Raw genomic sequence first — 57,671 nt, forward strand, 5'->3', positions numbered from 1 at the left:
GTGTTAAGGGATTAATTGTTTGCTTCCAAAAATATGAATTAGACGTGATTGTAAATATGTTTCCCAAAAGTCTAACAGATTTATTGATATTTTTAGAGAAGTGTAATAGCAATATCTAAGTTTAGCATTTTTTTTGATTTTCCGGCAAGCGCATAGTTGTTTATGCTTTTCTTCGCGAAAAAAAAGTAATGAATAAGCGTTTCTTTTTATGCTAAAATGTAAATTAGTTCTTTACAATTTTAAATGACTTGCTAGCTCCATCGATAGAAACAGTAGAGATGTAAACACCTGATTGTAATTCAGAAATATTTACAGACTCATTAGTGTTGTTTAATTTTTGAGAAACAACTTGCTGTCCTAACATATTGTATAGAGCAACGCTATTCATTGTAGTGTTAGATGAAAGGTTTAATGCGTTGTTAGCAACTGAATATTGGAATCCTTTAAATTCGTTAGTTCCTACAGCTAAAACACCAGATACCATTACATCGTCAATAGAGATGTAATCCATATCAGTAACATCGTGATGTCTAAAAGCAACGTAGATAGTTTCACCAGTAAATTCAGAAACATCTAAAGTACGAGTGTATTGAGTTCCAGCATCATTTGGATCATCATAAACTTCAGTAAAAGTAACGTTAGAAGCTCCTAGGTCAGTGATATCGCTACTTGTACCAACGTAAACACTGTATTTTTCATTATCCCATGTTGCAGCAGCAGCTGAAACTTTCCAGCTCAATTCAACACTTCCAGAAGCAGTAGATAAATCGATTGCAGGAGAAACGATCCAGTTGTCTGGAGTTAATGGGTTAAAATACCAAGAGCTTGAAATTAAAGAAATAGGAGTAACAGGGTTTCCATCTGTACCTGTAATATAAAAGAAATCTGCCCAATTGTATCCGTCACCATCTTCATCATAAACTTCCCAATCAGAAACATCTTCATCGTCAAAGTTGTCTTCAAAGAAAACAGTTTGAGCATTCATAGCAAAACCTGCAAATAATGCAGCTAAAAAAGTAATTTTTTTCATTGTAAATATTATTTGTTATAAAATTAATTTTACCAAATGTAAAGATTGATTCCATATTTCACGGGGCTTTTAGAGGTTTTAACACCGCGGTTCAAATCCGTATTTTTTTATTATTATTTATGTGAAATTGATTTTCTTCACATATGTTTTTGATGTAAAACTTATTTTTTTATCAATTTAATTGAGGTTTGTGTGAAATGTTAGGAGAATGGGCTTTAAAAAGAAGTGTTAAATATTTGATATATGTTTATTTATTTGAATCATTCACTGCTAAATTCACTTGAAAATCATCACTCATTTTTAACTATCTTTGGGGCTTTATGAAGATAGTCTCGCGCATTAAACTACCGATTGAAAAAGAAATGGAGCTTTTTGAAAAAAAGTTCTCACAATCTATGTCTTCAAAAGTTTCTCTGCTAAATCGAATTACTCACTATGTAGTAAATCGAAAAGGGAAACAAATGAGACCGATGTTTGTATTCCTTATCGCGAAAATGACCGGGCAAGGGAATGTTAATGAACGCACTTATCGTGGAGCTTCTGTTATCGAACTTATACATACAGCAACTTTAGTGCACGACGATGTAGTAGACGATAGTAATCGCCGCCGTGGATTTTTCTCCATAAATGCGCTTTGGAAAAATAAAATTGCCGTACTAGTTGGGGATTATCTCCTTTCCAAAGGTTTGTTGCTTTCTATTGATAACAATGATTTCGATTTACTTAAAATTATCTCTGTCGCTGTTCGTGAAATGAGTGAAGGCGAATTACTTCAAATTGAAAAAGCACGTAAACTCGATATCACTGAAGAAGTTTATTTTGAAATTATCCGACAGAAAACAGCAACTTTAATCGCCGCCTGTTGTGCTATGGGTGCTCGCTCGGTTATGGCTCCAGATGAAGAGGTAGAGAAGATGCGAAAATTTGGGGAACTTATAGGAACCGCGTTTCAGATAAAAGATGATTTATTCGATTACGGAAATGAACATATCGGGAAACCTACAGGGATAGATATTAAGGAACAGAAAATGACACTACCTTTAATATACGCTCTAAATAATGCTTCACCTAGGGATAAGAAATGGCTTATCAATTCGGTAAAAAATCACAATAAAGACAAAAAGCGCGTAAATGAAGTGATCGCTTTCGTGAAAAACAACGGCGGACTTGAATATGCGGTTACTAGAATGAAAGACTATCAGCAAGAGGCGTTGCAGCTTTTAGATTCTTATCCAAACTCTCCTTATAAAGAATCACTAGAATTGATGGTTAATTACGTTATTGATAGAAAGAAATAGTATTCCGTATTCAGTAAACAGTAGCGTAACGATTAACTTTCATATTTTTTTTAAATAAAATCTTTAGTCAAATTAAAGATGATTTTTTAATAATCAAGCTTCAGTCCCGACTAAATCTTTATACTAAGCTCTTTTTTTGTGCTTCTTACAGTATACTATTGCTGAAGTTAGAAAACTTTTTCATTCCTCAGACAACCATTTCTCAAAAACTTGCGTCTATATAAATAGAAGCCCTAATCAGCGAAGCGTATTTTGAAAATTATCCCATTACATAAAAATTATTCAAAGTTAATTGCCAAAGCAGGGAATGGCGATCGCCGAGCTCAAAAAGAGCTGTATGATATGTTTGCCCCTAAAATGTTAGGCGTTTGTAGACAGTATTTAAAAAATATCGAGTTGGCTGAGGAGGTAATGCTTTCAGGTTTTTTTAAAGTCTTTACCCATTTATGTAACTATAATAATGAAGGAAGTTTTGAAGGTTGGATTCGTAGAATTATGGTAAACGAAAGTATTTCTCAACTTCGGAAAGACAAAAAATTACACTTTGTTTCTGAACAGGAAATAGATAATACAACCCAGCATTCAACTTATATCGAAACGGAGTTGGAAACTGATGAAATTCAGAAAATTATAGATAGTCTTCCTGATGGCTATAAAACTGTTTTTGTGCTTTATGCAGTTGAAGGATATAAACACGGGGAAATTGCAGAGTTATTGCAAATAAGTGAAAATACATCTAAGTCGCAGCTTTTTAAAGCTCGAAAAATGCTTCAAGATTTAGTGAAACAACAAAACAACTTAAGTTATGGCGCCTTATAAATTAGAAGATAATATTCGTGAAAAGTTAGAGTCGAGGGAGTTAAAACCTTCTGAAAAGGCTTGGGATAAGCTACAAGCAAAGCTGAATGCAGAACAACCTCAAAAGAAAACTGTATTGTGGTATTATGTTGCGGCAAGTGTTATTGGGATCCTAATTTTAAGTTCAGTTTTCTATACTAATACAATTGAAGTTAAAGATGAAATTGTAACAGAAAGTTTAGATGAAAAATCAATTGATAACGATTTAAAAATCATTCCGGATAGTGAAGATGCTCAAAAATATGTTTCGACACAATATAATTCTGATGTAAACAAACCTGAAGAAAATAAGGATAAAGAAAAGTCGCAATCAAATTCAAATTTAATGACGTCAAGCCCAGAATCACCTCTGTCAACGGGTACTAAAAAATCTGAAATTGATAAGAAAATTGATAAAACTAAAGTTCTTGCAAATACTGAAAAGGAGAATTCGTTTGAAGAAGAGCTTATTAACGCCAAGGTAGATGAGGTAATTGCATCTGTAAAGGAATTACAGCAGAACAATAACGAGGTAAGTATAACTGAAGTTGAAGATCTGCTAAATAAAGCGCGCCGTGAAATTCAAACTCAAAAAATTCTCAATGCTCCTGAAGTAGATGCTACCGCCTTGCTACAGGAAGTGGAATGGGAACTAGAAAAGAGTTTCCGCGATAAAGTATTCGACGCTCTAGGCGAAGGTTTTATAAAAATTAGAACCGCAGTTATTGAAAGAAACGATTGAGCAAATGACACCTCGAGCGCAGTCGAGAGGTTCTTGAAATTTCTAAAATTTTAATCAAATTTCATTATTAAATAGATAAAACTACCCCAACCATCGTCTACCAACCAAAGACTACCGACTAAAAAATATCATTCATCATTAATCAAAAATTGAACAATTATGAAATCATTAATCACAATTTCAACAGCCCTAACTATGTTTTTTCTTGCCAGTAATTATTCACAGGCACAGGAAAAACAAGTGGACTCACTAAGTGTCGTCGAAAAATTCTCTCGTGTTAAAAAAGAGATAGTTCAACAGGAAAAGAATGCCCTAAAAATTGAAGTCGAAAATATTAATAAACGTCTTGAAACAGGAAGCATCAATCAAGCTGAGGCCGAAATCTTAAAAAATGCCGCCGCTAAAAAACACGCATTAAATATAGAAAATCGACTGTCTATTGTTGATAATAAAATGGAATTATACAAGCGTAACGGGGAATCAGGAGAAAATGAAGATAAAGCCTACGTGGCTATCAGTTTTGGTAATGAAGATGCTAATAACACTCGGGTTTTTGGGGTTTCGGTTAAAAGTAAAGAAAAGAAAGTGGTTTATGACAGACGCACAACTTCAGATGGTTATATAGCGGTTGGACTAAATAATGTTGTTACTTCAGGAGAATCCTTGGAGGATTCAGATTTTAAAGTTGCTGGTAGTCGATTTACCGAATTAGGGTGGACTTGGAAAACTCGTGTTTTCGATAATTCTAATTGGTTGCGAGTTAGGTATGGTCTAGCATTTCAGTTTAACGGACTTAAACCAACCGATAACAGAATTTTTGTAGATACAGGGGAGCAAACGGAACTTCAAACCTATCCGCTAAATTTAAAAAAGTCAAAATTTAGAATGGACAACTTAGTAATTCCGATTCATTTTGAATTTGGACCTTCAAAAAAGATTGAACACGACGATTATTTTCGATATGTAACCCGTGATCAATTCAAATTTGGGATTGGAGGTTATGGAGGAATTAATTTAGGCGCTCGTCAAAAACTTAAATTTGAAGAAGATGGTGAAAATCAGAAACAAAAATTGAAAGCTAATTACAACACTAATAATTTTATTTATGGATTAAGTGCTTATATAGGTTGGGGAGCCACTTCAATTTATGCTAAATACGACCTTAATACCATCTTTAAAAATAACGCTGTGGATCAACACAATGTTTCATTGGGCCTAAGGCTTGATTTGGAGTAGCCAAAATCTCTTTTTTATTCGTTTGTTTATTAACCTGCAAGGTGTTTCCCGTTTTTGCGGGGCTCCTTGTAGGTTCTTTTTATTTTAACTGAAATAGTAAAGGCTTAGGTTTTTCATTCTTAATATCCCTATTTTTACAAATCCAAAATTCTTAACAACAAACTATTAATTCACCATAAATTGATAAGTAGAACTACTATAGATAATGTTTTTGAAGCTGCTCGAGTAGAGGAGGTGATTGGCGATTTTGTACAATTGAAAAAATCTGGTAGCAACTACAAGGGGCTTAGTCCGTTTACAGATGAGCGTTCACCAAGTTTTATGGTTAGTCCTGTTAAGCAAATATGGAAAGATTTTAGTAGTGGAAAAGGTGGAAACGTGGTGTCGTTTTTAATGGAACACGAACACTTTACCTATCCTGAGGCAATAAAATTTCTAGCTAAGAAATATGGAATTGAAATAGAAGAAACCGAGCAATCTAGCGAAGAGAAAGAACAAGCTAACGAACGTGAAAGTCTTTATTTAGTTAGTGAATTTGCTAAAAATTATTTTCATAACACCTTATTAAAAACCGAAGAAGGAAAAGCCATCGGACTTTCATACTTTAAAGAAAGAGGTTTTACCGATGAAACGATTAAGAAATTTGAATTGGGTTACTCACCAGATTCCTGGGAAGCATTCACCAGTCACGCAATTAAAAAAGGATATAAACTTGAATTCCTCGAGAAAACAGGTTTGTCCATTGTAAAAGGTGAAAAACAATTCGATCGCTTTAAGGGAAGAGTGATGTTCCCGATTTTAAGCATGAGCGGGCGTACTCTTGGTTTTGGAGGGCGTATTTTAACTTCAGATAAAAAAGCAGCAAAATATCTCAACTCTCCTGAAAGTGACATTTACCATAAGAGCAAGGTTCTTTATGGGATTTTCAATGCAAAACAAAGCATATCAAAAGAAGATAATTGCTACTTAGTAGAAGGATATACCGATGTAATTCAGTTTCATCAAACAGGTATCCACAACGTAGTTTCTTCCTCTGGAACTGCTTTAACGCCAGAGCAAATTAGACTAATTAATAGGCTTACCAAAAATATCACGGTTCTATTTGATGGTGATGCAGCTGGACTTCGCGCGTCTTTACGAGGGATAGATTTGATTTTGGAGCAAGGAATGAATGTGAAAATCTGTACTTTTCCAGAAGGGGAAGATCCAGATAGCTTTTCACGGAAAAATTCTTTGGAAGACTTAAGCCTGTACCTGGAAGAAAACTCTAAGGACTTTATCACTTTTAAAGCTTCATTATTAGCAAAAGAAGCTAAAAACGACCCGATTAAAAAATCTGAAACCATACACGATATGGTTAACAGCATTGCTAAAATTCCAGATGTAATAAAACGCGAAATTTATATTAAGGAGTGTTCGCGTATTATGGATATTTCGGAAGAGGTGCTGTTTAATACCTTAGCCCAATTACTTCGAAAAGATAATAAGGATTCTTCAAAAAAAGCTGAAGTAAAACAGGAAGCATTTCAAGTAGTTTCCTCTGAAAAAAAAGCCAAGAAAATAGATGTTCAATTTGAATTGGAGCAAAAAATTATCCAACTTCTTCTACTGTATGGCAATGTTGAAGAAGATTTTGAAGATTTAATACTTGAAGCTGATGAAAAAGGAGAAATTTCTTTAAAACCTGAAATCCATAAAGCTCGAGTGTATGAAAAAATTTATCTTGACTTACAGGATGACGAAATTGAATTCACAAATCCTGAGTTTAAAAAGATATATTATGAAGTAGTAAATCGTTTTAATCAAAACCCTGAAGCCAAAGCAGAAACCTTTATTAACGATTTAGAACCAGAACTTGCAACAGCTGTAACGCATGTATTGATGGAAGAAGAACGCTATGAGCTTCACAATTGGGAGCGTATGGAGATCTATGTAAAAGGAAAAGATAAAACCATTGCCCAAATTGTAAGTGAGACCATCTTAAATTTACGACGTCATTTAGTTTCTCAAAAAATAAATGACTTATCGGAAATGATGAGAGATAATGATAACCCTGAAAAAGAGTCAAGTTTACAGGAAATCGTAGATTACCTAACCCTTAAAAAAGTGCTTTCAAATAAACTGAATAGGGTAGTATAAGCACATTCAATTTATCGATTTCATTTCCGAATACAACTCAAGTTTTAGAATCAATAAATTGATATAATGTAGTTAAATATATAGTGTCTTCCGATTATTTCTAAGAATATCGAATACTATATTAAAAATAACTTTAGAGCAACTCTTTTGGAATTTCACAAACTGGAATCGGAACCATTTTATGTTTGTTGGCACGATTTAATCGCGTGTATATTTCGAATACAGTTTTTTCTCTTCCGTTAAAATCGGCACTAGATTTTCCTGCTTCTGTCATTTTCATTGCCCATTCCAATTCATCATAGCTTGCACCAAGTTGGTCTTCGTCGGATCTGCTATCGCCAAATAAACCATCGGTAGGAGCGGCTTTCATTATAGAATCTGGAATATTTAAAGCCTCGCCAAGCTTGTAAACTTCGCTTTTCATCAAATCTGCAATGGGGCTTAAATCTACACCACCATCACCATATTTAGTGTAAAATCCTACACCAAAATCTTCAATTTTATTTCCCGTGCCAGCAACTAAATAACGATGTAAGCCTGCAAAATAGTAAAGTGTAGTCATTCTTAACCTCGCTCTAGTGTTTGCTAGGGAAAGATCGAGGAAACTATCGTCTTCAGTTTGGGGAACTTCTTTTTTGAATTCTTCAAATACTGAAGTAAGATTTACCTCGGTATTACTAACATTTGAATAATTATCTTTTAGAAACTGAATGTGCTCTCTACCACGACTCACTTGATTTGGAGCCTGATGAATAGGTAATTCTACACAAAGTGTCGGCAAACCTGTTTTTGCACATAAAGTTGAAACAACAGCAGAATCAATTCCGCCGCTTATACCTAATACAAAACCATCAGTTTTTGAATTTACGGCATAGTCTTTTAGCCAACTTACGATATATTCGATTACTTTCTCGGTTTGCATTTTTTCGATATTTATAAAATTTATATTGATTTAAGGTCTATTTATTTCCTAAGCAGTGGTGTACCTATATAAAACTTTTAAACCCTAAACTTTTAAACTCATTCAACAATAAGGTACCTTTGCACGTCAAAAAGTTGATAAAGATAAAATTAATTAAAATCAATGGCGTTAACCAATAGAAACATTTTTAATTCTATGCGATATATTTTTCTACTTCTTTTTGGAGTTCTTTTGTTTTCGTGTAATAGCGATAGTAAGTTAGAAAAGGAAATTCAACAAATCCCGATGGATGTACAAATTGTGCGTTTTGACAAGGAGTTTGCCGATGCCTCGCCTGCCGATTTACCAGTATTAAAGCAGCGTTTTCCGGAGTTTTTCCCAGTGCAATATCACGATAGCATTTGGGTGCAAAAATTAACAGATACACTTCAAAATCAATTGGAAGATGAGGTTTTTAAGGTTTTTCCAGAAGTTCAACTTATAGAAGACGATATCATTCCGCTATTTCAGCATATAAAATATTATTTCCCACAGTTTTTGACTCCTTTGGTGGTTACAGTAACTTCTGATGTAGACTACAGAAATAAAGTTATTCTTGCCGATAGTATGTTGGTTCTTGCACTAGACAATTATTTAGGTAGCGAGCACGAGTTTTATGGAGGGATTGATAAATATATCAAAAAGGAAATGAAGCCTTCACAGCTCATTCAAGATGTAGCTGAAGTTTTTTCAAGAGAATATATTAAGCCACCTACTAATGCTACATTCCTAGGACAAATTATTTACTATGGAAAAATGCAGTATCTAAAAGATGTATGGCTTCCAAAAACTTCAGATGCTGATAAAATGGGATATTCTGAAGAAGAAATACAATGGTCTGAGGAAAATGAACTCTATATGTGGCGTTATTTTGTAGAAAATGAATTGCTCTATAGTACCGATCAAAGACTAGGTGCACGATTTATTAATCCGGCTCCTTTTTCTAAGTTTTATTTAGAAATAGATAATGACTCTCCAGGAATGTTAGGAAGATATATCGGCTGGCAAATAGTGCGCGCATATATGGATAATAATGATACAACTGTTCAGCAATTAATGATTACTGGTGCTGACGAAATATTTAATAATTCAAAATACAAACCAAAGAAATAATGGCTGTAAAACACAAATCTGAAATAAGACTAAACGTTGGTTTAGACGAAAATAAAATCCCTGAAACTATACATTGGACAGCCGAAGACGGCGGAGTTACAAACGAAGAATCGAAAGCTGTAATGCTGTCGGTTTGGGATCATAAAAACAAAGAGTCTTTGCGTATCGACCTATGGACAAAAGAGATGCCAATGGATGAGATGAAAATTTTCTTCCATCAAACGTTAACTGCGATGGCTGATACTTTTCAACGTGCTACAAACGATGACAAAATGAGCGATACAATGCGTGACTTCTGCGATTATTTTGCAGAAAAATTAGAGCTTAAGAAAACAAAATAAGATTTAGTTTATAAAGCAAACCTTACTTTGTTTTTGCAGGGTATATGGTTTGCTTTATAAAATCTTTTGGGAATTCTTCGTCTCCTTCAAAACCTAATTCAATATCTCTACCATCGTGAGGTACGTGACTGGTTTTAAATAGGTAGTCCCATAAACTTAAACTAATTCCAAAATTTACTCCGTATTGGTGATTTTCAGGCAGTTCTTTTGCGTGATGCCAAATGTGCATTTTTGGATTGTTGAAAATATATTTTAACACACCATAATCCCAGCCTAGGTTTGCGTGGTTTAAATGCCCAATAGTAAGGGCAGAAAAATGTACAATTGCTACAGATTGTACATCAAACCCACCTATTACTGCTAGAGGAATATACAGTAAAGACTTATACACTATTGGTTCCATCCAATGATATCGCAGATGTCCTGCAAATCCCATTTCTTTTATTGAATGGTGTACTTTATGAAAGTTCCAAAGGAATGGAGAGTAATGAAGTAAACGATGCGTATTCCACTGTACAAAATCTGTAATTAAAAAGAATACAAGTAGGTCGAGTCCGAATGGGAGTGCATTTAAATCTAGAAGCTGAAAATCTGAAATCTTTAACCCTATTAAACTCAGTAAATCATTAAAAAGCTCAGCGGTTGCATTTGAAAGAAAAATAAGAACAATCAGATTTAATAAGAAAAAGTTGAAGAACATATAGAATGTATCCATCCAAAAATCTTTTCTGAAGATTTTCTGGTCTTTTCTCCAAGGGAAAAGTAGCTCTAATGCCCAAACTATTAGGGAGACAAGGATAAGTCCGTAGAAGTAGTTTTCCCAATGAAAATGAGTGATTTCCTTCCACAAGTAGTTAAAGTATCCGTAGTAAGAATTCTTGAATATTTCTATGTATTTTTCCATTGTTTATATACGAAAGCTGACAGTTTTCTAAAGCGAAAAAGGTTTAAAATTGGCTTATTCTATTATAAAATCTAAATTTTCGTTTATTGGTTTTCTTTGTCTGTGTACAAGTTTGAAATTTTCAATATCATTGAAAAAATCAATTACCTCTGTTCTTTTTAAAGCTGTTGGTTTTGGGGAAATTATTGAATTATATGAGCTGAATTTATAATTTTCAAAATTATCAATAATTCTGTGGTTTTCAGGATTTAAATGGATGTATAATATTAGCTGCTTTAAATATTTTTCTTCAGAAATTCTTATTCTTTTAAATGGTCGTTGAAATAAACTCCCAACTCTTTCATATTTTTTATTGAATGCTTTTGAATATGCATTGAACATATTTGAAAAAGCTTGAGAGGGTTTTTCTGCGTTTTCTTTAATTTGAATTAGTAAATGAAAATGGTTTTTGAGAAGGCAATAGCAATAGATATCTGCAATAGGAAGAATGTATTTTCTAACTAATTTTAGAAAATAATAATAGTTTTCATCTTCTTTAAAAATATCTTGTTTATTATTCCCACGATTGAAGATGTGATAGAAATATGTTTCTTCTAAAAAATCCATATTTTACGTGTTGAAACCTGTCAGGTCTAGATTGTGAAATACAATTTAGTGTTGAACTTACTAAATTAAGTAATTATATCGGGTTCTGTATTGGATGTAAACTCAACATGTTTTGCATGTTTGAACCTGACAGGTTTTCGAAACCTGTCAGGTTTGGTGTGTGAATTAAAATTTTTTATTGAGTTTGCTAAATTTAGTTATTATATCAGGTTTTGTTTTGGCTGCAAATTCAAAATATTTTGAATGTTTAGACCTGTCAGGTTTTTGAAACCTGACAGGTCTGGATTGTGAAATACATATTTTGTTGAACTCACTAAACTAAGTAATTATATTGGTTCCTGTATTGGATGCAAAATCAAAATGTTTTACGTGTTTAAACCTAACAGGTCTCGAATAGGTATCGCAATTCAACTTACAACTGCTTAATCAATTCAGTAAATAATGTTATCATATCTGGTTCTGCTTTGTTGGCAGCAGCAATAATATCAGGAATGTTGACTGGTTTTAGATTGTCTGGATCACATTCGTCTGTTAAGACTGAAATTGCCGAAACTGGAAGTTGTAAATGGTTTGCAACAATTATTTCTGGCACAGTACTCATTCCAACGGCATCTGCGCCAATAATTTTTAAATAGCGATATTCTGCTCTAGTTTCAAGTTGCGGGCCTACAACGCTTGCGTAAACACCCTTGTGAAGCGTTATGTTGTTGTTTGTAGCAACTTGTTCAATGATTTTATTCATTTCTGCATCATAAGGGGCGCTCATATCTACAAAACGTTCGCCCATTTTTTCTACACCTCTAAAGGCTAGGGGAGAATCACCTTGTAAATTAATATGATCGTCTATGAGCATTATCTCTCCTTTTTTGAAGTTGAGGTTAATTGCTCCTGCTGCATTGCTTACCAAAAGGCGCTTAATTCCTAAAAGATGCATAACTCTTACAGGGAATGTTACATCGCGAAGTGTATAGCCTTCATAAACATGAAATCTACCTTGCATTACCACGATTTTTTTCCCTTCTAGTGTGCCGTAAATTAATTTTCCTTTGTGAAACTCTACAGTCGCAGTAGGGAAGTTAGGAATGTGATTGTAGCTAACTTCGGCAATTATATCAACTTTCTCAACTATTTTCCCGAGACCAGTACCTAGTATAATTCCTATTTCTGGTTTTTCAAATCCGCGATTTTGAAGGTATTCTGCCGCTTCTTTTATAAATTTTGGTACGCTCATATCGTTACTTTTTATTGTCTGTTTAAATAAAATTACTATCTAAATGAGGTGGTACAAATTGATGAAAAGCTTCTACATCTTTTATATCCTCATAGTAATCAATATCATTTTTCTCATCTAATAAGGTGTACTTAAATTGTCTTAAATCGTTTAAAGTAGATTTCAAAACACTATCAGTACCCCAAACTTTATTTTCAAAAACTTTGGTGTTGAGTTGTTTCATTCCCAATAGATAATAGCCGCCATCAGAGGCAGGGCCAATAACATAGGGTGATGTTTGCAGTGATACAAAAGCTGTTTCTAAATCTTGGGTATCCATGTCAAACATATCGCTTCCAATAATAATTACGCTTTCATAACCCATTGCAAATACATCTGAAAAAGCATTTTTCATCCGCTCCCCTAAATCATTTCCAGATTGCAGTTTTTTTCTGAAAACATCTGGATTCCACAAATCGTTACGATGAATGTTTTCTGAATAAAAAACGAATTTATCTACATTTAAGTTTTCAGTAATTTCAGCAGTGTGCTTTAAAAGAAACTTATAGATTTCCAAAGCATTTTCATCGCCAATTGTTTTAGCTAAGCGTGTTTTTACCTTTCCCAATTCTGGGTTACGGGTAAAAATAATCAAAGCGTTTTTGGAAGTAGGGAAGTGGAAATCGGCAGCCATACTATTGGCATCGTCTGAAGTATTTGGGTTTATTATCGCCATTTGTCAGTAGTCAAAATAGTTTTCTATCAGCTTAGTTCTGCTTTTTTATTTTCTTAAACTGAAGAGAAATAATAAGCAAACTTATGATAATTCCAAAGCCAGCCGCAAGGTTTTGTTCCGAAGCAAAACTTTTCCAATTCACCATTCCTAAATTGATGCCTAATAGAATAAAAGCTCCAATTAGTAATAAAACGTTTTTATTTGATTTCATTTTTATTCAATTATAATATAAATCCTGTGATGTTTATGATTTAGTAAACAGGATTGCCAGCTTTTAAATAATGACTCCAACGTCTAGAAAATGTGTGGATGTTTTCGGTTTCATTCCCTTTAGAATCAAGAACCGAATAGCCTTTATTTTTCCATTCAAAGATTCCGCCATAAAGGTTTTTTACATTTGAAAAGCCTACTTTTTTTAATTTTTCACCAATTCTTTCAGAACGTATTCCAACCGAACAATAAACAACTATCTGTGTATCTCTATCTAAATTTTGAAGAAGCTTATCTTCCGAAGAAAACATATCAAAACCGATGTTTTTTGCTGAAGTTATGTGACTTACACTAAATTCATTTGCTTCTCGTGTATCTAGAACAACTACTGAATTTTCTTTTAATAAATTCTGTAGTTCCTCAACAGAAATATAGGGGATACTACCTGAGTTGTTTTGTTGCAATAGAATATCTAAATTTTTTTGAGTTTGACCGCTTGCAACACTAAATCCGAAGAGGAAAAATACGATAATGAAACTTTTCATAAATAGACTAAAACCTGTGCTTAACTGTTTCATCATTTATTCGGTAACTGTACCTTGGCAACTACTTCCTGCACCAGCTGTACATCCATAACAATGCTGAGAAATTACAATGTTTCTGTTGTTAAGAATTTCCTCATTGTATTCAGAGATGTGTTGGATTTTACTAGCTACCTTCAATTCTAACATTTGGTTGAAATCACAGTCGTATAAAAATCCGTCCCAACTTATAGAAATGGTATTCCTACACATTACGTTTTTAACAGCAGCGGGATTGTATGCATCTACTAAGGAATACATATAATCTTCATAGTTATCCGAAGCTATTAAGTAGTCAAGGAACCTTGAAATGGGCAAGTTTGTAATCGCAAATAGGTTATGAAACTGGATATTAAAATCTTCAAGTAGTGCTTTTTTAAAATCTTTTTCCATGCTAGCTTGATTGCTAGGAAGAAACGCTCCACTGGGATTATAAACTAAATCTAAACGTAATTCGCTATTTGGCATTCCATAGCCCACAGCATTGAGTTCTTGTAGCGCTTTTATAGATTGGTCGAAAACGCCTTCTCCGCGTTGCTTGTCGGTTTTGCCACGCGTCCAATGTGGCATACTGCTTATTATATGAACATTGTGTTTTTTAAAAAATTCAGGTAAATCGTGATACTTTTTATTGGCTCGGATAATAGTAAGATTACTTCTTACTATAAAATCTTTAATACCTACTTTACTAGCTTCTTCTACAAACCAGCGAAAATTGGGATTCATTTCTGGCGCCCCACCGGTGAGGTCTAAGGTATGTGCTCCCGTGTTTTTTATTACATCCAAACACTGCTTCATAGTTTCCCGCGTCATTATCTCCTTTCTGTCTGGCCCTGCGTCTACATGACAATGTTCGCAAACCTGATTACACATATAACCAACATTGATTTGTAGAATTTCTAAACCTTTTGGTCGTAGCGGAAATTGATTTGTTTCGTTTATTTTTTCAGAAAAAGTAGGAAGGTCTCCGTTAGCAAAAATACCATTGGAGAGTTTTTCGAGTTGTTTATTCGCTACAGCAAGATCACTATTGCGTTTGTGAAGTGATTGTTGTTTTTTCTTTTTCTCTTTCAGCATAGAATGTTTTAATTGAATTCCTATAAAAGAATCAGTAGTCGTTGAAATTTATCCGTCTAACTTATTTACTTTATTCATCATCATTACGCCGTGGACAAGTGTTGCGCCGCTTTTTATTGCTGCGCCAACGTGTACGGCTTCCATCATTTCTTCTTTAGTAACACCTCGTTGAAGGCTGTCTTTAGTATAGGCATCGATGCAGTAAGGGCACTGTTCTGTATGTGCAACTGCTAGCGCTATTAAAGCTTTTTCACGAGCGGTAAGTGCGCCTTCTTCAAAAACTTTTCCGTAGTATTCAAAAAATTTCTCACCAAGCTCTTCACTCCATTCAGTGATTTTACCAAATTTTCTTAAATCCTTAGGGTCGTAATAATTATCTGAAGCCATTTTTATTATAAAATTTATGTATTTGAAGATGGTCGAATCTTCATTTAATGTAAATATAGATAAGTAGTTTTTGAAAACGATAGATGTTAACTAAAGTTTCAAATCTTTTAATCGAAAGAATAAACCACCCCTGTTGTTAGTTCGTATTGGGAATTTGGGATTCCTTCGGCAGGTATTTCATCGTAATTAAAAGTGTAGGTAGTTTTAAAGCTAAAATTTTTGAAGAGATGAACCAATAATGATGTCTGAGAGGAAACTCTATAATCGTCTGTTATACTTTTAAGCATAGGTTGGTAATAGGTGGTGCTAATTACTGTTAGGTAGTCTTGAGGATAAAGACTAAATGAAAAGTAAATAGAACCTCTTATCCCTTCTTTAATTGGATTGAGAATGTCATCTCGTTTTTCGTGTTCATACATCAGTAAAGTTCCTAAATAGAATTTATAGTCTTCTAGCTGTGTAAGTTTGAAACGTGGCCCCGTTCCTACAAGACCGCGAAAGTCGATTTTAGAAACTTTATTGTATTGACCTTGACCAAAAACTTCCCAGGTTATGTTTGGGAAAAGTTTGTAATTATAGCGAAGATGTTGAATACCTCGGTTTTCGAATTTATTACCTTCAATCCTTTGAAATTCTATTTCATTTTTAAGAAGGACTAAATGTCGATTCATTTTGTATTGTACGTGAATGTTATTCTTGATACTCAGCTTGTCATTAACATCACGTTTTAAAGCAAAATCTAAACTAGTTGAACCTGAAAATCCAGATGTGTCTGTAACTCTTCTAAAGGATTCGGCATTTATAACTTGGGCGCTTATATTGAAAGATAATAGGAGGAATAAGGGTAATAAAATATACTTCATAGTCAAGAAAGTAATAGGGTTACGATTATTTGTCTACTTTATTTTCAAGGTGCTTCTTTAATACAATTGCTTGATTGTGTTTTGTGTCTTTAGCACCAAACAAAAGAGTAAGTTTATTTTTTTTACTTTTTTGAAGAAGCTCAGTTACCAAATCTGAATGTTTTTCAAGTTCATCATTGTATTTTTTCGAAAACTCATTAAAGTTTTCTTCCTTATGATTGAACCATTTTCGAAGATCTGAGGATGGAGCAATTTCCTTCATCCATTTGTCAAGTTTTGCTTCTTCTTTACTTACGCCTCTAGGCCATATACGGTCTACCAAAACCCTATAGCCATCATCTTTAGATGCTTCCTCATAAATTCTTTTAATTTGAATTTCCACAAGCTATAAGTTTTTGTATCCCAATATCAAACCTCACTATTATCCTTTACCAACTTATTGTTGGTTAACAACCTAAGTTATTCACCCCAAGAAGCAAGTTCTTCTTTAGACCAAAGGTTAGGGAAAAATTTACGTTGTTGGTATTTTGGATGCAGGTATTTTTTCCACTCCGAACCACCCGTAGCGGCTTTATTTTCACCTTTACTATCTAAATAATGTTGTGCAGTATCTAAATGAACTAATGGCCAAGCTACATTATAAAAATGGTCAAACTGTTTTAGTTTTTCCTTTAGTTCATCAGAAGGGTTGTCCATTTGCATTACTCTTTCTTCAAGAGTTTTCCCTTTAAGTTTCTTGGCTAAGGATTTAAAATCGTCTTCGTATTTTTCTATAAATTGAATAAGAGTTAATGTCTTTTTGCCGGTTTTCCTATTATATCCAGCGTCTTTCCAATATAGATTTTCAAAATAATCGTCTAAAGTCGGGTTTTCAGGTAATCTTTCTTGCCCCTTGCTATTAACCAAATTTTCAAGTTTAGTGCTGTATAGTTCTAGGTAGCGAAAGGAAGCACTTTGGAATCCGCTAGCAGGTGTAAGTGTGGATCTGAAGATGTTATAGTCTTCATAGCTCATTCCTTCTTTCATAATATCGAAAGAGGTAATAAGCATCCTTGTGTATCTTTTTAGTCTATCTAGTTTTGTAATCCAAACTTCTTCTGAAAGATTTTCACCTTCTGAAAGTTGCTTGATTTCGTGTATCATCATTTTTAAAGTAAGCTCTGTTACTTGATGATACATTACAAAAATCTCTTCGTCTTTATAATCAGTTCGAGTTTTTTGCAGCGATAGCAGTGTGTCTACTTGTATATAATCCCAATAATTAATTGGTTTGGCTTGTAGTAATCCTTTTAGGTATGTTTCAGGATTTTCACCTAGATTGGTGTATTTTTCTACAAGGGCTTCAATAAGTTCTTTATTATCCATGATGATTAGATGTGTCTTTTTCTTTTTTTTAAAAATAAAGAATTTTTATAGTATGGTTTGTTAAAAAATGCTTTTTAAAGAAAAGCCCTGTTACAAAAAATTGCAACAGGGCTTTTAAAGTTTATGTGAAGTTAGCGACTAGTAAAAGTTAGCGCGGTTATCTTCAATTTCTGCTTTCTTTTTAAGTGCGTTATAAACTGCATTCTGAGCACCAGGTGCAGCTTGATTGCTCATTTGGTTTGCATAATTTGAATATGATTCCATTTTTGGAGCAGGGTTGAAGGCAGTTACTTTTATTTTGTAAACACCTTTGTTTCCATCTATCAATGCAGTAGTTTCACCAGGTTTAGTACCAAATGCAATTCCTACAGCTTTAGGTTCTCTGCTTGCACCAATTGTTGGAGCAGCCATATTTACACCTGTTGCAGTTTGAACAATTACTCCTTGACTTTTAGCAATTTCGTCTAAAGTAGTACCAGTAATTGACTCACGAATCATTTTCGCTTTTTTCTCGTTGCGTAAAATTGGAATAACTCTAGTAGAAGCATCTGCAGCACTCATTAATCCTTTTTCGTTCTTACGTGTAACTTGAGCGATTACATATCCGTTTGGAACACTAAAACGTTTTGTGTCACCAACCTTAGTGTCTTTTTCAAAAGCCCAGTTGATAATTGGTCTGTTATCTCCGATACCAGGGATATTAGAATCCATTTTACCTAATTTATTTACTGGTTTTACTTCAAGGTTGCTAGCTTTAGCTAATTCGTTAAAGTCACCGTCTTTTGCAGCAAGCTCAAATTTAGAAGCGTCAGAAAATACGTTGTTTATTGTTTTTTCTGAAGGCTCTACAGCTTTTACAACCGTCGCAAGTTTAAGAGCTTTTTTAGCAGCTGATTGCTTTCCAACTTCAACAATGTGGAAACCGAAATCTGTTTCTACTAAACCTACAGTTCCTGTTGGGTTGTTGAAAATAAACTCGTCAAATGGAGGAACCATTCTACCTGGAGTAGAGTTTCCTAAATCACCTCCGTTATCTGCAGATCCATCATCAGAAAATTCTTCAGCAAGTTCAGCAAATTTAGATTTGTCTCTTTTAACAACACTTAAAAGGCTGTCAGCTAATTTTCTAGCTTCTTCTTTAGTTTTAGTGATTGTTTCTGGAGCACGCATTGTACCAACATATCTAATTAAGATGTGCTTAGACTCAGTAGAATCTGGCATTTGCTTAGTGTCTAAAACTTTTGTTAGGTAAAGAGAGTGATCTACTTTGAATGGTCCGTAAACATCACCTTTGTTAAGGTTTATTAAGTTTTCTGCCTCTGATGCAGGAAGATCTTTTTTGAATAACCATTGGTCAAAGAAAGGAATGTCTGAATTTGCATTTACAAATTCTTCGTAATCGTTAGTGTTTCTAAAACCAGGAATAGTATCGTTAGATTTTGTGTCTTGGTTGAACTCAACTTTGTCGTTTAATAAAGCAGTGATTCCAGCCTTAGCTTCTTCAGAATCAGATTCTGAAGGAGTTTCTTCGTAAAATACATATTGGATATCTGCTTGAGCATCTACCTTATAGTCGTTAGCGTGAGCTGACACGTATTTTTTAATCTCATCTTCAGACACTTTAACTTCTTCATCTGCAATTTTAGTGTAAGGCACTAAAACATACTGAAGATTTAAATTGTCGTTTTTATAATGGTATTCTTGCTCACCTTCAGCAATAGTAGCGCGTAATCCGCCCATGATCATATTGTTGTAGGTAGTTTGAACTACACTGTTAGCTATGTTCTCTTCAAATGTTAGCCATTGAGCATACATTTGAGGTGATGAAGCTTTAATGCTGGCAATGTATTCTTGAATTTTAGCGTCTTCAACTTGTCCTGCTTCATTTAAAAATGTAGGGTTGTTTGCTAAAGCAGTTTTTAATGCATTATCAATTTGAGCTTTTTCTGCAGTAATACCTACTTTCTCAATTTGCTCTTCCATGATTACACGGCGTAACTCACGATCCCAAACCATATTCATAGCTTGTGTAGCATTTGCATTAGGTCCCATATTACGTTGGGTTGCCTCTACTTGCTCCATGAAGCTTTGTCTTGGAATTTCGTTACCATTTACCGTTGCAATGGTATCTTGACCTTTAGGTCCTGTACTTCCTTTTGATATAATATCGCTTAAAATAAAGGCGAAAAGCGCCAATGCGATAATAAGGATAAGAAATATCCCTCTTTTTCTAATGCTGTTTAAGATTGCCATTTGATGTTCAAATTTATAGGTGGCGAAAATAGCATTTTCAACTCATTAATAAAAACTAAATTGAAAAAAGTGGTGAATATTTAATTTCTAATCTTCGCCTATGTTTCTAACTTCCACAAGTTCTATCTTGGTGCTAGACACTTCAAGTATAGTGAAAAGGTGATTATCTATCTCTACGGTTTCACCTTTATCGGGAATCTCTTCTGTGAAATTAACTATCAATCCGCCTAATGTTTCGTAGTTTTCACTTTCGGTTAGATTTAAGTCGTAATTTTCATTTATGTAATCTACTTCTAATCGTGCAGAGAATTTGTAGTGGTCTTCTCCGAGTTTTTCCTCAATTAAAGCGATGCTATCGTGTTCATCTTCAATGTCTCCAAAAAGTTCTTCAATAATATCTTCTACTGTAATAATTCCGCTTGTTCCACCATATTCGTCAATTACAACTGCTATACTTTTTCTTTTTTTACTAAGAACGGCAAGCACGTCTTTAATGAGCATAGTTTCAGGAACAAAAATCACAGGCATCAAAACCTTTTTAATGGTCGATGGCTTTTTGAAAAGTTCGAAGGAGTGAACATAGCCCAAAATGTCGTCTATGTTTTCTTTGTAAATTAAAATTTTAGAAAACCCAGTTTCAGTAAAAATTTTAGCTAATTCTTTTGGGGAAGTATCAATATCTACTGCTACAATTTCAGTTCTTGGAATCATAGCTTCTCTAGATTTTACTTCAGAAAAGTCTAGTGCGTTTTGAAAAATTTGAATTTCCGAATCCATTTCTTCTTTAGTTTCGGCTATATCCATTTGCTCAGAAATATAATTTCCTAACTCTAATTTACTAAAGCTTAATTGAACAGTATCTCCTTCAGTTTTAAAAACGAATTTTAGAACTAGGTCTGAAATCCAGATTATAAATTCTGAGATTAATGAAAAAACAACGTAGAAAAAATAGGCGGGAACCGCGAATATTTTCACCAAGTTGTTGGCGTAGATTTGAAAAAACACCTTCGGAAGAAACTCCGCCGTCATTAAAATTACTAAAGTTGATATAACGGTTTGGATTAATAAACCGCTAAATCCAGCCAGCGGAATATACTTCATGAGTAAATCACCCATATAGAAACCATATATAACCAGGGCAATATTGTTTCCTACGAGCATTGTAGCAATAAACTTTGAAGGCCGTTTTGTGATTTTTTTTAAAACTCCAGCTAAAAAGTTGTTTTGCTTTTTTTCAATTTCGATATGGATTTTATTGGAAGAAACGTAGGCTATTTCCATCCCCGAAAAAAATGCGGAGAGAATTAACATTGTAAAAATTATTATAATGCTATAATCCATAGGTTATTCAAAGGTCAGAATTTAAAATTCAATATTCAAAATTACAAGTTTGTAAATTTAAAATGAATTATTTGTCTTGGTTATTCATCTTTTTTCTGAAGTTTCTTTTAAAGAAAAACATTCCAATTGCAACTACAGCGAAAAACAAATATAAATAGGCGCGGCTTCTATCGTCACTCCAATTGTTTACGGTTTCGTATATAAAAAACAATGCAACGGCAAGGTATGCGTATTCAAAAAACAAGTAAGCTTTACTTAACATCTTCAGTTTTATTTTTATCGATTAATTGGACGCCTTCGTTTTTTCGTGAAGAAAAAATTGTGAAGTCTTGATTTCCATCAAATCTTCCTCCATTATTATAGGAACCGTCCTTGAATTTTATTTGGTAGGGTTGGTCTGTAAATACCCATTGATTTTTTTGATCCCAATAAAGCTGTTGAGCTTTAAGTACAACACTATCTGCTGTAACAATTACTACATTCTCACGCAAATCTACTAATCCTGTACCATCATATTGAATAGCGTAATCAGAATTCACCGTACTTTTTTTACCTTCCTTATCCCAAAATCTAACTTCAATTCCATTTGGAAATTCTTTGTAAGGAAATTTTTGGTTTGAAAAATCTAGTAGTTTTTCTGCCAAAAGGTTGGTGATAAGTTTGCCGGAATCTGTGTATTTAAAATTTATTCCTTCACCTTCTGCGATAGGGGCACCATCAGAAAGTGTGAGTTTTTTTACGTTTTTGTAATTGCTTTCACATGCAAAAAGCGTGATGACCATAATTATGGCCATCACGCTTTTAACAATATTTATACTTGTGATCATTCTTATAAGTTAGGAACCCTAACGCTACCGCCAACCCAGCAGTTAAAGGTAACTGTTTTTCCAGCCATTCCTTCGCTAAAGATATCACTTTTTTGTGGAGCACGCCCTCTGTAGCTACTTGCGGCAGCTCTAGCGTTTCCAGCGATAGTTCCATCAACACGTGCAGCTTTATCCATCATATCGGCAGCTAACCAGTACATAGCTCTCTTTTCGAATACAGTAGTTCCACATCCGTTTGCGCTGTCTGCGTACATAGCTCCAATTTTGTAATAAGCAATACCAGCAGATGGCTTAGCTTCTAACATTTTGTTGTAGTAGTTTCTTGCAGTACCATAGCTTCCTTTCTTACGGTAGTTTTCAGCGATACTGTAGTAGATACGTGCTTTCTTAGAGTTGTCTTTTTCAAGATCAGCAGCTTGGTTGAAGTACTCTAATGCTTTAGATGACTTTCCTTCAGCTTCAGCTTGCTTTCCTAATAGGTAAGCAGATGTTGAACTTGGCTCTAATTCGTGAAGACGAACAGCTAACTTGTTTGAAAGTGGGCTATCACAATCTTTTGCATCCAATCTGTTACTTGCAGACTTAATCCAATCGATATCGTTTTTCTTCTCTTCGTAATCTTTTTCGTAAAGTGGAATTAAGTTAGGGCAATCAGCTAACTGACCTAATTTACCATTTACACTTTCTTCTACAGTTGTATAAACACCTAAGTTGTTTTCGTAAACAGCTTTAGCACGCTCTTCTTTGCTAGTAAGCGCTGTTCCGCTTTCAGCTTTGTTTAATAAAACAGTAAGCTTTTCAGCTAGTGAGTTTTTTTGAGAATCAATTTTAGCAGTTACTTGGTCGTAAAGATCAAATATTTCTTGAAGCTCTTTTTCTCCTGAATTGTGTAAATCTACAGCTAAAGAGAAGTAAGTGTACAAGCTCTTTCCGCTAGTAAAATCTTCTGGGTGCTTGTTAAAAGCAGTGTCAAAAGCGTTAAACTGTTCTTTTTTAGTTCCAATGTTGTTGTCGTACTTTAACTGTGCGATAGTAGAAAGAACATCTCCTTCCTTAGTTTTAGCAGGGAAGTTTTCAAGCCTCAATTCCCAAGCTTGAATAAGGTCATTTACTTTACTTTTATCACCTTTTTCATCAATAAAGTATTCAAACATTTTTACACCATATTGGTAAGTAGCGATATGGTAGTTTGGACATTCTTTAATTAATTGCTCGTAATAAGGAAGTGCGGCTTCGTAATTTTTAATTCTAGCCGGCTCGGTAAAGTATGATAAAGTAATTGCACAATCATCAGGAGCTTGAGCAAATGTTTTTGCTGAAGTTGCTAATAAGACAATGGTAAATAGTAAAATGAATTTAGTTTTCATGGAATTGCTGTTATTGTATTAATCGTATAATCTTTTTTCGAACCAACGGTCATTTAGTGAGAAACTCAAATATGTATTAAAAAAGTTTTCTTGAATCAATCCAAAGTCGGTGGTTCCGCGTTTGCCGATTTCAAACCCTAAGTTCATGTTAGAGAATAATCGACCTACAGGTAGTCCTAACCCAAAAGATATGCCAAACTCGTTTATGTCCTGACCGTTTACAGCTAAACCTGTCTGTTCAAAACGTGCTCCAGCTCTGTAAACCACTCTGTCAAAGTAGTTTCCAAATGAATTGTAGTTAGGAATATAATATCCACCTAATTTGAATTTAGATGCATTTTTGTAAGTTACTTGATCTATAGTAAAAGTGCGATTTGAGAAATTGCTAGTTTGTTGGTTGGTGTATTCAACACCAATTCCCCAATATTTAGGCTTGCTTAATCCTGCTCCTAAAGTTAATTGTGAAGGGAAAGTAAAGTCGGTATCGTCTACAGCAACTTCTCTTTCATCAATAGGAATTATCCCAACAGGGGAGATGTTTACAGTTCCTATTCTTCTAAAGTTTTCTGAATTAAAACTTGTACCAGGTGAATAAGTTACAGAACCTGTTAATTCAAGCTTGTCTGTAATCATTTTCTTGTACAGGGCACCAAAATTAAAGCTGAAACCTAATAAGTCTGAGCTATTGTAAACTTGAGTTCCGTATTGTAAATCAGATTTCTGAGTAGTTGCTGTGTTTTCTATCTTTCCGAAATTGTAGTTAGCATCTACTCCTAAGCTAAATTCAGGTGTAACTTGATATGCTAAAGAAAGGAATACTTTATTTAAACCACCACTTCCAGAGTATTCTGTAAGTCCGTCTGGTACTTCCGAATAAAAGTCATATCCAACTGCAGTGTAAGGTAGAAGTCCAAATCCCATTCCAAATTTACCCATAGGAATTCCCATAGCTAAATAATCTAATGATGTAGATGAAGTGTTTTGGCTACCAGTGTCGCTTTTTTGCTTTTGAGCTTTATGGCTCGCGCCTACTGAAAAGTTCACTAAGCGTAGTCCCGCATATCCCGCAGGATTCTGTAAGTTTATATGAATGCTATCTGTGAAGACACCGATTCCCCCCATTGATCTGTTTTCGGCAGTTCCGCGAAATTTCAACGATCCTATTCCATAAAAAGAATATGGCGAGGTGGTTCCTTCTTGAGCTAGCATTGTAGAGCCGGCTATTAGCAAAAATAAACCAATTACTATTTTTCTAAACATGAATGTTTGTTATATTCTAAAATATGGTTCAATCCCTCCAATAAAAAATTTGAGTTGGCAAAGATGTCATTTTTTATACTATCTCGCAAAAAATGTGTGTCTCCTCCTGTTAAAATAACTGTTAAATTCTCGTTTTCTTTTTTATACTCAGCTATATAACCCTCAATTTCGAACAAAACAGCATTCACTATACCCGAATGTATAGAGTTAGCAGTGTTGTTTCCTATATATGAATTTGGATGGGCTTTTTCTAATAACGGAAGTTTATCTGTAAACGTATGTAGCGATTTATAGCGCATTGTGATTCCTGGTGAAATTGCGCCGCCTAGATATTCATTTTCTGAATTAATAAAATCATAAGTGATGCAAGTACCAGCGTCGATCACCAATACGTTTGTATTTTTATACTGAAAAGATGCTGCGCTCATTAAGGCTATACGATCTATACCCAAAGTTTGAGGTGTAGCATATCTATTATTGAATGGAACTTTTGTTTGATGATTCAAACTTAAAACATCAAAACTCTCTTCTAATTTAGATAAATGTTCCTTTGAAAGATTAGCGACAGATGATATAATACAATTTTTAATAGAAGGAAATGTTTTTGAAATTTCATCCAAGGTTTTAAGAAAACTATCCTCGTTACTAGTCGTTTTCCACTTAATTGCCTCCAAATCAAACACTCCGAACTTTATTGAAGTGTTTCCTACATCAATTACAAGATTCATAATCATTATTAAGTGCGTAAAAGTACACACATGCTAATTAACTTATTGTTAAGGACATATTAAATAGAGAGAAAAAAAATCAATATTTTTTTCAAATAAAGTTTTGTGAAATCGAAATATGCTTTATATTTGCCGTCTCAAACAATGGTGCCTTAGCTCAGTTGGTAGAGCAACGGACTGAAAATCCGTGTGTCCCTAGTTCGATTCTTGGAGGCACCACTTAAAAACCCGAAACGCAAGTTTCGGGTTTTTTGTTTTATATATAGTAATTCTAATTTTTAATAAACGTACTTATATACATAGTATATAGCTACAAACTCCTCGATAGTAACCAAATTGTCTATTGTAAATAATACATCACTATTGTAACTGGAATTGCCATTGTAAACTTTTCCGTCTCTTATAGTAAGGATGACATCACTTGAGTAATTAGAGTTTTTCTTATATAGCTTCCCATCTTTGATATTCATCAAGATGTCGCTTGAGTAGTTAGAGTTTCCTTTATAGACCTTTCCTTCTTTTACGGTAAATAGAACATCACTTGAGTAATTGGAGTTATTCTTGTACACTTTATTTCCAGAAACTTTACAAAGAATTTCGCTCGAATAATTTGAGTTTTTCTTATAAACTTTTCCATCCTTAAGATTGCAAATAATATCGCTACTGTAATTGGAATTTCCTGAATAAACTTTTGTTTGTGAATTTGATGTACCGACAGAAAGGAGTGTAAAAACGGCAATTATTATATGTTTCATACAGATTTAGGATTTAATCATATCTGCAAAAGATACGATTTTTTTAAATCCTTTTTCTCTAAAATACTCCATTTCTGTTTTGTTTCCCGTAGCTAAAACAAAATCGCCACCCCAAGCGCCTAAGCTTTTCACGGTGCCTGAAAAATCACTAAATAACTTTGATTTAACCGTAGGAAGGTTTATTATTTCTGAAATAATTTGCTCGTGTTTATTCATCAAGCTTTCAAATTCCTCAAGTGAATTGCAGACTAAAAGTGAATTTGTAATCTCCGAAATTCTCTTAAGAGTTTCTTTATTGACAGTCGCTTTCTTAAATCTTGAAATCCCTTGCTTACTGTCTTGTTTCTGATTCAGATAAACAAAAAATATCGAATCGGTGAAACCCCAAGGAAGATGTGCTTTATTTATTTCGGGAATTTCATTGTTTAACCTATATACTATAGGAGTGTCGTTTTGAGCTGCTGCAATATCGTATCCGCTGCCTCCAAAACTATTTTTAAGTAATTGAAATGCATCAACATTGGCCCATTGGGCAATATTGTTTATTAAGGTAGAAGAGGTGCCTAAGCCCCAATTACGAGGAAAATCGAGTGTTGTAGAAACGTGAAGCCCTGTATCTTTTAAAAGAAATTCAGGATTTAAACTTCTAGCCTCAAGTAGAATGTTTGATAAAGTTTTAGAAATGGGGTTATCCGCATTTTTACTTTTTAAGCTTTTTAAGTCGAAAATATCTGAAAACCAAATAGCGCCTTTTTCATCATAGCTTTCCCAATGAAGCCCCTTGATTTCTGAAAATTCAATTTTTAAACTTTGTCCATAAGCTGTTGGAATCGCTAAAGCAGAAGCCCCACTAAGAACGACATATTCTCCTGTGAGTAGTAATTTACCGTTGCTATGAAAGTTATTAATCAATTTTCTATTCTTCTAAAATCCTTAGCTTCTCAATTCATTCAAAAATGCTTCTACCGAACTATGGGAAACGGCATTTTCTTTAAAATACACTAAGGCTTTACTTTTTTCATCCTTAGTAGCCTGCATTTGATTCATAATATTCATCAAGTGCATTTTCATATGTCCTTTTTGAATTCCTGTAGTAACTAATGAACGTACTGCAGCAAAATTTTGCGCTAAGCCAGCAACTGCAATTATCTTCATCAATTCTTTAGCATCTGGTTTTTGTAGGATTTCAAAAGCAAGCTTAGTTAAAGGGTGAAGGGAAGTTAACCCTCCAATAGTTCCAATTGCTAAAGGTAATTCAATCCAAAAAGTGAAAGTATCGCCTTCAATTTTAGCGTGAGTTAAGCTTCCGTAGTAGTTATTTTTTGCAGCATAGGCGTGAACTCCAGCTTCAACAGCACGGAAATCGTTCCCAGTAGCTAAAACCACTGCATCTATCCCATTCATTATTCCCTTATTGTGGGTAACTGCTCGTCTTGTTTCAGTTTTTGCTATTTCAATAGCTCTTACAAACTTTTCAGCAAATTGTTTCCCATCGTGGTGTTTTGTTGTAAGTTCATCTACTTTACAGCTTACTTCAGCTCGAACTAAACATTCAGGAACATAGTTGGAAAGAATACTCATTACAACTTCAGGGAAGGTATTTTCTTTTTGAAATGCTTCAAAACTTTTAGCTTCATTTTCAAAAACCTGAGCCATCTGTTCCAAACAGCTATTGATGAAATTAGCTCCCATTGCATCTAAGGTCTCGAAGGTAGCATGGATGTAAAAATAGCCATCCAGGATATGCGACTTGTCAATTAAAGAAAGTTCTAAAAGTCCACCACCACGAGATTTCATGTTTTTTTCAATGGACTGAATGCTCTCGCGTAGTTTAGGTTTTACTTCTTCAAAAAACGTTTCAAGACTCTTTTCCTTTCCGTAGAAATTCAAATGGATTTGTCCATTTTTTTCTGTTGAAATCACTTCAGCTTTAAAACCTCCACGTTCCAACCAGAATTTTGCAGCATTACTAGCTGCAGCCACAACGGAGCTTTCCTCTATTACCATTGGTAAAGCGTAAAGCTTTTCATTTATTAGAAAATTAGGAGCAATACCAAATGGGAGGTAATAGTTAGAAAGTGTGTTTTCAATAAAGTCGTCGTGAAGTTGCTGTAAAGAAGCATCTTCATTCCAGTAATCTTTCAAAATTTGAATGGAATTCGGATTGTTTTGCAGATAATTTGCTGCTAACCATTCAATTTTTTCGGCTTTGGTTTTTTTAGAAAATCCAGAAACGGGCTGATTCATTTACTTAAATATGAGTTCGCTGCAAAGATAGTATTTCGACTTAGTTTCTTAGGAATCATTTAAAAAAGAAAAGGTATTTAGAACAAACTTGTCATTCTAAATACCTTAAAAATTTACAAAAGGTCACGATTATAGTTTACCTGATGGAATTTTACTCTTATTTTACTTGTGTTCCTTTAGTGGGCATACTCCTAATTTTGAACTTTTTGCGCTTTGGTCTCAATTTTCCAAAAGACCCAATATTAATTTTTCCGCGTTTGGTTTTTTTGTCTCCTTTCCCCATAACTCTAAGTTTTATTTATATTAAAATTTACTGATGTAACTTTTTACTAATTTCAACAAGTTACTATATTAACTTCATAAATCACAGTAAATCAATATTTAATAGCATTTAATCCTTAAGTATGGATTGAATAAAACTGGCTATTCCTAAAGTTTTATTCTTTGAAAGCATTTTTATGAATGCACTACCAATTATAGCACCCTGAGTTTTTGAAGTTGCCTGTTTAAAAGTAGTAGCATCCTTGATTCCGAATCCTACAATTAGAGGATTTTTTAGTTGCATTGAAGCCACACGATTGAAGTAATTTTCTTGATTCTCATCAAATCCATCCGAATTACCCGTAACACTTGAGCTGCTCACTAAGTAGATAAATCCATTGGAAGCTGTATCGATTTGCCTAATGCGATCATCAGAAGTTTGGGGTGTGACTAAAAATACATTTATCAAATTGTACTTTTTAAAAATTTCGTGGTAATGCTCTTTGTATTCCGACAGGGGAAGGTCGGGAAGAATGAGGCCGTCGATGCCTACTTCTGCACATTTTTTACAAAAATCTTCAACTCCGTATTGCAGAATAGGATTAAAATACCCCATAATTATTAGTGGAATTGAAACAGTTTTTCGCACATCTTTCAGTTGCTGAAAAAGAGTTTCGGAAGTCATTCCATTCTTTAAAGCTAGTTGTGAGCTTTCTTGAATAGTGGGGCCGTCTGCCAAAGGATCGCTAAAAGGCAAACCGATTTCAACCATATCGACACCGTTTTTCTCCAATTGCTGAAGAATTTCAACAGTTTCATCCAATTTTGGATAACCAGCAGTGAAATAGATTGATAGTAGTTTTCCTACCTTGCCGGCATGCTGGTTTTTTTCTGAAAGTTTATTTTGAATTCTATTCATAGCTAAAAATTAAACCAAAATAGGTCTAGATTTATTTAGAGATTGAAATATTTTATAAAAGTGTCAAGGTCCTTATCACCTCGTCCACTTAAATTCACAACAACTACATCATCTTTTTTGAATTTTCTCGTTTCAAAAATTGCAAGAGCGTGACTGCTTTCTATTGCGGGAATAATGCCTTCTAGTTTGCACAATTCAAGACCTGCTTTCATCGCTTTATCATCGGTAATTGAGATGAATTCTCCTCGACCCGAAGTAAATAAATTGGCGTGCATCGGGCCGACGCCAGGATAATCTAAACCAGCAGAAATGGAGTAGGGTTCTGTTATTTGTCCGTCCGCAGTTTGCATCAATAGCGTTTTACTACCGTGAATAATTCCCACTTTTCCTAATGCTGAAGTTGCAGCACTTTCACCACTATCAACGCCTTTTCCAGCGGCTTCTACAGCAATAAGTCCTACGTCTAAATTGTCTAAATAATGATAAAATGCTCCTGCAGCGTTACTTCCACCGCCAACGCAAGCCACAACAAAGTCTGGGTTTTCGCGATTTTCTTTTTCACGGAGCTGTGTTTTTATTTCTTTAGAAATTACACTTTGAAATCTCGCGACCATATCTGGATATGGATGTGGCCCTACTACACTTCCTATAATATAGTGTGTATCAACAGGGTTGTTAATCCAATCGCGAATGGCTTCGTTGGTAGCATCTTTTAATGTTTTACTTCCACTTGTTGCTGGAACCACTTTTGCGCCAAGCATTTTCATTCTAGCAACGTTTGGGGCTTGACGTTTTATGTCGACTTCTCCCATGAAAATAATACATTCTAACCCCATTAAAGCGCAAACGGTAGCTGTTGCAACTCCGTGCTGACCCGCACCTGTTTCAGCGATTATACGAGTTTTACCTAGTCGCTTTGCCATTAAAATCTGCCCGATGGTGTTGTTTACTTTATGAGCTCCTGTATGACAAAGATCTTCGCGTTTTAAATAAATTTTGGTGTTGTATTTTTCTGAAAGACGTTTTGCAAAATAGAGTGGAGTAGGGCGTCCTACATATTCTTTTAGTAATTGGCGAAATTCTTTTTGAAAAGATTCCTCGCCCATAACTTTTAAATAATTCTGCCTAAGCTCTTCCACATTTGGGTAAAGCATTTCTGGAATATATGCACCGCCAAAATTGCCATAATACCCTTTTTCGTTTACGTTATAATTCATTTTTGAACCTTTTTAAATCTTCAATATTTTTCAAGCCTGGCTTAGTTTCAAATCTGCTGTTTACATCTATTGCGTAAATTGGGAGGTCGGTTTGTAGAAACTCTTTTAGCGATTCGATTTCATCTAAACCAATGCCACCACTTAAAATGAAAGATTTTTTTAACGTATAGTCTTTCAAAATCTCCCAATTGAAAGTGTAGCCGTTTCCTCCTTTTTCCTTTCCTTTTGTGTCGAAAAGAAATTTATCTACAATGTTTTCATAACTCGATAATTCACTAAAGTCGAATTTGTCATCAAGACTAAAAGCTTTCCAAACAAGTGTGTCCGAAAACTCAAGATTAGATTGCAAATCCCGTACATACGCGTTGCTTTCGTTACCGTGAAGTTGTATTATATCTAAAGCATGTTTTTTAGTCAATTCAATAACTTTTGAAATCTTTTCATTTACAAAAACACCAACTTTCTTAACGCCTGCAGGCAACTGTGGGACTTCTTCCGCATTGAAATATCGCGGACTTTTATCATAAAAGATGAAGCCCAAATAATCTGGCTGAAGTTTTGCTACTTCAGTGATGTTGTGTTTCATTCCGCAGATTTTCAGCTTAACATTCATAGGTGTATTTTAATATACTTTGCAGGTTTTGAAACCTACAAGGAGCTTATAAAAAGTTTAGCAGTTTCTCCAGGATTTTCGGTTTTCATAAAATTTTCACCTATTAAAAATCCTTGATATCCATAAGTTTTTAGTTCTGAAATGGTTTTAATATCGCTAATTCCGCTTTCAGAAACTTTTACAAAATCATCGGGTATATGCTCTGATAATTTTTTACTCGTTTCTATATTTACTTTAAAGTTTTTTAGATTTCTGTTGTTTACGCCAATCATATCTACATTGGGTAATAATGATTTTTCGAGTTCTTCTAAATTGTGAACTTCCAACAAAACTTCGAGATTTAAAGATTTTGCTAGATGGGAATACTGCTTCAACTCTTCAGAAGAAAGACAAGCAGCAATCAATAATATTGCATCTGCTCCGTAAGCTTTTGATTCGTAAATTTGATAAGGATCAATTATAAATTCTTTTCTTAAAATTGGAATTGAAGTATGCTTTTCAGCAACCAATAAATCATCTAACGAACCTCCAAAAAAGTTAGAATCCGTTAGCACTGAAATTCCTTTAGCTCCAGCTTCTTCATAACCCGTAACCACTTCGTGGATTAAAACTTTATCATTAATAACCGATTTGCTAGGGGAGCGACGCTTGTGTTCGGCAATAATTCCCGTAGTTGAAATCTGTAAAATCTCAGCTAAAGACTTCGTTTCTTTTTTAAACAATGGAAATCTCTCCAACAAACGAGTTGGAATTGCGTCCTTCTTGGCAGCAACTTCTTTTAGCTTGTAAGCTGTTATTTTATCTAAGATTGTCATTTTATTTATGATTAAGTTTTCCGTTTGAGTTCAGTTTTGGGTTATTTGAAAAATTTTTAATCGCTTTTAAGCAGGTGTTTATTTAAGGTTTTCATTTAGAAAGTTCCTGTAATTTTCTTAATGAATTCAAAGCTTTTCCAGATTGCAGTGATTCTTTGGCTTTTTCAAAACCTTGTAGAATTGTACAATTCTCAACAACTGAAATTGCCATTCCTGCATTTGCACAAACTACATTGTTTTGAGCTTCGGTACCTTTGCCGTTTAAAATATTCTGAAAGATTTCTGCCGATTCTTTTACTGTTTTGCCTCCATAGATTTCTGATTCCTGAATTTTATTCACTCCAAAATTTTCAGCATTTATGAAACCTTCAGAATTTTTTGAAATTATCTTAGTGGGTCCTGTTAACGAAATTTCATCGTAACCATCAATTGCGTGTAAAACAGCATAATTCTTTTCACTTTTTTGATAGAGATAACCATAGATTCTTGCCATTTCTAAATCGAAAACTCCAACTAATTGATTTTTCGGATTCACAGGATTTACCATTGGTCCGAGCATATTAAAGAAAGTTTTTACGCCTAACTCTCTTCGTATGGGAGCAACATTTTTCATTGCAGGATGAAATAATGGAGCGTGTAAAACGCAAATTCCCGCTTTGTCTAAACAGCGCTTTAAGCTTTCTTCATTATTTGTGAAATTAATTCCAAGAGCTTCCATTACATTACTACTTCCGCTAACCGAGGATACTCCATAATTCCCGTGTTTTGTGACTTTTACTCCAGCCCCAGCAGTAACAAACGACGCTAAGGTTGAAATGTTAAACGTGTTTTTTCCGTCGCCCCCGGTGCCGCATAAATCTATAGTGTTGTAATCGCTAAAATCTATCGACAAACAAAGATCTAGCAATGCATCACGAAACCCTTCTAACTCTTCAAGGCATACATTTCGCATCATATAAACCGTTAAGAAAGCAGCTATCTGACTGTGATTGTATTTGCCTTCTGAAATATTTACTAAGACAGCTCTAGCCTCTTCTTTTTCAAGATGCTCGTGATTAATCAATCTGTTTAGAATTTGTTTCATATTAGCTTTCGATCCAATTTTTTATAATCTGTTTTCCCATTGGGGTAAGTACGCTTTCAGGGTGAAACTGAACTCCACAAACATCATATACTTTATGACGTAGCGACATTATTTGTCCGTTTTCATCCAAAGAAGTAACCTCTAAAACTCCAGGAAAGCCTTCTTTTGAAACAACCCAACTGTGATATCGTCCTATTTCAAATTCTTTTTCCAATCCTTTAAAAAGGGGTTCGTCGGCTTTTACAATGGTAGCAGTGGTGGCAACTCCATGAAAAACTTTGCTTAAGTTTTCTAATGTTCCTCCAAACACTTCGCCAATTGCTTGTTGCCCCAAACAAACGCCTAGTATTGGTTTTGAAGAGGCGTACTTCTGAATTACTTCCTTCAGCAAACCTGCTTCGTTGGGAATCCCTGGACCCGGTGAAAGCAAAATTTTATCGTAATCCTCAACTTCTTCTAAGTAAAACTTATCGTTGCGTTTAATAGTTACTTCGCAATCTAATTCCTCTAAATAGTGGACTAAATTGTAAACGAAACTGTCGTAATTATCTATTACTAGTATTTTCATTTTAAACTTGATCTATTCATTTAAATTATTTTTATACCAATAGGCTAGAACCAATTTTCAGTTAGATTGATTCTGCTAATTCCAGTGCTTTTGTTAGTGCGCCTAATTTATTATAAACCTCTTGTAGTTCATTTTCTTCATTACTTTCAGAAACAACTCCAGCTCCAGCTTGATAATGTAAGGTGTGGTTTTTACTCACGAAAGAGCGGATAATAATAGCGTGATTAAAGTTACCGTTAAAATCCATAAACCCTATGGCACCTCCGTAAAATTCACGGCTTCTGTTTTCATGTTTTTCTAGCAACTGCAAGGCTTTGTGTTTTGGAGCACCACTTAAAGTTCCTGCAGGAAATGTGTCTGCCACAATCTGCATAGTGGGTGTATTCGTGTTTTTTGTTGCAGTAACTTTACTTACTAAATGTATAACGTGTGAGAAAAACTGAACTTCGCGATAGGTTTCAATTTTTACATTAGAGCCGTGACGACTTAAATCGTTACGCGCTAAATCAACAAGCATAACGTGTTCGCTATTTTCTTTTTTGTCTTCGGAAAGCTTTCTTGCCAATTCAGCATCTTGATCGTCGTTTCCAGTACGTTTAAATGTTCCTGCAATTGGATGGATTTCGGCTGTATTTCCCTTAACAATTAGCTGAGCTTCTGGGGAACTTCCAAAGATTTTGAAGTTCCCATAATCAAAATAGAAAAGATATGGTGATGGATTCACACTGCGTAAAGCTCTATAAACATTAAAATCATCTCCGGTAAATTTTTGCGAAAATCGTTTACTCGGCACGATTTGAAAAACATCTCCGCGTTGGCAATGTTCTTTGCACTTTTGCACTAGTGCTTTAAAATCTTTATCATCGATATTAGTGGTTCGAGCGCCACTTGTTTTAAATGAATATTCTGCAAAACTTTTCGACTTTAATATTTGTTCAATCTCCGCAATGTTATTTTCAGTATTATAAGTGTGCGCAAAAATATAAGCTTCGTTATTGAAATGATTGATGGCTATTATGTTTTGATACACCGCGTAATAAATATCAGGGATACCAAGGTTCTCTTCTTTTTTTGTGAGCTTAATGTCTTCAAAATAACGAACTGCATCAAAAGCCATATACCCAAAAAGTCCATTATTTATAAATTTATAGTCGTTAGATTCTGAAGTAAAAGAAGAAGCAAATTCATCGATTAATGAAGGTAGTGAGGTGTTTTGATTAATCTCAATGCTAGTGTTTTCTCCATCTGGAAAATGCTGAGAAATAGTTTCGTTTTCAACTTTTATTGAAGCAATAGGGTTGAAACATATATACGTAAAACTATTGTCGTTGGCGTGATAGTCACTGCTTTCAAGTAAAAGACTATTCGGGAATTTATCACGTAGACGCAGGTAAATAGACACTGGGGTTAGTGTGTCTGAAAGTAACTTTTTTGAATATGTTTTTAACTTGTATTTCATAAGTCTTCGTTTCAATTCTGTTCAACGACTATTTGTGTTTTATTTATTATAACTTTTTTGGCGGCTTAGTGAGCCAAAGCCAAAAAAAAAAGGCTTGTCGTGAATGACAAGCCTTTTTGTATATAATTTATACCATAGGTGTTTCGCTCACGACGTTTTCCGTAAGTTATTCCACCACCAAGTATTTATTGTAATTGTGTTCATAATTTGAAAGTTTAAAGATAGAAAGATTTTTAGAAAAATTGCATTTCAACTTATTAATATTTGAAATTTTGTTTTGCTTAGTACATATTGCTTAATTTTACCAAAAAATATTTTACTATGGCAGATCTTACACAAGAAGAGTGGGCTGAACAACTCAAAAATGACGATAAAGGAGTGATAATTGACGTTCGAACGGACGCAGAATTTGAAGAAGGTCATATACCTGGAGCAAAACAAATTGATATATATAACGGAGCCGAATTCCTTAAACAAGCTAAAGAATTAGATCCTGAAAAAAACTATTACGTATACTGCCGTTCTGGAGGTAGAAGCGCTCAAGCTTGTATGTTGTTAAACTCTGTTGGAGTAAAAAACGCATATAATCTTAAAGGTGGTATTACAGAGTGGGAAGGCGAAGTTGTTGAATAAAAACATCATTATGAAAAATATTATAACCCTATTCGGACTTACAATGCTATTGCTTTTTACTGCGTGTAAAGACAAAACTGTAGCCCAAGAAGTAAGCGTAATTCCACCACAGGAATTTGAAATGGCTATTTCAAAAAACAAAGTACAATTATTAGACGTTCGTACTTCTGAAGAATTTGAAGCTGGACATATTGAAAATGCTGTGAATATCGATGTTTTACAAGATGATTTTACAAGCAAAATAAAAGACTTAGATCCCCAAGAGCCAGTTTATCTTTATTGCCGAAGCGGAAGAAGAAGCGAAAAAGCCTCAACTATCCTTAAAGGTTTAGGGTTTGAAGAAATTTATGATTTAAAAGGCGGGTTCCTTAACTGGGAAAGTGAAGGACTTGAGGTTGAAAAGTAATTTCTTTCATAATTTTTTTAACTAACTGAATACCTAGGTGTTAAACTGACGCCAAATTGCTATTTAAGCATATATCTTTTTACGAAACCTTCGTATCTTCATTGTATTGATTAAAAATACAGTATATATGGAGAGAGATGAGATGCTAATTTTAAATGAAATAAAAGCTTTAATTAGTAAGAGTTGTAAGTTTGAAAACATGCCAAATGAGAGATTTCAAAATTTCCACAAAGACTTTTTTAAATTTTCATTTGAAGCGGTAAATGTAAAAATAGATTACGAAGCGAAACAGATTTTTACGTCAAACGCTAAGCCTCTTACTACAGATCCAGTTCGACTTTTTGATATGAATACTGCCTTGGCAGATAAGCTTTCATATACCGATTTAGAAGAAACGTTATTAGGCTGTCTTAAAACGGGACATCTGCAAAACCATAGATATGAACTTTTTCTTCAAGAATATGGCAGTACTCCTTTTGATGATTCTGGGTTTTTATGTGCTTAAGCATTGATTTACCTTTCATTAACAATGGTCAATTTCTTTAGCTAAATTCACAATAAAAATTAGATTTATTTCTCTGTTTTACTTTCCGTTTAACTAATTAATTTACATTCTTAAAACCGTTTTTTATCTGTTTAATTTCACTTAAATTTGCAGCCTAAAATTTATTCAATTGGCAAAACAAATTACAGATACAATCTTAATGATTCGCCCAGTAGCGTTTAGGATGAACGAAGAAACGGCGGTTAATAACTTTTTTCAAGAGGACTTAGCACTAAAAAATGCTGAAATTAATGCAAATGCTCAATTCGAATTTGATGCATTTGTAGAGAAATTACGCGCAGTAGGTGTTCAGGTAATTGTGGAAAATGATATTAAAGAAATGGATACTCCGGATTCTATCTTTCCAAACAATTGGATTAGTTTTCACCAAAATGGAGATATAGGTTTGTATCCTATGTTTGCTGAAAATAGACGTCGTGAAAGACGAGAAGAGATTTTGGAGCGTCTAGAAAAAGAAGGATTTGTAATTAATAATGTTTACGATTATACCTCTGCAGAAGATGAAGGTATTTTCCTTGAGGGAACAGGTAATTTATTGCTTGATCGTGTGAATAAAAAAGCATACTGTGCTCTTTCTCCACGTGCTCACGAGGAGTTATTGATTGAGTTTTGTGAAGACTTTGAATATACGCCAGTAATCTTCACAGCAAATCAAACTGTGGATGGTAAACGATTGCCAATATACCATACAAATGTAATGATGTGTCTAGGAGAAGACTTTTGTGTTATCTGCTTAGATACCATCGACGATGCCAAAGAAAAGAAAAACGTACTTCACCATTTAAAAGAAGATGGTAAAAAAGTAATTGCTATTACTGAAGAACAGATGCATCATTTCGCAGGGAATATGCTGCAAGTTCAAGGTAAGGATAAAAAGTACTTAGTAATGAGTACTGCGGCGCATAAAAGCTTGACCAAAGAACAAATTTCAGAAATTGAAAAGCATTGTGAGATTTTAAGTAGCGAACTTACTACCATTGAAACTTGTGGAGGTGGAAGTGCTCGCTGTATGATGGCTGAAGTTTTTCTTCCAAAAGAATAAGCTAAGTTTTCGGCTGAGTTTTACTGATATTGCGAATCATTCCATCAAAAATAAAATAGTGGAACGGAAGCATTGCATACCAATATAACCTTCCCCAAATACCTTTGGGCCTAAAGGTTGCCGTTTGTATAAGCTCATTTTTTTCGTTGATACAAAACTCTAACCAAGCTTCACCAGGTAGTTTCATTTCAGCAAATAGAAGTAATCTTTTGTTTTCTTTATCGGCATAAAGTACACGCCAAAAATCTAAAGCATCTCCCGTGTTAATCCTTTTTGGGTCGGTACGTCCTCGGCGTAAACCTACACCACCAAATAAGCGATCTGCGAAACCGCGTATTTTCCAAAGATAATTTCCGTAATACCATCCATTTTCGCCGCCGATAGCCCAAATATTGTCCAAAACCATTTCAGGGTTTTCTACTTCAACCACTTTTTCATCTTTTAAACACCCGTATTTTGGAACCTGAATATATTGTTTCAAATTTGTGATTCTTCCAGCTACTAACGAATCTTTCCAACTCGATACAACAAGATTCTGTTCAATTTTTTCAAAAGCTTTTTTAATTGCTTCTTCATAAGATATAGGCTGAATGTTCAAAATTTCTTGAAGATTATTGTCTTTAGCAACAACTTCCATCTTCATGCTATCAACTAGGTTTACGGCTAACTTATATGAAGTTGAGGTTACAAAATACAACCAATAAGAAGAGAGTCTTGGAGACATAATGGGAACTGGAATAATCCAAAGTTTTAAACCTCGAATCTTGGAATATTTCATCAGCATTTCTTTGTAAGTTAAAATGTCTGGCCCTCCAATATCAAAAGATTGATTGAAACATTTATCATTATCTAAAACCCCGTATAAAAAGTTAATCACATCGCGAATTGCAATAGGTTGTATTCTTGTTTTTAACCATTTTGGTGCAATCATTACGGGTAACTTTTCGCATAAGTCTCTTATGATTTCAAAAGAAGAGCTGCCGCTTCCAACCACTATTCCTGCACGTAGTACCGTTAAATTATAATTTCCTTTGTAAAGTATTTCTTCTACCTTTTTTCTTGAGGAGAGATGTTTAGATAATTCTTCTTGATTTACAATTCCACTTAAATATATCACCTGCTTAACAGAAGTAGTAGCCATATATTTATTAAAGTTAATTGCCGACCGCGCTTCCATTTCGTCAAAATCTGTAGTGGAGCTACTCATTGAGTGAATTAAGTAATACGCAGCATCAATATCTTTTGGAAAATTGTCTGTGTTTACCTCTTCAGCAAAATCTACTTCAACAACTGATACTTTTTTTGTGGTTTCAGGGTCTAAAGGAAGTCTGTTTTTATCTCGGACGGCGCAAATTACTTCGTGACCGTTTTGTAGAAGTTCGGGGAGTAATCGCATACCAATATATCCATTGGCTCCAGTTAGTAGTATTTTCAAAGGTTCTAGTTTTATTTAAAAGTAATTGAAAATAATTAAAGCTATGCTAATTTGTAGTTAACATATTAGGCATTTATAAGTAATATCCTATCTTTAAGAATTCAACCAAACAAATATCTTTCTATGAAAATTTTAAAAGTAGCCCTTCTTGTTATTGGAGTAGCTCTAATAATTATTGGTCTTTACAATGCATTTGTTCCTCAATCTGTTCTAGAAATAGGTCCTTTAGAAGTTAATGCAAAAGAAGGTTTGTCTAATCAAACTTTAGGGATGATAGGTATAGGTGTATTAGCACTTGTAGGCGGAGCACTATTGAAGAATAGAGGTTAGATTTTAGTTGTATATAGTTTTCAAAGTTGAAATAACTGCAGAACTGATATATTCTACACCAATTGAAATTACAATAAATCCTACTATTCTGGAGATGGCATTAATTCCTGAAGCTCCTAATATTTTACTTATATAGTGCGAGCTTCTTAAAATAAGTAGCGTAGCGATACCAACGGCTATTACTGCGAGGATAACGAATGCCATTTCACTCCATTCTTGGTATTCCTGATTAAAAGTAATTAATAATGAAATTGATCCCGGACCGGCAAGCATTGGTATTGCTAGAGGTGTAAGCGAGAATTTTTCACGCTTGTCTAAATCCTTTTTAACGCGCTTGTTTTTCATTCCCTTGTGTTTTGAAAAACTCCCTGTTAACAAGGCAAATCCAGAGGTGACGATTATCATTCCCCCAGCAATTCGCAAAGCGTTTAAACTTATTCCGAAAAAGTCTAATAAATAGGTTCCTGCAAAAAATGAAATTATTAAAATCACAACCACATTAACGGAAGTTAACAATGCAGTTTGATTGCGTTCTCGATTTGTCTCTTCAGTGGTTAAGCCAACAAATATAGGAACAGTGCCTAAGGGATTTATAACCGAGAAAAGTGCTGCAAATACGTATAAAAAAATGTCCATAGTTTTTTCTGCAAAGGACGCACGGCTTCTCGACTTTGACTTTACCAGAAGTTTAAATAAAGGTTAAGTGATAGGTTTGAAAATTTCAGAAATATCAATTCGGATTTAAGGTTTCAAAAAAGTATCTTTGCCGATTAACTCTAAGGCATTAGCGAAAGAGTTTTCCACTTTATATTCGATGTTATGACACTCCAAGAAACCCTTGAAATTAAAATTAAAGAAGCAGTTAAAAGCATTTATGATGCTGAACTTCCATCGGTAGAATTACAGCCAACACGTAAAGATTTTGAAGGCGATATTACCGCAGTTGTATTTCCTATGCTTCGGGTGGTTAAAGGTAATCCTGTACAAATTGGTGAATCCATCGGTAATTATTTAGTTGAAAATGTTGAAGAAATTGAAAAATTCAACGTTGTTCAAGGATTCTTGAATATAGTTTTAAGTGATTCGTATTATCTGAATTTCTTTAATTCAGTGACCGATTTTTCAACTTACGGAAAAGCGCCGCAAGGAAGTGAAGCTTTGATGGTTGAATATTCTTCACCAAACACAAACAAGCCTTTGCACTTAGGACATGTTAGAAATGTTCTTCTTGGATATTCAGTTTCTGAAATTGAAAAAGCTGCAGGAAAAAAAGTATATAAAACTCAAATTATCAACGACCGTGGGATTCATATTTGTAAAAGTATGCTCGCTTGGGAGAAGTTTGGAAATGGTGAAACTCCAGAATCTACCAATTTAAAAGGCGATAAGTTAGTTGGTAACTACTATGTAAAATTCGATCAAGAATACAAGAAGGAAATTGAAGCTTTAAAAGCTGAAGGTAAAACTGAGGATGAAGCTAAAGCACAAGCCCCACTTATGCTAGAAGCACAAAATATGCTTAGAAAATGGGAAGCAGGTGATAAGGAAACTGTGGACTTGTGGAGTAAGATGAATGGTTGGGTTTACGAAGGTTTTGAGGAAACTTATAAATCTATTGGCGTAGATTTCGATTTTTATTACTACGAAAGTGATACTTATTTATTAGGAAAAGATATTATAGATGAAGGTCTTAAAAAGGGCGTTTTCTTTAAGAAAGATGACGGCTCTGTTTGGTGCGATTTAACCGAAGATGGCCTTGACGAAAAACTTGTTTTAAGAAGTGACGGTACTGCGGTGTATATGACTCAGGATTTAGGAACAGCAGTACAACGTGTAAAAGATCATCAAGATGTTGGTGGGATGATTTACACTGTAGGAAATGAACAAGACTACCATTTTAAGGTATTGTTTTTAATCCTTAAAAAACTTGGTTATAAGTGGGCTGAAAACCTGTTCCACTTAAGTTACGGTATGGTGGATCTTCCATCTGGAAAAATGAAAAGTAGAGAAGGAACCGTTGTTGATGCGGATGATTTAATTGCTCAAATGACAGCCACTGCTCGTGAGATTTCAGAAGAACTAGGAAAAATCGACGAGTTTTCTGATGAAGAAAAAGAAGCGCTATACAGAACTATTGGTTTAGGAGCTTTAAAATATTACATACTTAAAGTTGACCCGAAAAAACGAATTTTATTCAATCCAGAGGAAAGTGTAGATTTCCATGGAAATACAGGTCCTTTTATTCAATATACTTACGCTAGGATTCAGTCTATTTTGCGAAAAGCGGCTTCTACTTCAAAGAGCGTAGACTCTTCCGAAGTGACAATGCATCCAAAAGAAAAAGAGCTGATAAAAATTATTAAGCAATATCCTGAAGCAATTCAGTTGGCAGCACAAAACTATAGCCCTGCACTTATTGCAAACTACACCTACGATTTGGTGAAGGAATTTAATAGTTTTTACCAAAACGTGCCAATTTTAGCAACAGACAATGAAGTTGAAAAAGCTTTCCGTGTAAAGCTTTCTGCAGCAGTTGGGGAAGTTGTAAAAAGTGCGTTTGCGCTATTAGGTATTCAAGTGCCAGAAAGAATGTAATCTTGAATTAATAAAGAGATGCTTCCGTCTATTTAATAGGGGAGGTGTAAAAAAAAGCCGCTTCATTTTGTTGAAGCGGCTTTTTTTATTTTGACTTAATTTCATCTTTATCTAAATGATAAATCTCCATAATTCCTTCTAGAACTTTTTCGAAATCGATATTCAGGTCAATAAGTTTTCCTGTTCCTATATCCATTACCCATCCGTGTACAGACAATCTTCCTTGACGAACAGCAATTTGTACATCGGCTGTTTTAATAACGTTTACACACTGTTCTTGAACATTAAGTTCTACAAGACGTCTGTATTTTTCTTCTTCACAACTTATAGCATTAAGCTCTTCGCGATGTATGCGGTAAACATCTCTAATGTTTCTAAGCCAAGGATTTAATATTCCTAGGTCTTTAGACTCCATAGCAGCTTTTACACCTCCACAACCATAATGACCACAGATAACAATGTTTTTTACTTTTAAAACACTTACAGCGTAATCAATTACGCTCATCGCGCTTAAGTCTAAGTTGGATACCATGTTGGAAATGTTTCGCATAACAAAAACATCTCCAGGTTTAACACCCATAACCTCTTCTGCAGTAACCCTACTATCGCTACAACCTATATAAAGAATATCAGGATTTTGTCCATTAGCTAATTTTTTGAAATAATCTGGATCTACTCCCAGCTTTTTGTTAACCCAATTTTGGTTGTTTTTAAATATTTGCTCAATGTCCATTTATTTCTGATATTATATTTTGGGGTAAAAATAATTTTAAATTGTTTTTACCTAAAAGTAAAGGCGATGTTTTTTTTAAATTTCTAACACTCTCCTAAACGAAACAAATGCTTTTTTCCAATAAGCTTCATTTAATGAGGATATTATAACTCCTGCGCTTGTTGAAGAATGGATGAATTTTATTTCTCCATCTATTGCTTCAACTATTATACCTACGTGGTTAATTGTGTTTCTTCGGCTGGTTTTAAAGAATACTAAATCTCCTTCTTCAACTTCATCTTTAGTAATAGGAATGCCTTTGGTTGCCATATCTCGTGAAATCCTTGGCAAGCTGATATTTTCTCTTTCAAATGCTACACATACCAATCCTGAGCAGTCCATTCCAGCTTCGGTAGTACCTCCAAACTTATAGCGCGTTCCTTCAAAAGTTTTGGCATAGCTTATAATTTTATGCTTAATAGCTTCTAAATTCTCCTTAGCGCTATCTAAGAAAGCTTCCTCTTCTGGTTCCTCAATAGTTAATGCATTACTTTTCTGAACTGTAATATTCTTTATGGGCTTTTTATTCAAGTTAACTTTACTTGTTTCAGTAACCGGGAAGTTAGAAGTATTTCGTGTAGTACCACACGATACTAGAAACAATGTGAAAAATGATAGCAACAGTATTTTTTTCATTTCAAGAATATAGTGGGTTAGCCCCTAAAATTAGTAAAAATTTCTACTTAACCTTTATAGAAGAGGTAATTAGTTTGGCGGTGTTTTCACTAGCACCTCTCCCGCCAAGAGTTTTTTCAAGTTCATAATAGTCCAAAAACATAGCATTTCGTTTTTTTGGCTCTAATATTTTAGTGAGTTCTTCTTTTAAACGTTTGGTATTAAAGTCGGTTTGAATTAATTCTGTAACAACTTCTCTGTCTAGAATTAGGTTTACTAACGAAATGTATTTAAGGTTTATTACACGCTTTGCAATTTCGTAGGAAATTCTTCCACCTTTATAACAAACTACCTGAGGTACTTTAAATAGTGCTGTCTCTAATGTTGCTGTACCAGAAGTTACTAAGGCTGCATTTGCAATACTTAAAAGTTCGTAGGTCTTGTTGGTGATAAAATGAACGTTTTTAGTGGTTAAGAACGATTCATAAAACGATTTTTCCTGACTTGGTGCTCCGGCAATAACAAATTGATACTCTTTAAATTCTTTAGCCACAGAAATCATTATTTCCAGCATCTTGGTGATTTCTTGTTTCCTGCTTCCCGGTAATAGTGCAATTATAGGGCGTTCGTCAAGATTGTTTTCTTTCTTAAAGGCTTGAGGGTCAATTTGTTTTTGATTGTAAATTGCATCAATAAGTGGATGACCTACAAAATGAACTGGGAAATTGTGTTTGTTTTCGTAGAAATCTTTTTCAAAAGGAAGAATAACATACATTTCATCAACATCGCGTTTAATGTCTTTAATTCGTCCTTCTTTCCAAGCCCAAATTTGTGGTGAAATATAATAATGTGTTTTGTAGCCTTTTTGCCTTGCCCATTTTGCTATTCGAAGGTTAAAACCAGGATAGTCAATAAAAATTATAACATCAGGATTAAAATTTTCAATGTCCTGTTTGCAGAATTTTATATTCTTCAGAATAGTTCGCAAATTCATTAACACTTCAGTAAACCCCATAAAAGCAAGGTCGCGATAGTGTTTTACTTCGGTCCCCCCAATAGCCTTCATTAAATCACCACCCCAAAAACGGAAATTCGCATCGGAATCCTCCTTTTGAATGGCTTTCATTAGGTTGGCACCGTGTAAATCTCCTGATGCTTCGCCTGCTATGAGGTAGTATTTCATTGTTTATAGGTTTGGCTGAATCTTCAAACTGTAAAAAGAAAAGTCGATTTTCCAATCACATTAGTTAAGATTCATCAATTTATTACATTCTGAATTAATATATCGAAAAACTGTGTTAGTGTCATTCCTGCTTCACGTACTTGTTTAGGAACTATGCTTTCGGTGGATAGCCCTGGATTGGTATTGGTTTCTATAAAATAAGGTTTCCCTTTTTCTATAATAAACTCACTACGTGCAATACCTTTCATTTTAAGCAATTTGTAAATGCGAACTGCTTCTTTTTTTACTACATCAGTTTCCTCATCTGAAATTCTAGCTGGGGTGATTTCTTGCGATTGGCCAAGATACTTGGCTTCATAGTCGAAAAATTCATTTTCACTTACAATTTCAGTGACTGGGAGCGCAATTATTTCATTTCCATCATTATAAACCCCAACCGAAACTTCAACGCCAACCAAGGCGGTTTCGATGATTATCTCAGTGTCTTCTAAAAATGCCTTTTCAATAGCAGGTAAAATTCCTGACATTTCGTTTACTTTACTAATTCCGAAGCTAGAGCCAGAACGGTTCGGTTTTACGAAACAAGGCAGGCCGGTAATTCTAACAATTTCTTCTACGTTAATATCTGTTCCTTTATTAACGTAATATGAGTTAGCACAAAGCACTCCAAAATTCTTTAAAACAGAAAGACAGTCACGCTTGTTAAAACTAAGGGCGGCTTGATAATAATCTGCACTTGTATGTGGAATTCCTAGTAAGTCCCAATATGCTTGTAAATACCCATCTTCTCCAGGGGTGCCGTGAATGGTGTTAAAAACAGCGTCAGGAACAATTGAAGTTTCTGAACCATTTTCAAAACTGAAATCAGCTTTGTTTACAGGATATTTTGTGCCATTTTCGGCAACATAATACCATCCCGATTCCAAAATATGGATTGGATAAACGTTGTATTTATTTTTATCGAGTGACTCGCAAACCACTCCGCCACTATTAATAGATATTTCAAATTCGCTTGAATATCCGCCCATGGCAACTGCAATATTTTTTTTGCCCATAAAGAAAGATTACTATTCCACTAAAACCATTATCATAAAGGGTGGAAATCTACGTTTACAAAAGTATTAAAAAGTTAGTCTTGTATGTTATGCGAATCAAGTTATATCTATAAAAAGCTATTAAAAATTGATTTTGATTTCATTTCCCAATTAAATTTAATTTTAACCAAAAGATACTACCTTTGATTTTTATATTTTTGTGTCTTAACTAAGAAGCATATGACCTTTTTTCAGTTCTTGTTTACCAAAGCATTTGTCAAGCAGTTACTACTAGCAGTAGTGGTTTTACTAGCTTTGATATTCTTAACTTTATGGTGGTTGAAATTCACCACTAACCATAACGAAACTACCGAAGTTCCAAATCTTGCTAAAATGTCTTTAGATAAGGTTGAGGAAAAGTTAGACGAAATGAGTTTGCGTTACGAAATTTTAGACTCTGCTAATTACAACCCCGATTTTCCGAGGTATTCTGTAATTGAGCAAATACCTAAGCCTGGTAAATTTGTAAAAGAAAACAGGAAATTATACTTAACACTTAATCCATCAGGATATAGAAAAATTGAAGTTCCAGACATTTTAGGAAGAACCCGCCGTCAAGCAGAACCTACACTCTTAGCAATGGGGTTTGAAATTGGTAAGATTAGCTATCGTCCACATATTAGTGATAACGTATTGGAAATGCGTTTTAACGGTGAGAAATTAGAGCCAGGTACTAAAATTCAAAAAACATCTGTGATAGATTTAATAGTCGGAGATCAATCATTAAATAAAATCCAGACTGAAGGCGAAGAATCTTCTGAAGAAAATCAAGATACGCCAATAGAAAACATAGAAGAAAACAATGGCGAATTTTAACGAAGAAGAGATAGAAGAAAATGCAGGTAATGATGATCTTTATGAACATTACCGATTTAAAGCTGATAAAGGACAAAATCCATTAAGGGTAGATAAATACCTGATGAACCTTATTGAAAAGGCGACTCGGAACAAAATACAAAAAGCTGCAACTGCAGGAAACATCTATGTTAACGATGTTCCTGTGAAATCTAATTACAAAGTAAAAGGGGGCGATATAGTTACTGTATTATTTGAACATCCTCCTTACGAGTTTTTATTAGTACCCGAAGATATTCCCATCGATATAGTTTATGAAGATGACGCTGTACTTGTAGTTAACAAAGAAGCAGGAATGGTAGTGCATCCGGGACATGGGAATTATAGCGGAACACTAATAAATGCTCTTACTTATCATTTTGAAAACCTGCCAAACAACAGTAGTAATCGCCCTGGCTTAGTTCACAGAATAGATAAAGACACTAGCGGACTTTTAGTAGTTGCCAAAACTGAAGAAGCCATGACGCATCTAGCAAAGCAGTTTTTTGATAAAACTACAGAGCGAGAATATGTTGCTTTGGTTTGGGGTAATGTTGAAGAAGACGAAGGAACTATAGAGGGAAATATAGGACGTCACCCTAAAAACCGTTTGCAAAATACAGTTTACGAAAATGACGACGAAGAAAAAGGAAAACCAGCTGTTACGCATTATAAAGTATTAGAACGTTTAGGTTATGTTACTTTGGTTTCTTGTAGATTAGAAACTGGACGTACACACCAAATAAGAGTGCATATGAAGTACATTGGGCACACACTTTTTAATGATGAACGTTACGGCGGTGAGAAAATATTGAAGGGCACTACATTTTCTAAATACAAGCAATTTGTAGATAACTGTTTTAAAATTCTACCACGTCAAGCCTTACACGCACGAACACTAGGATTTGTACACCCAGTTACTGAAGAATTTATGCGTTTTGAGACTCCTATTCCTGAAGACATGGATTTGTGTCTAGAGAAATGGCGCAGCTATTCTAAGAACGTTATAGAGTAGTTTTGAAACATTAAATTATTTATACAAATAGAAAAAGTCCCTTTTCATTAGCTGAAAAGGGACTTGTTTTTTATAGGTGTATTTTAATTGATTATTTCTTCATCCACTTTGCAGTAGAAGTGCTTTTACCATCAGAGACCTTAACGAAATACAAGCCGTTGTTAAGGTGTTTCAAATTGTATGTTGAGGTTTTTTCTAGGCTTCCTTTTTTAGAGAAAACCAATTTTCCGTCAATGCTGTAAACTTTTACTTCGGCATTCTGAATAGCAGTAGGAATTGTAAAACTTAAAATTCCATCTGAAGGATTAGGAAAAACTGATATTTTTGAAACAGAACTAAAAGTAGAGATTCCAGCAGTGTCATCTAACTTTACTAATCCATCACGAGTATTATTTCCTTTGTAACCATTCCTTTTTATGCTTTCAGGATTGTATGGCACATTTAAATTATAAACACTAACAAAAGTTGAATCTACACCACTCCCAAAAGTCTGTGTGTAACTGTTCGCAGTTAAATCTAGTTGTCCGTCATTGTCAACATCTCCTAGAACAACTCCGTTTAGAAAAGTAAATCCTCTTGGTCTTATTGGGAAGCCATCAACTTCACCACTTCCATCCAGAGAGTAGGCGTGTATGTATCCAATTCCATCTGCATCAGTCATTGTGCTTGGGAAAATAATGTCTAATACACCATCGTTATTTACATCTGCAATAGAAAGTACACCTTCAGTACCTCCATATTTTTCAAATGGGAAATTAGGTAGGTTGCCGCCATTTGGGTCTAAGCCATAGATTACTGGTAATTCTTCTCCAGGAGTACCACTTGAAATTCTATCAGATAAAAATATCTCAAATGTACCATCGTTATCTACATCAAGAACTGTTGCTGGAGAATATGTCCATCCGGTAAGTGCAATTGGCCAACCCGCTTTATAGGATCCGTCGTGCTCCATAACGTAAAATCCTGGTGAGTCTCCGTGGTTACTACCAATTATTTCTAAATCATCATCCCCATCCAGATCAGCTAAAATAGGAGATTGGTATGAGTATTTTACATTTGGATCTACAACAGGGAAACCTGGAAATATCTGACCTTGATTGTCAAAAATGTACATTCCGCCTGAGGAAGCAGAAATTACTACATCAAGATTTCCATCATTGTTTACGTCTCCAATTGAAGGTGTAAAACCAGGAGTAGCTCCAACTTCAACTGGCCAATTTGCGTTAATTGGCGTTCCGTCCATTTTAAGTGCGTGAATTCTTCCTAAAGTGCTACTTACACGTTCACACGTAATAATATCTAGAGTACCATCATCATCAAGATCTGCAACAGCGGGTGCGTTTATCATCCAATTATTATCAAAATTCAATGGCCAGCCAGGAAGATCGTTTCCTTCATTATCTAACAAATAAACTCGACCAGCAAATGGAATACCTCCTGTGTTTACAACAATTTCAACGGTGCCATCATTATCTAAATCTACTACTGTAGGAGGCAGTAAAATGCTGCCGCTTATAGGTTTTTCCCATAAAACCGATCCGTCACCTTTTAGGACATATAATGTGTCCCAAAATCCGTATATTATTTCATCTACCCCGTCATTATCAACATCTGCAAGAGTAACACCTCTTGAGTTTTTAAATGATGGATTAGCAGCTTGGCCAAATCGCCAGAGTAAATCAAATTCTTGAGTTTGTTCAGTGTTGTTATGTTTTTCTGGAAGTAAAACTGTTTCTACCGAAATCGTTCCATCTTCATTTAAAGATGCCTTTTTCCCTTGCTGTTGAGCAATAGATGTTGAAACCAACCCTAAAAATAGTGTTGATAATAGTATTAGTCTTTTTTTCATATGGTGTTCTTTAGTAATTTGATTTTAAAGTTATTGATAAATGTTGGGTTTGCAAAAAAGCATAAAATTAATTAGTGAACTTATCTATATATTTTTCACACACAGCACCTTCCTCGCCCTCCGGGCACATCCCGAAACAAGTTCGGGACAAGCTCTCCCTTTCATGGCGGGGAACTTTTTTTTCACTTGCGTACTTTAATATTAATATCATGCACAAAACGTTCCTTCCCCTTCTAAATATTTTTAATAAAATGTTCTAAGTTTTTTCCAGGGGAAGGTGTCTTTTGGCGTTTTGCCAAAAGACGGAAGGGGTAAGGGCTCGATGGTTTTTAGGTTTTACACGTTATTTTATTATTTTTAATATACTGAAAAAGAGGGTTATGAGGAATAAAAAGATACATGATAAACCTGAGTTGAGAAATTTTAGGCGTAGGTTGCGTAGTAATGCTACTCCTGCAGAAGCTTTTTTGTGGAAGCATCTACAAAGAAGTCAGCTAGAAGGTAGAAAATTTAGAAGACAACATAGCATTCATAATTATATTGTTGATTTTTATTGTGCTTCGGAAGGATTGATTATTGAACTCGATGGCCAGGTACATATGAACCCCAAAGCTGAAGAATATGATAGAAAACGTGACGCTTTTTTAGAAAACATGGGATTTATTGTACTTCGATATGAGAATAAGATGGTGTTTGATTTTTTGCCATCAGTTTTAAAGGATATTCGGGATCATTTTAAAGAAAACAGGAAGTAAACCCACCCCGCCCTCCGGGCACCCCTCCCTTTCAGGGCGGGGAACTTTTTTCTTACTTGCGTACTTTAATAATATCATTTACAAAACGTTCCTTCCCCTTCTAAATATTTTTAATGAAATCTTCTAAGCTTCTTCCAGGGGAAGGTGTCTTTTGGTGTTTTGCCAAAAGGCGGAAGGGGTGGAGTATGGATCGTTTTTGTGTTTTAATTGGAACCCACCCCGCCCTTCGGGCACCCCTCCCTTTCAGGGTGGGAACCTTTTTTCTTACTGGCGTACTTTAAAATTAATATCATACACAAAACGTTCCTTCCCCTTCTAAATATTTTTAATGAAATCTTCTAAGCTTCTCCCAGGGGAAGGTGTCTTTTCGTGTTTTGCCAAAAGGCGGAAGGGGTGGAGACTAGATTGTTTTTGCATTTTAATTGTAAATCCACCCCGCCGTTCGGGCAGCTCTCCCTTTCAGGGTGGGAAACCTTTTTTTTCACTTGCGTACTTTAATAGTATCATTTACAAAACGTTCCTTCCCCTTCTAAATATTTTTAATGAAATCTTCTAAGCTTCTTCCAGGGGAAGGTGTCTTTTGGCGTTTTGCCAAAAGACGGAAGGGGTTTTATTTTCAACTTGCTCATTCCTAATAAAAAGTTAAATTTTAATGATTGCAACTCTTTTCAAAGGGATTTCCGCAGTTAAAATGGTTAATCTACTATATTTACAAGCTGAAAATTTTGTGTGATAACAAGATCATTTTCAATTCATATTTAATCAATAATTACATTCACTAATGAAAAAATTTATTCTTTCTTTATTTATCGCAATCTTCGTTTTGCCGGTACAAGCAAATGAAGGCATGTGGTTCTTAATGCACATTGAACGGTTGAATTACCGTGATATGCAAAAAATGGGGCTTCAACTTACACCTGAAGAAATATACAGTATAAACAACTCTAGCATAAAAGATGCTATTGTTCAATTTAACCGTGGTTGTACTGCTGAAATAATTTCTGATAAAGGTCTTGTGTTGACTAACCACCACTGTGGGTATAGCCAGATTGCTGAGCTATCTACTGCTGAAAACGATTATTTAACAAATGGATATTGGGCAGCAAACCACAAAGAGGAATTAAAGCCTAAGAGTCTTTCTGTTCGTTTCTTTGTAAGAATGGACGATGTTTCTAAACGTATTTTAAGTAAGGTTAACGATAAAATGACCGAACTTGAACGCGAAGCAGCAATCAATAAAGAAATAGCACTAATCGAACAAGAGAATAACGAAGGTGGAAAATATACTGTTTCTGTTAAATCATTTTATGAAGGAAATGAATTTTACTACTTCGTTTACCAAGATTATAACGATGTTCGTTTAGTTGGAACACCTCCTGCTAGTATAGGAAAGTTTGGTGGAGACACCGATAACTGGGAATGGCCAAGACACACAGGTGACTTCTCTCTTTTTAGAGTTTATGCGGATAAAGATGGTAACCCAGCAGAATATTCTGAAGATAATGTTCCTTTAAAACCAAAACATCACTTAACTACAAGTATTAAAGGATTTGAAGAAAACGATTTTGCTATGATTCTTGGATACCCAGGTCGTACAAACCGTTGGATGCCTGCAGGTGGAATTGAGCAAAACGTAGAATATGCTTACCCTGCTTGGGTTGAGGCTTCAAAAACATCTATGGATGTAATGAAGGACTATATGGACCGCGACCAGCAAGTAAAATTAGACTATGCATCTAGCTATGCGTCTATTGCTAACTATTGGAAAAACCGTCAAGGGATGATTGATGCTTTAAAACATCACAAAACTGCGGAAACTAAGCGTGAAACTGAAGCGAAATTTCAGAAATGGGCTTCTAAAAAAGCTAATAAAAAATATGCTAATGTAATTCCAACTATAAATGATTACTACGCAAAAACAAATGAAGCAAGTAGTCATAACAATTACTTAGGCTTATTGTTGAGAACAAGAATGGCTACACTTCCATATCGTTTAGGAACTGCTATTGAATATTACATCGAGCAAAATGATGCAAAAAGAGCAGAATTAAAGCCAAAATTGGAAGCAGAAATCAACAATCTTTACGACGGACTTTACCTTCCATTAGAAAGAGATGTATTGGCTGCTCAGTTTAAACTATACTCTACTAAAGCTACAAACATAGCTCCGATGATAGCTGAGATTGCTACAGAAGCTAATAAAACCGAAGATGGGTGGAAGGAGTATTTAAATAATGCACTACAAAACAGTGTTTTTGAATCTAAAGAAAAGCTACAAGGCTTCATGGCTAATCCAGATGCTGACGTTCTTAAAAATGATCCTTTATACCAACTTTCTGTTGATTTGTTAAAGCGTTACCGTTTCAAGTCGGAAGAAGAAACTCAATTAGGTTACGATTTCGACCGTGCATTTAGATTGATGGTTCAGGGAATGAGAGATCAAAATCCTGATGAGAAATACTACCCAGATGCGAACAGTACTTTGCGTTTAACTTACGGGAAAGTTATTTCATTGCCAGAAGATAAGCGTAACGACGCTAACAAAAACTACTACACTACTTTAAAAGGAACAGTTGCTAAGTATCAGCCTGGTGATGATGAGTTTGATATGCCTAAGGAGCTAATCGATCTTTATGAAAAGAGAGATTTTGGTCAGTATGCAGATAAGGATGGATACCTTCCAGTAAACTTCTTAACTGATAATGATATTACAGGTGGTAACTCTGGTTCTCCTGTTCTTAACGGAAAAGGAGAGTTAATTGGTCTTGCATTTGATGGTAATATTGAGGCAATGGCTGGAGATGTTATTTTTGACGACCAATTACAACGAACTATCAATGTTGATATACGTTATGTGCTATTTATTATAGACAAATTAGCTGGTGCAACTCATCTTATTGATGAAATGACAATAGCTAAATAAGTAAATTTTTAATTTTTACTGAAGCCCACAAGTCTAAGTATAAGACTTGTGGGCTTTTTTATTTCTAATGTTTATTATAAAAAGATTAACCATCAACACTAAAGTTCTTTACTACTTTTACCGCAAATAATATGTGAATGAAAAACTTTAAATTTCTGTTGATCTTTCTTACTCTAGCATTATTTACTGCTTGTAAAAACGAGTACGGCGAGTTTTCTAAAAAGCCTGATTACATTACAAAGCCTAGTAAAAAACACAAAGCATATTTTGATGCTTATGATGAAACTATGAAGCAATGGGGTGTTGATTATGAAGAGCTTTATATAACCACTTCTCACGGTATAGCGCATGTGGTGGTAAGCGGAAATAGAAAAGCAACTCCAGTAGTTTTGCTACACGGAATGAATGCTAGTTCTACTATGTGGTATCCCAATGCTAAAGCTTTGGTGAAAGATTATAGAATATTCGCAATCGACCTATTATCTGAGCCAGGAAAATCTTATAAGACAGCCGATTTTAATAATTTAGATGAAATTACTGAGTGGTATCAAGAGGTTTTATGGGCCCTAAAACTAGATTCTTTTCATCTTATTGGCGCTTCAAGAGGAGGTTGGTTTGCTGTTGATTTGGCAACGAAAAGTAAAAGAGATATTAAAAGCCTTGTTTTGTTAAGTCCTGCACAAACATTTATGTGGATTCCGCCTAGTACCGATTTAATTAAAAATATAATCAATGCACTTTCTTCTGATGAAAAGAAGTTAGAAAGAGAGCTTGAAACGATGTCAAGCAACGTAAACGCAATAAATAAGAATTATTTAAAACAATATAGAATTGGAGTGAAAAATGATACTCTTCCTAAGTTTATGATGCAGATGACACCATTTCCAAATAAAAGTTTACAAACTTTAAAGATGCCTACACTTGTATTGATTGGTGATGATGATATAATTAACGGCAAAAAAACTCTTGGTGTTGTAAAAAGAAATATATCAAGCAGTCACGCTGAAGTCGTTCCAAATGCAGGCCACTTTGTATCGGTGGACCAAGCTGAAGTAGTTAATAAGAAAATTTTAAACTTTCTCAATAACGTTGATAAAGCTGAGTAGGAGTTAACCAGAAGTCTTCAGTAAACTTAATTGTTTCTATTTATAGTATTTAGGCGCTTTTTATCTTTTTGAAGATTCGTTATTTCATATTATTTCTTCAAAGAAAATCTAGTTGTTACTGCTTTAATATTAATAGAACTTTTATTCAATTTCAAAATATACAGAAGTATTTGAAGGGCTATCTTTGCGCAAAAGTGAAATAGGAAAATGCACGACAAACCAGTAAAAGAAATGCGTAGAAATTGGGTGTTATTTGCACTCATGATTACTATGATGCTAGCTGCAATGGATAATACTATTGTTGCTACAGCCATTCCTCAAATAGTTGGTGATCTTGGTGGTTTTTCACTTTTTAGCTGGTTGTTTTCAATCTATTTACTTGTTCAAACGGTTACTATTCCCATTTATGGAAAGTTAGCAGATATCTATGGACGTAAACCAATACTCATTTTTGGAATTTTAATATTTCTTCTCGGTTCTGCTGCCTGTGCTGCGGCTTGGAATATGCATTCACTAATTTTTTTTAGAGGGTTACAAGCTGTTGGAGCTGGGGCAATAATGGCTACTGTAAATACCATAGCAGGAGATATTTATACTATTCAAGAACGCGCTAAAATTCAAGGTTGGTTGTCTAGTGTTTGGGGTGTTTCTGCAATAATGGGACCTGCAGTGGGTGGGGCTTTGGCAGATTATGCATCGTGGCGATGGATATTTCTAATAAACCTCCCTATCGGTGCTGGAGCAATAGCATTAATAATCATTTATCTTCACGAGAAAAAACCTAACAACCTCCACAAAATAGATTGGGCAGGTGCCTTGGCGATGTTAGTAACAGGAACGGTTATTATGTTTGGTTTACTACAAGGCGGTCAGTCTTGGCCTTGGTTATCTCTTAATACTTTGGGAATTTTATTACTTGCAGTTTTATTGATATTCATAACAATACGAATAGAACGAAGAGCAGTAGAACCAATTTTACCAGCATGGGTATGGAAAAAGAAAGTTATCCTAAGGGCTAATTTAGCAACTATAGGAATGGGGATTGCTACAATGGGGCCAAGTATGTATTTACCTGTTTTTGCGCAATCAGTTTCCGGGGTAGGTGCTATGGTGGCTGGGTTTATTTTGGCAAGTATGAGTATTACTTGGCCATTGTCTTCATCCTTATCAGGAAAGCTTTATCTGCGCGTAGGATTCAGAAACACTGCACTTTGTGGAATTATAATAGTTATAATAGGTGCTGCAAGTTTCCTGCTAATCCCTTTTCCGGGGCCAGTGTGGAGCTTAGTTGCAATTCAAATGACATTAGGAGCAGGTTTTGGATTAATTACTACCCCACTTTTGGTTGGAGTACAGTCTACTGTGGTATGGGGGCAAAGAGGAGTTGTAACGGGTACTAATATATTCTCGCGTTATTTTGGGCAGAGTATAGGTGCAGCTGTATTTGCGGCTGTCTTTAACGCTACAATATCCGATAAGTTGCAAAACGCCCCAGAGGTTTTACAAGGAAAACTGCCAGGAGTAAATAAAATGGTTGAGGTCTTACAAACTCATACTTCTGTTTCGGAAGTAAGTCTTTATTTAAGAGAATCTTTCTTTTATGCTACTAATAATGTTTATCTAAGTATGGTAGTAGCGGGATTAGTTACTTTAATTATTCTACTGTTAACCCCAGCTAAATTTCCTTCAGTAAAAGAATAAAAACTGATTTTCACTTCTTTTAATTTTAAAACTCACACTTCGTTAATGTTGTGTTAATGACTTATGTCATAGTTTCTTACGTTTATATTGGTTATGTTAGTGTTTATGGGTCTTAATTAGATTCATATTAAAACTACACGAAATTTATAGCTGAATTTTTGTGACTTGAAATAGTATTAACTTAAAAAATATATAATATGAACATAACACTGAAAAAACTAAAAGACATTCGTTCTGAAAATTGTATCACAATTATAGCAACTACGCATAGAACAAAACCAGATTATTTAAATGATGGATTACGTTTAAAAAATCTTATAAAAGAAGCTGAAGATAGGTTAATGGCAGACACTACAAAACGAAATGCTACAGGCTTGATAGAGAAACTAAACAACCTAGCCTCGTCTATCGACCATAGCCAGAATTTAGAAAGCCTGTTGCTGTTTGTAAACGATGATATTGCTGAGTTTACTCGTTTACCGATAAAAGTTGAAGATCGCGTAGTAATAGACGACACCTTTGCTACTCGTGATTTAATTAGGGCTATGCATTTAGAAACTCATTATTATATTTTAGTTTTAAGTCAGGAGAAAACTAGACTTCTTGAAGTGATGAATGACAAAGTTATTCAGGAGGTAGGAAATCCATTCCCTTATGAAAACACCCAGTTCTTCTCAAAAAATAGGGCTGCAGCTGCAATTGCTTCCAAACAAACAAGTTTGATTGCTGAATACTTTAACCAAGCGGATAAATTGGTGAATGAGGTACGAAAAGATAACCCTCTACCAGTTCTAATTTGTGGGCTAGAAGAAAACCATAATGAATACCTAAAGATTGCCGATAATAAGAATAGTATTTTTGAGGTGTATCTTAATAAGAATATGATTAACGAGCCTGCTCATACTATAGTAGAAGAAAGTTGGGAAGTTGTAAAAGAATATATCGTTCAAAAAAATAATGCGAGAAAGGAAGATTTGAAAAAGGCAGTTGGGCAGAATAAATTTTTGAGCGATACGAATGAAATTTGGCGAGCAATTTCTGAAGGGAAAATTCAAACACTATTTATCGAACAAGGTTTGTTTCAACCTGCAGTTATGAAGGATGATGAAATAGTATATGTTTCAGATGAGAAGAGAAACGATAAGGGAGTAATTGACGATATTTATGACGAAATGATTGAAGCCAATATGGACTTTGGCGGGGATGTGGTTTTCCTTCCTAAAGGAGAATTATCAAAGTTTAATGGATTTGGAGCGATAACTCGTTATTAGTCTTTTAGTAGTTATTGTTTATTAGACCCGATTTGCTTTCAATTTAGAAAGTAAATCGGGTTTTTATTTTCATATAAAAGGAGAAATTTATTTACGTAATTGATGTCTTGCAGTCATGAGATAAGTTGAATTTACTGATATAGCTAGGAGTAAAGTAAATTGGGCAATAATTATAAGAAGTTTAATGTCAACTTGCC

The 57,671-nt window shown here is 34.6% G+C and carries 58 protein-coding genes and 1 tRNA gene; 21 read left to right on the forward strand and 38 right to left on the reverse strand.

The window, feature by feature from the left end; genetic code table 11:
• Nucleotides 1–223 precede the first annotated feature (223 nt).
• On the reverse strand, nt 224–1,030 hold the full coding sequence (locus G3A46_RS09825; protein ID WP_165149359.1) for a choice-of-anchor J domain-containing protein: 807 nt from the start codon (nt 1,028–1,030) through the stop codon (nt 224–226).
• 320 nt (nt 1,031–1,350) lie between these two features.
• Here G3A46_RS09825 and G3A46_RS09830 point away from each other — a divergent pair, with 320 nt between their 5' ends.
• The 5 genes from G3A46_RS09830 (at nt 1,351) to dnaG (ending at nt 7,282) form a co-directional block, all read left to right on the forward strand.
• Nucleotides 1,351–2,328 carry a polyprenyl synthetase family protein gene (locus G3A46_RS09830; RefSeq protein WP_165149361.1) on the forward strand — a complete coding sequence of 326 codons (978 nt, stop codon included), beginning with the start codon at nt 1,351–1,353 and terminating at the stop codon, nt 2,326–2,328.
• Nucleotides 2,329–2,580: 252 nt separating this feature from the next.
• The gene (locus tag G3A46_RS09835) at nt 2,581–3,147 is read left to right on the forward strand and encodes an RNA polymerase sigma factor (RefSeq protein ID WP_165149362.1); all 567 of its coding nucleotides are present in this window, start codon (nt 2,581–2,583) and stop codon (nt 3,145–3,147) included.
• Nucleotides 3,134–3,907, forward strand: a complete 774-nt coding sequence (locus G3A46_RS09840; protein ID WP_165149363.1) for a hypothetical protein — start codon at nt 3,134–3,136, stop codon at nt 3,905–3,907. The genes G3A46_RS09835 and G3A46_RS09840 overlap by 14 nt, the downstream gene beginning before the upstream one ends.
• 159 nt (nt 3,908–4,066) lie before the next feature.
• On the forward strand, nt 4,067–5,143 hold the full coding sequence (locus tag G3A46_RS09845) for a hypothetical protein (protein ID WP_165149364.1): 1,077 nt from the start codon (nt 4,067–4,069) through the stop codon (nt 5,141–5,143).
• A gap of 180 nt (nt 5,144–5,323) precedes the next feature.
• On the forward strand, nt 5,324–7,282 hold the full coding sequence (gene dnaG / locus G3A46_RS09850; protein WP_165149365.1) for a DNA primase: 1,959 nt from the start codon (nt 5,324–5,326) through the stop codon (nt 7,280–7,282).
• Between the two features lie 133 nt (nt 7,283–7,415).
• Here dnaG and nadE read toward each other — a convergent pair whose 3' ends face one another.
• Nucleotides 7,416–8,204, reverse strand: coding sequence for an NAD(+) synthase (gene nadE / locus G3A46_RS09855; RefSeq protein ID WP_165149366.1), 789 nt, complete (start codon nt 8,202–8,204; stop codon nt 7,416–7,418).
• A gap of 162 nt (nt 8,205–8,366) precedes the next feature.
• On the opposite strand from nadE, the gene gldB reads away from it, so the two are divergent.
• Nucleotides 8,367–9,356: a gliding motility lipoprotein GldB gene (gldB, locus tag G3A46_RS09860; protein WP_165149367.1), complete on the forward strand. Its 990-nt coding sequence runs from the start codon at nt 8,367–8,369 to the stop codon at nt 9,354–9,356.
• Nucleotides 9,356–9,697: a gliding motility protein GldC gene (gldC, locus tag G3A46_RS09865; protein WP_165149368.1), complete on the forward strand. Its 342-nt coding sequence runs from the start codon at nt 9,356–9,358 to the stop codon at nt 9,695–9,697. The genes gldB and gldC overlap by 1 nt, the downstream gene beginning before the upstream one ends.
• Nucleotides 9,698–9,719: 22 nt before the next feature.
• On the opposite strand, the gene G3A46_RS09870 is transcribed toward gldC, so the two are convergent.
• From G3A46_RS09870 to G3A46_RS09955, 18 genes are all read right to left on the reverse strand, one after another.
• Nucleotides 9,720–10,601, reverse strand: coding sequence for a sterol desaturase family protein (locus G3A46_RS09870; protein WP_165149369.1), 882 nt, complete (start codon nt 10,599–10,601; stop codon nt 9,720–9,722).
• Nucleotides 10,602–10,655: 54 nt separating this feature from the next.
• Entirely contained in the window at nt 10,656–11,207 is a 552-nt protein-coding gene (locus tag G3A46_RS09875; RefSeq protein ID WP_165149370.1) for a transposase, read from the reverse strand.
• Nucleotides 11,208–11,619: 412 nt separating this feature from the next.
• On the reverse strand, nt 11,620–12,438 hold the full coding sequence (locus tag G3A46_RS09880) for a purine-nucleoside phosphorylase (RefSeq protein WP_165149371.1): 819 nt from the start codon (nt 12,436–12,438) through the stop codon (nt 11,620–11,622).
• A 22-nt stretch (nt 12,439–12,460) separates the two neighbouring features.
• Nucleotides 12,461–13,153, reverse strand: coding sequence for a TIGR04282 family arsenosugar biosynthesis glycosyltransferase (locus G3A46_RS09885; RefSeq protein ID WP_165149373.1), 693 nt, complete (start codon nt 13,151–13,153; stop codon nt 12,461–12,463).
• 31 nt (nt 13,154–13,184) lie between these two features.
• Nucleotides 13,185–13,364 (reverse strand): hypothetical protein, encoded by a 180-nt coding sequence (locus tag G3A46_RS09890; protein ID WP_165149375.1) that lies wholly within the window; start codon nt 13,362–13,364, stop codon nt 13,185–13,187.
• Between the two features lie 40 nt (nt 13,365–13,404).
• Complete coding sequence (locus G3A46_RS09895) at nt 13,405–13,944, reverse strand: rhodanese-like domain-containing protein (protein WP_347237690.1); 540 nt, start codon at nt 13,942–13,944, stop codon at nt 13,405–13,407.
• Nucleotides 13,945–15,021: an arsenosugar biosynthesis radical SAM (seleno)protein ArsS gene (arsS, locus tag G3A46_RS09900; RefSeq protein WP_165149377.1), complete on the reverse strand. Its 1,077-nt coding sequence runs from the start codon at nt 15,019–15,021 to the stop codon at nt 13,945–13,947.
• A 48-nt stretch (nt 15,022–15,069) separates the two neighbouring features.
• A complete protein-coding gene (locus tag G3A46_RS09905) occupies nt 15,070–15,408 on the reverse strand; it encodes an arsenosugar biosynthesis-associated peroxidase-like protein (protein WP_139855993.1) in 339 nt (112 codons plus the stop codon).
• A 107-nt stretch (nt 15,409–15,515) separates the two neighbouring features.
• Complete coding sequence (locus tag G3A46_RS09910) at nt 15,516–16,271, reverse strand: DUF481 domain-containing protein (RefSeq protein WP_165149379.1); 756 nt, start codon at nt 16,269–16,271, stop codon at nt 15,516–15,518.
• Nucleotides 16,272–16,296: 25 nt separating this feature from the next.
• Complete coding sequence (locus tag G3A46_RS09915; RefSeq protein ID WP_165149381.1) at nt 16,297–16,653, reverse strand: DUF488 domain-containing protein; 357 nt, start codon at nt 16,651–16,653, stop codon at nt 16,297–16,299.
• A gap of 77 nt (nt 16,654–16,730) precedes the next feature.
• Nucleotides 16,731–17,636, reverse strand: coding sequence for a tryptophan 2,3-dioxygenase family protein (locus G3A46_RS09920; RefSeq protein ID WP_165149383.1), 906 nt, complete (start codon nt 17,634–17,636; stop codon nt 16,731–16,733).
• 138 nt (nt 17,637–17,774) lie between these two features.
• Nucleotides 17,775–19,889, reverse strand: a complete 2,115-nt coding sequence (locus G3A46_RS09925) for a peptidylprolyl isomerase (protein ID WP_165149385.1) — start codon at nt 19,887–19,889, stop codon at nt 17,775–17,777.
• Between the two features lie 87 nt (nt 19,890–19,976).
• The gene (locus G3A46_RS09930) at nt 19,977–21,230 is read right to left on the reverse strand and encodes a hemolysin family protein (RefSeq protein ID WP_165149387.1); all 1,254 of its coding nucleotides are present in this window, start codon (nt 21,228–21,230) and stop codon (nt 19,977–19,979) included.
• A gap of 67 nt (nt 21,231–21,297) precedes the next feature.
• The gene (locus tag G3A46_RS09935; RefSeq protein WP_139855998.1) at nt 21,298–21,492 is read right to left on the reverse strand and encodes a hypothetical protein; all 195 of its coding nucleotides are present in this window, start codon (nt 21,490–21,492) and stop codon (nt 21,298–21,300) included.
• Entirely contained in the window at nt 21,482–22,057 is a 576-nt protein-coding gene (lptC, locus tag G3A46_RS09940; RefSeq protein WP_165149389.1) for an LPS export ABC transporter periplasmic protein LptC, read from the reverse strand. Before lptC ends, G3A46_RS09935 begins: the two co-directional genes overlap by 11 nt.
• Nucleotides 22,058–22,059: 2 nt before the next feature.
• Nucleotides 22,060–23,424, reverse strand: coding sequence for a hypothetical protein (locus G3A46_RS09945; RefSeq protein WP_165149391.1), 1,365 nt, complete (start codon nt 23,422–23,424; stop codon nt 22,060–22,062).
• An 18-nt stretch (nt 23,425–23,442) separates the two neighbouring features.
• The gene (locus tag G3A46_RS09950; protein ID WP_165149393.1) at nt 23,443–24,684 is read right to left on the reverse strand and encodes an MtrB/PioB family outer membrane beta-barrel protein; all 1,242 of its coding nucleotides are present in this window, start codon (nt 24,682–24,684) and stop codon (nt 23,443–23,445) included.
• On the reverse strand, nt 24,669–25,412 hold the full coding sequence (locus G3A46_RS09955; protein WP_165149394.1) for a type III pantothenate kinase: 744 nt from the start codon (nt 25,410–25,412) through the stop codon (nt 24,669–24,671). Before G3A46_RS09955 ends, G3A46_RS09950 begins: the two co-directional genes overlap by 16 nt.
• Nucleotides 25,413–25,558: 146 nt before the next feature.
• Here G3A46_RS09955 and G3A46_RS09960 point away from each other — a divergent pair.
• A tRNA-Phe gene (locus G3A46_RS09960) sits at nt 25,559–25,631 on the forward strand.
• A gap of 59 nt (nt 25,632–25,690) precedes the next feature.
• Here G3A46_RS09960 and G3A46_RS09965 read toward each other — a convergent pair.
• From G3A46_RS09965 to G3A46_RS10015, 11 genes are all read right to left on the reverse strand, one after another.
• Nucleotides 25,691–26,167, reverse strand: coding sequence for a hypothetical protein (locus G3A46_RS09965; protein WP_165149396.1), 477 nt, complete (start codon nt 26,165–26,167; stop codon nt 25,691–25,693).
• 6 nt (nt 26,168–26,173) lie between these two features.
• Nucleotides 26,174–27,079 carry a GYDIA family GHMP kinase gene (locus G3A46_RS09970; protein ID WP_206736000.1) on the reverse strand — a complete coding sequence of 302 codons (906 nt, stop codon included), beginning with the start codon at nt 27,077–27,079 and terminating at the stop codon, nt 26,174–26,176.
• Nucleotides 27,080–27,100: 21 nt separating this feature from the next.
• Nucleotides 27,101–28,414 carry a hydroxymethylglutaryl-CoA reductase, degradative gene (locus tag G3A46_RS09975; RefSeq protein ID WP_165149398.1) on the reverse strand — a complete coding sequence of 438 codons (1,314 nt, stop codon included), beginning with the start codon at nt 28,412–28,414 and terminating at the stop codon, nt 27,101–27,103.
• A gap of 157 nt (nt 28,415–28,571) precedes the next feature.
• Nucleotides 28,572–28,697 (reverse strand): 30S ribosomal protein THX, encoded by a 126-nt coding sequence (locus G3A46_RS09980; RefSeq protein WP_139856681.1) that lies wholly within the window; start codon nt 28,695–28,697, stop codon nt 28,572–28,574.
• Nucleotides 28,698–28,805: 108 nt separating this feature from the next.
• Complete coding sequence (trpA, locus tag G3A46_RS09985; protein WP_165149400.1) at nt 28,806–29,594, reverse strand: tryptophan synthase subunit alpha; 789 nt, start codon at nt 29,592–29,594, stop codon at nt 28,806–28,808.
• A 35-nt stretch (nt 29,595–29,629) separates the two neighbouring features.
• Nucleotides 29,630–30,811 (reverse strand): tryptophan synthase subunit beta, encoded by a 1,182-nt coding sequence (gene trpB / locus G3A46_RS09990; RefSeq protein ID WP_165149402.1) that lies wholly within the window; start codon nt 30,809–30,811, stop codon nt 29,630–29,632.
• A complete protein-coding gene (locus G3A46_RS09995) occupies nt 30,801–31,397 on the reverse strand; it encodes a phosphoribosylanthranilate isomerase (RefSeq protein ID WP_165149404.1) in 597 nt (198 codons plus the stop codon). Before G3A46_RS09995 ends, trpB begins: the two co-directional genes overlap by 11 nt.
• A gap of 62 nt (nt 31,398–31,459) precedes the next feature.
• Complete coding sequence (gene trpC / locus G3A46_RS10000) at nt 31,460–32,239, reverse strand: indole-3-glycerol phosphate synthase TrpC (protein WP_165149406.1); 780 nt, start codon at nt 32,237–32,239, stop codon at nt 31,460–31,462.
• A 91-nt stretch (nt 32,240–32,330) separates the two neighbouring features.
• On the reverse strand, nt 32,331–33,323 hold the full coding sequence (gene trpD / locus G3A46_RS10005) for an anthranilate phosphoribosyltransferase (RefSeq protein ID WP_165149408.1): 993 nt from the start codon (nt 33,321–33,323) through the stop codon (nt 32,331–32,333).
• 1 nt (nt 33,324) lies between these two features.
• Nucleotides 33,325–33,891 (reverse strand): aminodeoxychorismate/anthranilate synthase component II, encoded by a 567-nt coding sequence (locus tag G3A46_RS10010; protein ID WP_165149409.1) that lies wholly within the window; start codon nt 33,889–33,891, stop codon nt 33,325–33,327.
• A gap of 61 nt (nt 33,892–33,952) precedes the next feature.
• Nucleotides 33,953–35,350: an anthranilate synthase component I family protein gene (locus tag G3A46_RS10015; RefSeq protein ID WP_165149410.1), complete on the reverse strand. Its 1,398-nt coding sequence runs from the start codon at nt 35,348–35,350 to the stop codon at nt 33,953–33,955.
• A gap of 321 nt (nt 35,351–35,671) precedes the next feature.
• On the opposite strand from G3A46_RS10015, the gene G3A46_RS10020 reads away from it, so the two are divergent.
• The 4 genes from G3A46_RS10020 to G3A46_RS10035 all read left to right on the forward strand — a co-directional run bounded on the left by G3A46_RS10020 (nt 35,672) and on the right by G3A46_RS10035 (nt 37,996).
• Nucleotides 35,672–35,983 (forward strand): rhodanese-like domain-containing protein, encoded by a 312-nt coding sequence (locus G3A46_RS10020; protein ID WP_165149411.1) that lies wholly within the window; start codon nt 35,672–35,674, stop codon nt 35,981–35,983.
• Between the two features lie 10 nt (nt 35,984–35,993).
• The gene (locus G3A46_RS10025) at nt 35,994–36,389 is read left to right on the forward strand and encodes a rhodanese-like domain-containing protein (protein ID WP_241836880.1); all 396 of its coding nucleotides are present in this window, start codon (nt 35,994–35,996) and stop codon (nt 36,387–36,389) included.
• Between the two features lie 127 nt (nt 36,390–36,516).
• Nucleotides 36,517–36,894, forward strand: coding sequence for a hypothetical protein (locus G3A46_RS10030; protein WP_165149412.1), 378 nt, complete (start codon nt 36,517–36,519; stop codon nt 36,892–36,894).
• Nucleotides 36,895–37,093: 199 nt separating this feature from the next.
• Nucleotides 37,094–37,996, forward strand: a complete 903-nt coding sequence (locus tag G3A46_RS10035) for an arginine deiminase-related protein (protein WP_165149515.1) — start codon at nt 37,094–37,096, stop codon at nt 37,994–37,996.
• 1 nt (nt 37,997) lies between these two features.
• On the opposite strand, the gene G3A46_RS10040 is transcribed toward G3A46_RS10035, so the two are convergent.
• A complete protein-coding gene (locus G3A46_RS10040) occupies nt 37,998–39,431 on the reverse strand; it encodes an SDR family oxidoreductase (protein WP_165149413.1) in 1,434 nt (477 codons plus the stop codon).
• Between the two features lie 123 nt (nt 39,432–39,554).
• Here G3A46_RS10040 and G3A46_RS10045 point away from each other — a divergent pair, with 123 nt between their 5' ends.
• A complete protein-coding gene (locus G3A46_RS10045) occupies nt 39,555–39,761 on the forward strand; it encodes a hypothetical protein (RefSeq protein ID WP_165149414.1) in 207 nt (68 codons plus the stop codon).
• A gap of 3 nt (nt 39,762–39,764) precedes the next feature.
• On the opposite strand, the gene G3A46_RS10050 is transcribed toward G3A46_RS10045, so the two are convergent.
• A complete protein-coding gene (locus G3A46_RS10050; protein WP_165149415.1) occupies nt 39,765–40,397 on the reverse strand; it encodes a MarC family NAAT transporter in 633 nt (210 codons plus the stop codon).
• 183 nt (nt 40,398–40,580) lie between these two features.
• Here G3A46_RS10050 and argS point away from each other — a divergent pair, with 183 nt between their 5' ends.
• Complete coding sequence (gene argS, locus G3A46_RS10055) at nt 40,581–42,356, forward strand: arginine--tRNA ligase (RefSeq protein ID WP_165149416.1); 1,776 nt, start codon at nt 40,581–40,583, stop codon at nt 42,354–42,356.
• An 85-nt stretch (nt 42,357–42,441) separates the two neighbouring features.
• Here argS and G3A46_RS10060 read toward each other — a convergent pair whose 3' ends face one another.
• The 4 genes from G3A46_RS10060 to G3A46_RS10075 form a co-directional block, all read right to left on the reverse strand.
• The gene (locus tag G3A46_RS10060) at nt 42,442–43,089 is read right to left on the reverse strand and encodes a carbonic anhydrase (RefSeq protein WP_165149417.1); all 648 of its coding nucleotides are present in this window, start codon (nt 43,087–43,089) and stop codon (nt 42,442–42,444) included.
• A gap of 75 nt (nt 43,090–43,164) precedes the next feature.
• Entirely contained in the window at nt 43,165–43,764 is a 600-nt protein-coding gene (locus G3A46_RS10065; RefSeq protein WP_165149418.1) for a C40 family peptidase, read from the reverse strand.
• A 43-nt stretch (nt 43,765–43,807) separates the two neighbouring features.
• The gene (lpxB, locus tag G3A46_RS10070) at nt 43,808–44,926 is read right to left on the reverse strand and encodes a lipid-A-disaccharide synthase (RefSeq protein ID WP_165149419.1); all 1,119 of its coding nucleotides are present in this window, start codon (nt 44,924–44,926) and stop codon (nt 43,808–43,810) included.
• 74 nt (nt 44,927–45,000) lie between these two features.
• Complete coding sequence (locus G3A46_RS10075; RefSeq protein ID WP_165149421.1) at nt 45,001–45,981, reverse strand: D-alanine--D-alanine ligase; 981 nt, start codon at nt 45,979–45,981, stop codon at nt 45,001–45,003.
• Between the two features lie 219 nt (nt 45,982–46,200).
• Here G3A46_RS10075 and G3A46_RS10080 point away from each other — a divergent pair, with 219 nt between their 5' ends.
• Together G3A46_RS10080 and G3A46_RS10085 are read left to right on the forward strand one after the other, a co-directional pair.
• Complete coding sequence (locus tag G3A46_RS10080) at nt 46,201–46,836, forward strand: PASTA domain-containing protein (RefSeq protein WP_165149423.1); 636 nt, start codon at nt 46,201–46,203, stop codon at nt 46,834–46,836.
• Nucleotides 46,823–47,869, forward strand: a complete 1,047-nt coding sequence (locus G3A46_RS10085) for an RluA family pseudouridine synthase (RefSeq protein ID WP_139856662.1) — start codon at nt 46,823–46,825, stop codon at nt 47,867–47,869. Before G3A46_RS10080 ends, G3A46_RS10085 begins: the two co-directional genes overlap by 14 nt.
• A gap of 91 nt (nt 47,870–47,960) precedes the next feature.
• On the opposite strand, the gene G3A46_RS10090 is transcribed toward G3A46_RS10085, so the two are convergent.
• On the reverse strand, nt 47,961–49,718 hold the full coding sequence (locus G3A46_RS10090) for a T9SS type A sorting domain-containing protein (RefSeq protein ID WP_165149425.1): 1,758 nt from the start codon (nt 49,716–49,718) through the stop codon (nt 47,961–47,963).
• A gap of 413 nt (nt 49,719–50,131) precedes the next feature.
• On the opposite strand from G3A46_RS10090, the gene G3A46_RS10095 reads away from it, so the two are divergent.
• The 5 genes from G3A46_RS10095 (at nt 50,132) to G3A46_RS10115 (ending at nt 57,474) form a co-directional block, all read left to right on the forward strand.
• Nucleotides 50,132–50,473 carry an endonuclease domain-containing protein gene (locus tag G3A46_RS10095; RefSeq protein WP_347237691.1) on the forward strand — a complete coding sequence of 114 codons (342 nt, stop codon included), beginning with the start codon at nt 50,132–50,134 and terminating at the stop codon, nt 50,471–50,473.
• Nucleotides 50,474–51,254: 781 nt separating this feature from the next.
• On the forward strand, nt 51,255–53,396 hold the full coding sequence (locus G3A46_RS10100) for a S46 family peptidase (protein ID WP_165149429.1): 2,142 nt from the start codon (nt 51,255–51,257) through the stop codon (nt 53,394–53,396).
• Between the two features lie 137 nt (nt 53,397–53,533).
• Nucleotides 53,534–54,502, forward strand: a complete 969-nt coding sequence (locus G3A46_RS10105; RefSeq protein WP_165149431.1) for an alpha/beta hydrolase — start codon at nt 53,534–53,536, stop codon at nt 54,500–54,502.
• Nucleotides 54,503–54,709: 207 nt separating this feature from the next.
• Entirely contained in the window at nt 54,710–56,203 is a 1,494-nt protein-coding gene (locus tag G3A46_RS10110; RefSeq protein ID WP_165149433.1) for an MDR family MFS transporter, read from the forward strand.
• Between the two features lie 197 nt (nt 56,204–56,400).
• Entirely contained in the window at nt 56,401–57,474 is a 1,074-nt protein-coding gene (locus G3A46_RS10115) for a hypothetical protein (RefSeq protein ID WP_165149435.1), read from the forward strand.
• Nucleotides 57,475–57,671 lie beyond the last annotated feature (197 nt).

Origin of the sequence: Aequorivita sp. KMM 9714, from assembly GCF_011065475.1 — a bacterium.
GTDB classification, from domain to species: Bacteria; Bacteroidota; Bacteroidia; order Flavobacteriales; family Flavobacteriaceae; genus Aequorivita; species Aequorivita sinensis.

Bases quoted from the DNA above. Each gene is read 5' to 3' on its own strand.
- G3A46_RS09930 (WP_165149387.1), bottom strand. From the start codon at position 21,230: ATGGATTATAGCATTATAATAATTTTTACAATGTTAATTCTCTCCGCA.
- trpA (WP_165149400.1), bottom strand. From the start codon at position 29,594: ATGAATAGAATTCAAAATAAACTTTCAGAAAAAAACCAGCATGCCGGC.
- gldC (WP_165149368.1), top strand. From the start codon at position 9,356: ATGGCTGTAAAACACAAATCTGAAATAAGACTAAACGTTGGTTTAGAC.
- G3A46_RS09890 (WP_165149375.1), bottom strand. From the start codon at position 13,364: ATGAAATCAAATAAAAACGTTTTATTACTAATTGGAGCTTTTATTCTA.
- G3A46_RS10115 (WP_165149435.1), top strand. From the start codon at position 56,401: ATGAACATAACACTGAAAAAACTAAAAGACATTCGTTCTGAAAATTGT.
- G3A46_RS09945 (WP_165149391.1), bottom strand. From the start codon at position 23,424: ATGAAAACTAAATTCATTTTACTATTTACCATTGTCTTATTAGCAACT.
- G3A46_RS10030 (WP_165149412.1), top strand. From the start codon at position 36,517: ATGGAGAGAGATGAGATGCTAATTTTAAATGAAATAAAAGCTTTAATT.
- G3A46_RS09825 (WP_165149359.1), bottom strand. From the start codon at position 1,030: ATGAAAAAAATTACTTTTTTAGCTGCATTATTTGCAGGTTTTGCTATG.
- G3A46_RS09980 (WP_139856681.1), bottom strand. From the start codon at position 28,697: ATGGGGAAAGGAGACAAAAAAACCAAACGCGGAAAAATTAATATTGGG.
- G3A46_RS09925 (WP_165149385.1), bottom strand. From the start codon at position 19,889: ATGGCAATCTTAAACAGCATTAGAAAAAGAGGGATATTTCTTATCCTT.
- G3A46_RS09920 (WP_165149383.1), bottom strand. From the start codon at position 17,636: ATGGATAATAAAGAACTTATTGAAGCCCTTGTAGAAAAATACACCAAT.
- lpxB (WP_165149419.1), bottom strand. From the start codon at position 44,926: ATGAAATACTACCTCATAGCAGGCGAAGCATCAGGAGATTTACACGGT.
- G3A46_RS09830 (WP_165149361.1), top strand. From the start codon at position 1,351: ATGAAGATAGTCTCGCGCATTAAACTACCGATTGAAAAAGAAATGGAG.
- trpC (WP_165149406.1), bottom strand. From the start codon at position 32,239: ATGACAATCTTAGATAAAATAACAGCTTACAAGCTAAAAGAAGTTGCT.
- G3A46_RS10080 (WP_165149423.1), top strand. From the start codon at position 46,201: ATGACCTTTTTTCAGTTCTTGTTTACCAAAGCATTTGTCAAGCAGTTA.
- G3A46_RS10065 (WP_165149418.1), bottom strand. From the start codon at position 43,764: ATGAAAAAAATACTGTTGCTATCATTTTTCACATTGTTTCTAGTATCG.
- trpB (WP_165149402.1), bottom strand. From the start codon at position 30,811: ATGAATTATAACGTAAACGAAAAAGGGTATTATGGCAATTTTGGCGGT.
- G3A46_RS10050 (WP_165149415.1), bottom strand. From the start codon at position 40,397: ATGGACATTTTTTTATACGTATTTGCAGCACTTTTCTCGGTTATAAAT.
- G3A46_RS09965 (WP_165149396.1), bottom strand. From the start codon at position 26,167: ATGAAACATATAATAATTGCCGTTTTTACACTCCTTTCTGTCGGTACA.
- G3A46_RS10035 (WP_165149515.1), top strand. From the start codon at position 37,094: ATGATTCGCCCAGTAGCGTTTAGGATGAACGAAGAAACGGCGGTTAAT.
- G3A46_RS09910 (WP_165149379.1), bottom strand. From the start codon at position 16,271: ATGAAGTATATTTTATTACCCTTATTCCTCCTATTATCTTTCAATATA.
- G3A46_RS09845 (WP_165149364.1), top strand. From the start codon at position 4,067: ATGAAATCATTAATCACAATTTCAACAGCCCTAACTATGTTTTTTCTT.
- G3A46_RS09950 (WP_165149393.1), bottom strand. From the start codon at position 24,684: ATGTTTAGAAAAATAGTAATTGGTTTATTTTTGCTAATAGCCGGCTCT.
- G3A46_RS10110 (WP_165149433.1), top strand. From the start codon at position 54,710: ATGCACGACAAACCAGTAAAAGAAATGCGTAGAAATTGGGTGTTATTT.
- G3A46_RS09885 (WP_165149373.1), bottom strand. From the start codon at position 13,153: ATGGCGATAATAAACCCAAATACTTCAGACGATGCCAATAGTATGGCT.
- trpD (WP_165149408.1), bottom strand. From the start codon at position 33,323: ATGAAACAAATTCTAAACAGATTGATTAATCACGAGCATCTTGAAAAA.
- G3A46_RS10075 (WP_165149421.1), bottom strand. From the start codon at position 45,981: ATGGGCAAAAAAAATATTGCAGTTGCCATGGGCGGATATTCAAGCGAA.
- G3A46_RS09875 (WP_165149370.1), bottom strand. From the start codon at position 11,207: ATGGATTTTTTAGAAGAAACATATTTCTATCACATCTTCAATCGTGGG.
- G3A46_RS09995 (WP_165149404.1), bottom strand. From the start codon at position 31,397: ATGAAACACAACATCACTGAAGTAGCAAAACTTCAGCCAGATTATTTG.
- G3A46_RS09935 (WP_139855998.1), bottom strand. From the start codon at position 21,492: ATGTTAAGTAAAGCTTACTTGTTTTTTGAATACGCATACCTTGCCGTT.
- G3A46_RS09840 (WP_165149363.1), top strand. From the start codon at position 3,134: ATGGCGCCTTATAAATTAGAAGATAATATTCGTGAAAAGTTAGAGTCG.
- G3A46_RS09905 (WP_139855993.1), bottom strand. From the start codon at position 15,408: ATGGCTTCAGATAATTATTACGACCCTAAGGATTTAAGAAAATTTGGT.
- G3A46_RS10090 (WP_165149425.1), bottom strand. From the start codon at position 49,718: ATGAAAAAAAGACTAATACTATTATCAACACTATTTTTAGGGTTGGTT.
- G3A46_RS10060 (WP_165149417.1), bottom strand. From the start codon at position 43,089: ATGGACATTGAGCAAATATTTAAAAACAACCAAAATTGGGTTAACAAA.
- G3A46_RS09880 (WP_165149371.1), bottom strand. From the start codon at position 12,438: ATGAGCGTACCAAAATTTATAAAAGAAGCGGCAGAATACCTTCAAAAT.
- G3A46_RS10015 (WP_165149410.1), bottom strand. From the start codon at position 35,350: ATGAAATACAAGTTAAAAACATATTCAAAAAAGTTACTTTCAGACACA.
- G3A46_RS10010 (WP_165149409.1), bottom strand. From the start codon at position 33,891: ATGAAAATACTAGTAATAGATAATTACGACAGTTTCGTTTACAATTTA.
- G3A46_RS10105 (WP_165149431.1), top strand. From the start codon at position 53,534: ATGAAAAACTTTAAATTTCTGTTGATCTTTCTTACTCTAGCATTATTT.
- G3A46_RS09975 (WP_165149398.1), bottom strand. From the start codon at position 28,414: ATGAATCAGCCCGTTTCTGGATTTTCTAAAAAAACCAAAGCCGAAAAA.
- G3A46_RS09895 (WP_347237690.1), bottom strand. From the start codon at position 13,944: ATGATGAAACAGTTAAGCACAGGTTTTAGTCTATTTATGAAAAGTTTC.
- G3A46_RS09955 (WP_165149394.1), bottom strand. From the start codon at position 25,412: ATGAATCTTGTAATTGATGTAGGAAACACTTCAATAAAGTTCGGAGTG.
- G3A46_RS10020 (WP_165149411.1), top strand. From the start codon at position 35,672: ATGGCAGATCTTACACAAGAAGAGTGGGCTGAACAACTCAAAAATGAC.
- G3A46_RS10045 (WP_165149414.1), top strand. From the start codon at position 39,555: ATGAAAATTTTAAAAGTAGCCCTTCTTGTTATTGGAGTAGCTCTAATA.
- nadE (WP_165149366.1), bottom strand. From the start codon at position 8,204: ATGCAAACCGAGAAAGTAATCGAATATATCGTAAGTTGGCTAAAAGAC.
- arsS (WP_165149377.1), bottom strand. From the start codon at position 15,021: ATGCTGAAAGAGAAAAAGAAAAAACAACAATCACTTCACAAACGCAAT.
- G3A46_RS10085 (WP_139856662.1), top strand. From the start codon at position 46,823: ATGGCGAATTTTAACGAAGAAGAGATAGAAGAAAATGCAGGTAATGAT.
- argS (WP_165149416.1), top strand. From the start codon at position 40,581: ATGACACTCCAAGAAACCCTTGAAATTAAAATTAAAGAAGCAGTTAAA.
- G3A46_RS09870 (WP_165149369.1), bottom strand. From the start codon at position 10,601: ATGGAAAAATACATAGAAATATTCAAGAATTCTTACTACGGATACTTT.
- G3A46_RS10100 (WP_165149429.1), top strand. From the start codon at position 51,255: ATGAAAAAATTTATTCTTTCTTTATTTATCGCAATCTTCGTTTTGCCG.
- gldB (WP_165149367.1), top strand. From the start codon at position 8,367: ATGGCGTTAACCAATAGAAACATTTTTAATTCTATGCGATATATTTTT.
- G3A46_RS10025 (WP_241836880.1), top strand. From the start codon at position 35,994: ATGAAAAATATTATAACCCTATTCGGACTTACAATGCTATTGCTTTTT.
- lptC (WP_165149389.1), bottom strand. From the start codon at position 22,057: ATGATCACAAGTATAAATATTGTTAAAAGCGTGATGGCCATAATTATG.